General features: G+C 74.2%; 40 protein-coding genes, 4 tRNA genes and 1 other RNA gene. 19 read left to right on the top strand and 26 right to left on the bottom strand.

Going from position 1 to position 43,742, the window contains the following annotated elements; all coding sequences use genetic code 11:
• Positions 1–776: 776 nt before the first annotated feature.
• From AB0O40_RS26375 to AB0O40_RS26420, 10 genes are all read right to left on the bottom strand, one after another.
• Positions 777–2,168: an NAD(P)/FAD-dependent oxidoreductase gene (locus AB0O40_RS26375; protein WP_365046568.1), complete on the bottom strand. Its 1,392-nt coding sequence runs from the start codon at positions 2,166–2,168 to the stop codon at positions 777–779.
• Between the two features lie 344 nt (positions 2,169–2,512).
• Positions 2,513–3,112, bottom strand: coding sequence for a VOC family protein (locus AB0O40_RS26380; RefSeq protein ID WP_365046571.1), 600 nt, complete (start codon positions 3,110–3,112; stop codon positions 2,513–2,515).
• Entirely contained in the window at positions 3,022–4,008 is a 987-nt protein-coding gene (locus AB0O40_RS26385; protein WP_365046574.1) for a hypothetical protein, read from the bottom strand. The genes AB0O40_RS26380 and AB0O40_RS26385 overlap by 91 nt, the downstream gene beginning before the upstream one ends.
• Positions 4,009–4,077: 69 nt before the next feature.
• Positions 4,078–4,980 (bottom strand): alpha/beta hydrolase, encoded by a 903-nt coding sequence (locus AB0O40_RS26390; RefSeq protein WP_365046576.1) that lies wholly within the window; start codon positions 4,978–4,980, stop codon positions 4,078–4,080.
• Positions 4,977–5,957, bottom strand: a complete 981-nt coding sequence (locus AB0O40_RS26395) for a Rieske 2Fe-2S domain-containing protein (RefSeq protein WP_365046579.1) — start codon at positions 5,955–5,957, stop codon at positions 4,977–4,979. Before AB0O40_RS26395 ends, AB0O40_RS26390 begins: the two co-directional genes overlap by 4 nt.
• Positions 5,954–7,180 carry an FAD-dependent oxidoreductase gene (locus tag AB0O40_RS26400; protein ID WP_365046582.1) on the bottom strand — a complete coding sequence of 409 codons (1,227 nt, stop codon included), beginning with the start codon at positions 7,178–7,180 and terminating at the stop codon, positions 5,954–5,956. The genes AB0O40_RS26395 and AB0O40_RS26400 overlap by 4 nt, the downstream gene beginning before the upstream one ends.
• Positions 7,173–8,393: a cytochrome P450 gene (locus tag AB0O40_RS26405; RefSeq protein WP_365046585.1), complete on the bottom strand. Its 1,221-nt coding sequence runs from the start codon at positions 8,391–8,393 to the stop codon at positions 7,173–7,175. The genes AB0O40_RS26400 and AB0O40_RS26405 overlap by 8 nt, the downstream gene beginning before the upstream one ends.
• Positions 8,394–8,444: 51 nt before the next feature.
• Positions 8,445–9,311, bottom strand: coding sequence for an ABC transporter permease (locus AB0O40_RS26410; protein WP_365046587.1), 867 nt, complete (start codon positions 9,309–9,311; stop codon positions 8,445–8,447).
• The gene (locus AB0O40_RS26415) at positions 9,308–10,276 is read right to left on the bottom strand and encodes an ABC transporter ATP-binding protein (RefSeq protein ID WP_365046590.1); all 969 of its coding nucleotides are present in this window, start codon (positions 10,274–10,276) and stop codon (positions 9,308–9,310) included. The genes AB0O40_RS26410 and AB0O40_RS26415 overlap by 4 nt, the downstream gene beginning before the upstream one ends.
• Before the next feature lie 33 nt (positions 10,277–10,309).
• Positions 10,310–10,681, bottom strand: a complete 372-nt coding sequence (locus tag AB0O40_RS26420; protein WP_365046593.1) for a hypothetical protein — start codon at positions 10,679–10,681, stop codon at positions 10,310–10,312.
• A gap of 473 nt (positions 10,682–11,154) precedes the next feature.
• On the opposite strand from AB0O40_RS26420, the gene AB0O40_RS26425 reads away from it, so the two are divergent.
• From AB0O40_RS26425 to AB0O40_RS26440, 4 genes are all read left to right on the top strand, one after another.
• Positions 11,155–12,498 carry a cytochrome P450 gene (locus AB0O40_RS26425; RefSeq protein ID WP_365046596.1) on the top strand — a complete coding sequence of 448 codons (1,344 nt, stop codon included), beginning with the start codon at positions 11,155–11,157 and terminating at the stop codon, positions 12,496–12,498.
• A complete protein-coding gene (locus AB0O40_RS26430) occupies positions 12,495–13,355 on the top strand; it encodes a class I SAM-dependent methyltransferase (protein ID WP_365046599.1) in 861 nt (286 codons plus the stop codon). Before AB0O40_RS26425 ends, AB0O40_RS26430 begins: the two co-directional genes overlap by 4 nt.
• An 84-nt stretch (positions 13,356–13,439) precedes the next feature.
• The gene (locus AB0O40_RS26435; protein ID WP_365046602.1) at positions 13,440–13,625 is read left to right on the top strand and encodes a hypothetical protein; all 186 of its coding nucleotides are present in this window, start codon (positions 13,440–13,442) and stop codon (positions 13,623–13,625) included.
• Positions 13,626–13,687: 62 nt separating this feature from the next.
• Complete coding sequence (locus tag AB0O40_RS26440; protein WP_365046605.1) at positions 13,688–14,950, top strand: cation:proton antiporter; 1,263 nt, start codon at positions 13,688–13,690, stop codon at positions 14,948–14,950.
• A gap of 19 nt (positions 14,951–14,969) precedes the next feature.
• Here the strand turns inward: AB0O40_RS26440 and AB0O40_RS26445 are convergent, their stop codons facing one another.
• The 4 genes from AB0O40_RS26445 to AB0O40_RS26460 all read right to left on the bottom strand — a co-directional run bounded on the left by AB0O40_RS26445 (position 14,970) and on the right by AB0O40_RS26460 (position 16,568).
• Positions 14,970–15,395 (bottom strand): PIN domain-containing protein, encoded by a 426-nt coding sequence (locus AB0O40_RS26445; RefSeq protein WP_365046608.1) that lies wholly within the window; start codon positions 15,393–15,395, stop codon positions 14,970–14,972.
• Positions 15,392–15,670, bottom strand: coding sequence for a CopG family transcriptional regulator (locus tag AB0O40_RS26450; protein WP_365046611.1), 279 nt, complete (start codon positions 15,668–15,670; stop codon positions 15,392–15,394). Before AB0O40_RS26450 ends, AB0O40_RS26445 begins: the two co-directional genes overlap by 4 nt.
• A 47-nt stretch (positions 15,671–15,717) precedes the next feature.
• Positions 15,718–16,395: a histone deacetylase gene (locus tag AB0O40_RS26455; RefSeq protein ID WP_365046614.1), complete on the bottom strand. Its 678-nt coding sequence runs from the start codon at positions 16,393–16,395 to the stop codon at positions 15,718–15,720.
• An 85-nt stretch (positions 16,396–16,480) separates the two neighbouring features.
• Positions 16,481–16,568 (bottom strand) — tRNA-Ser (locus AB0O40_RS26460).
• Positions 16,569–16,675: 107 nt separating this feature from the next.
• Here AB0O40_RS26460 and ffs point away from each other — a divergent pair.
• The 6 genes from ffs (at position 16,676) to AB0O40_RS26490 (ending at position 25,140) form a co-directional block, all read left to right on the top strand.
• Positions 16,676–16,774, top strand: an RNA gene (ffs, locus tag AB0O40_RS26465) — signal recognition particle sRNA small type.
• An 88-nt stretch (positions 16,775–16,862) separates the two neighbouring features.
• On the top strand, positions 16,863–19,160 hold the full coding sequence (locus tag AB0O40_RS26470; RefSeq protein ID WP_365046617.1) for a DNA polymerase III subunit gamma and tau: 2,298 nt from the start codon (positions 16,863–16,865) through the stop codon (positions 19,158–19,160).
• A gap of 60 nt (positions 19,161–19,220) precedes the next feature.
• On the top strand, positions 19,221–20,474 hold the full coding sequence (gene purD / locus AB0O40_RS26475; protein WP_365046620.1) for a phosphoribosylamine--glycine ligase: 1,254 nt from the start codon (positions 19,221–19,223) through the stop codon (positions 20,472–20,474).
• Positions 20,475–20,838: 364 nt separating this feature from the next.
• Complete coding sequence (locus tag AB0O40_RS26480) at positions 20,839–22,479, top strand: hypothetical protein (protein WP_365046677.1); 1,641 nt, start codon at positions 20,839–20,841, stop codon at positions 22,477–22,479.
• Between the two features lie 165 nt (positions 22,480–22,644).
• Positions 22,645–24,129: a N,N-dimethylformamidase beta subunit family domain-containing protein gene (locus tag AB0O40_RS26485; protein ID WP_365046623.1), complete on the top strand. Its 1,485-nt coding sequence runs from the start codon at positions 22,645–22,647 to the stop codon at positions 24,127–24,129.
• A 111-nt stretch (positions 24,130–24,240) separates the two neighbouring features.
• On the top strand, positions 24,241–25,140 hold the full coding sequence (locus AB0O40_RS26490; protein ID WP_365046626.1) for a phosphoribosylaminoimidazolesuccinocarboxamide synthase: 900 nt from the start codon (positions 24,241–24,243) through the stop codon (positions 25,138–25,140).
• Positions 25,141–25,247: 107 nt separating this feature from the next.
• Here AB0O40_RS26490 and AB0O40_RS26495 read toward each other — a convergent pair.
• The 8 genes from AB0O40_RS26495 to AB0O40_RS26530 form a co-directional block, all read right to left on the bottom strand.
• Positions 25,248–25,320, bottom strand: a tRNA-Gly gene (locus tag AB0O40_RS26495).
• A 22-nt stretch (positions 25,321–25,342) separates the two neighbouring features.
• Positions 25,343–25,960, bottom strand: a complete 618-nt coding sequence (locus tag AB0O40_RS26500; protein WP_365046629.1) for a response regulator transcription factor — start codon at positions 25,958–25,960, stop codon at positions 25,343–25,345.
• Positions 25,957–27,237, bottom strand: a complete 1,281-nt coding sequence (locus AB0O40_RS26505) for a histidine kinase (protein WP_365046632.1) — start codon at positions 27,235–27,237, stop codon at positions 25,957–25,959. The genes AB0O40_RS26500 and AB0O40_RS26505 overlap by 4 nt, the downstream gene beginning before the upstream one ends.
• A gap of 22 nt (positions 27,238–27,259) precedes the next feature.
• Positions 27,260–28,066, bottom strand: coding sequence for an ABC transporter permease (locus tag AB0O40_RS26510; protein ID WP_365046635.1), 807 nt, complete (start codon positions 28,064–28,066; stop codon positions 27,260–27,262).
• Entirely contained in the window at positions 28,063–29,040 is a 978-nt protein-coding gene (locus tag AB0O40_RS26515) for an ABC transporter ATP-binding protein (RefSeq protein WP_365046638.1), read from the bottom strand. Before AB0O40_RS26515 ends, AB0O40_RS26510 begins: the two co-directional genes overlap by 4 nt.
• Positions 29,041–29,196: 156 nt before the next feature.
• Positions 29,197–29,269: transfer RNA gene (locus tag AB0O40_RS26520), tRNA-Gly, on the bottom strand.
• Positions 29,270–29,363: 94 nt separating this feature from the next.
• A tRNA-Gly gene (locus tag AB0O40_RS26525) sits at positions 29,364–29,435 on the bottom strand.
• Between the two features lie 99 nt (positions 29,436–29,534).
• Complete coding sequence (locus AB0O40_RS26530; protein ID WP_365046641.1) at positions 29,535–29,852, bottom strand: Lsr2 family protein; 318 nt, start codon at positions 29,850–29,852, stop codon at positions 29,535–29,537.
• Between the two features lie 324 nt (positions 29,853–30,176).
• Between AB0O40_RS26530 and purS the strand changes: the two genes are divergently transcribed.
• The 5 genes from purS to AB0O40_RS26555 all read left to right on the top strand — a co-directional run bounded on the left by purS (position 30,177) and on the right by AB0O40_RS26555 (position 35,079).
• The gene (purS, locus tag AB0O40_RS26535; RefSeq protein WP_352197884.1) at positions 30,177–30,422 is read left to right on the top strand and encodes a phosphoribosylformylglycinamidine synthase subunit PurS; all 246 of its coding nucleotides are present in this window, start codon (positions 30,177–30,179) and stop codon (positions 30,420–30,422) included.
• A gap of 2 nt (positions 30,423–30,424) precedes the next feature.
• Entirely contained in the window at positions 30,425–31,105 is a 681-nt protein-coding gene (purQ, locus tag AB0O40_RS26540) for a phosphoribosylformylglycinamidine synthase subunit PurQ (protein WP_365046644.1), read from the top strand.
• Entirely contained in the window at positions 31,102–33,351 is a 2,250-nt protein-coding gene (purL, locus tag AB0O40_RS26545) for a phosphoribosylformylglycinamidine synthase subunit PurL (RefSeq protein ID WP_365046647.1), read from the top strand. Before purQ ends, purL begins: the two co-directional genes overlap by 4 nt.
• A gap of 80 nt (positions 33,352–33,431) precedes the next feature.
• Positions 33,432–34,223 (top strand): sterol carrier family protein, encoded by a 792-nt coding sequence (locus tag AB0O40_RS26550; protein WP_365046650.1) that lies wholly within the window; start codon positions 33,432–33,434, stop codon positions 34,221–34,223.
• Positions 34,224–34,281: 58 nt separating this feature from the next.
• Complete coding sequence (locus AB0O40_RS26555; RefSeq protein WP_365046653.1) at positions 34,282–35,079, top strand: META domain-containing protein; 798 nt, start codon at positions 34,282–34,284, stop codon at positions 35,077–35,079.
• 72 nt (positions 35,080–35,151) lie between these two features.
• On the opposite strand, the gene AB0O40_RS26560 is transcribed toward AB0O40_RS26555, so the two are convergent.
• Both AB0O40_RS26560 and AB0O40_RS26565 read right to left on the bottom strand, forming a co-directional pair.
• Positions 35,152–36,564, bottom strand: coding sequence for a sulfatase-like hydrolase/transferase (locus AB0O40_RS26560; protein ID WP_365046656.1), 1,413 nt, complete (start codon positions 36,562–36,564; stop codon positions 35,152–35,154).
• Between the two features lie 116 nt (positions 36,565–36,680).
• Positions 36,681–36,776, bottom strand: coding sequence for a putative leader peptide (locus AB0O40_RS26565; protein ID WP_365046659.1), 96 nt, complete (start codon positions 36,774–36,776; stop codon positions 36,681–36,683).
• 145 nt (positions 36,777–36,921) lie between these two features.
• Between AB0O40_RS26565 and purF the strand changes: the two genes are divergently transcribed.
• Positions 36,922–38,439: an amidophosphoribosyltransferase gene (purF, locus tag AB0O40_RS26570; RefSeq protein WP_365046662.1), complete on the top strand. Its 1,518-nt coding sequence runs from the start codon at positions 36,922–36,924 to the stop codon at positions 38,437–38,439.
• Positions 38,440–38,515: 76 nt separating this feature from the next.
• Positions 38,516–39,583, top strand: coding sequence for a phosphoribosylformylglycinamidine cyclo-ligase (gene purM, locus AB0O40_RS26575; RefSeq protein ID WP_365046665.1), 1,068 nt, complete (start codon positions 38,516–38,518; stop codon positions 39,581–39,583).
• Positions 39,584–39,700: 117 nt separating this feature from the next.
• On the opposite strand, the gene AB0O40_RS26580 is transcribed toward purM, so the two are convergent.
• Both AB0O40_RS26580 and AB0O40_RS26585 read right to left on the bottom strand, forming a co-directional pair.
• The gene (locus AB0O40_RS26580) at positions 39,701–39,964 is read right to left on the bottom strand and encodes a DUF3073 domain-containing protein (RefSeq protein ID WP_365046668.1); all 264 of its coding nucleotides are present in this window, start codon (positions 39,962–39,964) and stop codon (positions 39,701–39,703) included.
• 292 nt (positions 39,965–40,256) lie between these two features.
• Positions 40,257–41,363, bottom strand: a complete 1,107-nt coding sequence (locus AB0O40_RS26585) for a Glu/Leu/Phe/Val dehydrogenase dimerization domain-containing protein (protein WP_365046671.1) — start codon at positions 41,361–41,363, stop codon at positions 40,257–40,259.
• A 172-nt stretch (positions 41,364–41,535) separates the two neighbouring features.
• Between AB0O40_RS26585 and AB0O40_RS26590 the strand changes: the two genes are divergently transcribed.
• Together AB0O40_RS26590 and bldC are read left to right on the top strand one after the other, a co-directional pair.
• Positions 41,536–42,420 (top strand): hypothetical protein, encoded by an 885-nt coding sequence (locus AB0O40_RS26590; protein WP_365046674.1) that lies wholly within the window; start codon positions 41,536–41,538, stop codon positions 42,418–42,420.
• A 503-nt stretch (positions 42,421–42,923) separates the two neighbouring features.
• Positions 42,924–43,130 carry a developmental transcriptional regulator BldC gene (bldC, locus tag AB0O40_RS26595; RefSeq protein ID WP_003949541.1) on the top strand — a complete coding sequence of 69 codons (207 nt, stop codon included), beginning with the start codon at positions 42,924–42,926 and terminating at the stop codon, positions 43,128–43,130.
• Positions 43,131–43,742: the final 612 nt, after the last annotated feature.

Here is a 43,742-nt window from a genome sequence, read left to right on the forward strand (position 1 = left end):
GTTTGAGGCGCGGGGTCCGGGGCGGAGCCCCGAATGCCCGTCGCGGAGCGGCGGGGCCGGGGGCTCCGGGGGCAGCCGCCCACCGGTTTCGGGAAGGGGCGGGGTGGGGCTGGCTCCGCGTACCGGCCGGGCGCGGGCCCGGATCCCGCGCCTCAAACGCCGGCGGGGCTGGAATGGCGGTCCCCGCCCGGGCGGACGCAAGGGGCGGGCCGGTCCCAGGTTTCGGGGCGCTGCCCCGGGCCCCGCGCCTCAAGCGCCGGCGGGGCTGGGAGGTGCCCCGGCGGGGATGTGCCAAAGGGTGGGCGGGGCCTAGGTTTCGGGGCGCTGCCCCGGACCCCGCGCCTCAAACGCCGGCGGGGCTGGATTTGCCCCGCCGGGGTTGGAGGTGCCGCGGTGGGGCTGGAGGCGGTCTCCCGCAGGGCAGGAGTGGCAAAACCGTGGGCGGGGCCCAGGTGGGCCCGGCCGGGGCGGCCGTTCGTGGTGTGTGGGGCCCCGCGCCCCTGGGGGCACCTCCCAGCGGTAGCTGGGGGAGGGGGGTGGCCTGCAGGCCCTGCGGCAGGCCCACCCCTGGGACTTCGCGGCTTCGCCGTGACCTGCGGTCATCCCCGGCCCGGGCCTGCCTCCGAGCCAGCCTGCCACACCCCGTCAAGGGGCTACCCCACACACCACGAACGGCCTCGGGGGCCATGGAAGGGCCACGGGAGGCCGTCTCGGGCGGGGCTCCGGGGCGGCCCCCGGCACAGCCGGGAGGCGTACCCGTACGCCGCGGGCGGCGGCTAGGCGGGGGTGCGGGCCAGGCCCAGGCGGGGGGTGGTGACGAGGTGGAGGCCGGTGGCGGCGTCGCGGTCGGTCAGGTCGTGCTGGCGGGACATGCGGGAGGCCAGCGCCCGCTCCGGGAGGGCCGCCGCGCCCCCCGCCCGCCGCGCGTCGTCCAGGTCCAGGACGCCGGCGGTCAGCGCCGCGAAGGCCTCGCTGTCCGGTTCGGAGCGGCGCGGCTCCGGCCGGACCGAGCCGGCCTTCATCAGCTCCGGGTGCCGCCCCCGCGCCAGCCGCGCCGCCAGCCAGAAGTACGTGGCCTTGCCGCGGTACTGCTCGTAGAAGCCGGCCACCATCGAGAACATCCGCGCGTACGCGTTCCGGTACAGCGACTCGTAGAAGGCCAGCGCCTCGGCCTCGGTCACCGAGCCGTCCCCCACCGCCAGGACGGAGGCCGCCGCCAGCATGCCGCTGTACATGGCCAGGTGCACGCCGGTGGAGAGCAGCGGGTCCAGGAAGCAGGCCGAGTCGCCGGCCAGGAAGTAGCCGGGCCCGCAGAAGGAGTCCGCGGTGTAGGAGAAGTCCTGCTCCACCCGCACGTCGTGCTGGAAGACGCCCGCCGAGACCAGCCCCCGCACCGTGTCCGACTCCGCCACCGCGTCCAGGAACAGCCCCTCCAGGTCCGCGCCGTACTTCTCCTGGCGCTGCCGGAAGCGGTCCTGGTGGGTGACGAAGCCGACGCTGTACACCTCGTCCTTGAGCGGGATGACCCAGTACCAGCCCTCCGGCGCGGAGATCACGTTGATGCCGCCCACCGGGGTCCGCGGCAGCAGGTCCCCGCCCTGGTAGTAGCCCCAGACGGCGACGTTGCGGAAGACGTCGTGCGGGGTGCGGTTGGCCAGGTGGCGGACGGAGAGCAGGCCGGCCCGGCCGGTGGCGTCGACGAGGTGGTCGGTGCGGGTGGTGTGCGTGCGGCCCTCGTGGGTCCACTCCACGCCCACCGCCCGGTCCTCCTCGAAGAGCACCCGGCGGGCCTGGGCGCCCTCGATCACCTCGACGCCCTGGGAGGCCGCGTGCCGCAGCAGGACCTCGTCGAAGTCGGCCCGGTCCACCTGCCAGGAGGTCTGCGCCCCGGTGCCGAAGATCTCGGGCCAGTCGACCACCCAGTCCCGCTCCGCGCCCCAGCGCAGCAGCAGGCCCTCCTTGACCTGGTAGCCCCGGGCGTCGACCTTCTCGAGGGCGCCGGCCAGGTCGATGATGGCCCGGCAGGACGTCGCCACGGATTCCCCGATGTGGTACCTCGGGAAATGCGCGCGTTCCAGCAGCCGCACCCGCGCGCCCTGCCGGGCCAGCAGCGCCGCCGCGATGGAGCCGGCCGGCCCGCCGCCCATGACCACGATCTCGGATGTCATCGCCCCTGCCCTTTCCCGGGCCGTTTCCCCGGAGGAAATGCGCGGTATTCCAGACCCTCGGCGAGCGGCGGAATTCCGCGCGACGGAGATTGCCTGCCACCGGAAACGACCTTGGCACGGCGGGGAGTCCTACTGAACAGCGGGTGATGCGCAGCGGGTGGATTACGTATGCGGTGCGTTGCGTAAAGGCGGTGGTGGGGAATGCGGCGGGCACGCGTCCGGCCGCGCCGGGGACCGCCGGCCCCCGGCCCGGTGCGGCGTACCGGCGCTCCGGCGCGGCTGCCGTGGGGCCGCCGCGTCCTGCTTCCCGTACCGCCCCGCCCGCCGCCGGACTCCCGTACGAGCTACGGGAGTTCGAGGTGGCCGAAAACCGCCCCCCAGGGGTCGCTCAGCAGTCCCGGACCCCGGACCGTCGCCCCCGCGGCCCGGGCCCGCTCCTCGAAGGCGGCCCCGTCCGTCACGCCGAAGCGCGGCAACCACCGTGCCTCCGCGCCCTGTTGGGCCGTGATCGAGGTACCGCAGACGGCGCGGTAGAAGTCCTCGGAGGCGGCGGGCCGGGGCGAGTGCAGGACCGCCCCGGAGAGGGCGCCCGGCTCGTCGACCAGTACCACGCCCTCCTCGTGGGCGCCCTGCCAGAGGCCGAAGGGGGCTCCGGCGGGGTCGACGGCCAGGGCGAGCCGGCCGTTGCCGCCCGCCGGGACGCCCGGGACGAGCACCCGGGCGCCGTGCGCGGCGGCCCGGTCCCGGGCCGCGTCGAGGTCCTTCGCCGCCAGGTACACGCTCCAGGCGGTGCCGAAGCGGGGCCCGGCCGGGGCGGGCCCGAGCCCGCCGACGATCTCGCCGTCCCGGAGGATCAGGTGGTAGCCGCGGTCGCCCTCGGGTCGGAACCGCCACCCGAAGAGGGCCGCGTAGAACTCCCGCGCCCCGGTGGGGTCGACGCCCACGTGGTCGATCCAGCAGGGGCTTCCCTCGGTGTACGCGGTGCGGCGGGGCACGGCGCGGCTCCGTTCGCGGTGGCGGTCAGGCGTTCGTCCAGCAGGTCGGCGGCCTCCTCGGCGGCGCCCGTCTCGGGCAGCTGGAGCCGCATCCGGGGCGCCCCGGCGAGCGCCGGGTCCCGGGCGGCCTCCGGGGGCCACACCGAGGGCGCGAACTCCCACTCCTCCAGGCGGCAGCGGTGCGCGCCGGTGGTGCACAGCCGCACCAGCCGGGCCGGGCCGAGCCGTTCGGCCGGGCCGGCGGCGGCGATCAGCCGCTCCGGCCGGACGAGGTGGGCGGTCCCGGTCAGCGGCGAGGAGACGGAGCGCAGGTCGCCCCCGGGGCCGTCGGCGAGCCCGGCGGCCCGGGCGGTCTCCAGGGCGGCCCCGCGCAGTTCGAGCGGGAGCTGGTAGGGCAAGGTGCGCCCGGTGGCCCGCTCGATGACCAGGTACTGGCCGGAGACCATCCGCCAGCCGTGTCCGCCCAGTGCCAGTGCCAGGGCGTTGCGCGGCGAGCCGATGCCGCCCACCAGGGCGACCGTCTCCGCGCCCTTGGCCAGCACGGCCGCCTGGACCACCGCGTAGGTGCGGTTCATGACGGCGAAGGGCGGCAGCACCGGCGGGATCCCGCCGGGCCCGTGGTAGGCCCAGCGGCGCAGCATGGTGCCCTCGCCGTCGAGCACCCGGACCTCCCGGCCGGTGCCGCCGCCCGGCCGGTACGCGAAGTGCAGGCTGAGCGGCCCCTGTCGGAGCTCGTCGCGGCGTCCGGTGAGGTGCGGTCCGAAGAAGAAGGAGAGGTCGGACTCGTCGACGGCCCCCAGCACTTGGAGGACCGTACCGAAGAAATCGAGCACGAATACAGGCATGTCCCCCCAGCCCCGTCATGTGCTTGCCCAGGCCCATTTATACGGTCAGAACATCCGGCCGCAGGGGCCTTAACTGGCCGATTTCGCATCCAGGTGGACGGCCAGCGCACCGGCCAGGTCCCAGGGCCGTTCCAGCAGCGGCAGGTGCCCGGTGCCGGGCACTCCGACGGAGCGGCACCGCGGCAGCGTCCGGGCCAGCAGGGCGGCGTTGGCGTGGAAGACGGGCATGTCGGCCGCGCCGGTCAGGGCGAGCGTGCCGGCCGTGATCCGGGCCAGCTCGGCGGGGGTGTGCACGCGGGCGGCGAGCCCCGCCATCGCGCCGTCGTCCAGCTCCGCCCAGGAGTGCCGGGCGATGACCGCCCGCAGTTCGGCGCGGAGCACCGGATGCCGCTCGGTGCCCCGGAAGATGTCCGGGGGCGCGGTCATCCACAGGTCGGCCAGCTGCCCGGCCGCCGCCGCGCCCCGCATCCGGCGCAGCATCAGCAGTTCGACGTACCGCTTGCGGGCCGCCGGGTCGGGCGGGCCGCCGGCCGGGGTGGGCGCGCCGAGCACCAGCCGGTCCGCCGCCCCGGGCTCGGTGAGGGCCATCTCCAGCACGACCGTGGAGCCGAAGGACAGCCCGGCCCAGCGGCGGGCCCCGACCGCCCGGGCCAGCTCCAGCACCCGGCCGCCGAGCTCCGGCAGGGTGGTGCCCGCCTTCAGCGGTGCGGAGCGGCCGTGCCCGGGCAGGTCCACGCCGATGTGCCGGAAGCCGGGCAGCAGCCGCCACAGGGGCCGCCAGAGCGTGGCGTCCATGGTGTAGCCGTGCACCCACAGCACGGCCGGCCCGCTCCCGTACGCCAGGGTCCGCAGCCCGTCGTACGTCGCCTCGCGCTCGCCGGGCAGCGGCGTCCCGCTCGCGTGCCGCGGATCGGGCAGCGGACCGGGCAGGGGATCGGGCCGCGGGTCGGGCGACGGCCGCCCGCCGGTCACCGGGCCGCCCCGGCGGTCGTGTCGAGGCCGGTGAAGCCGGCGCAGAAGGCGCGGTAGGCCAGCACGGCCGCGTCGGCGGCGTCGTAGCGGGGGGTCACGGCCGGGTTCAGGTGCTCCCAGACGGCGATGTCCTCGGCCAGCGCCCGCTCGCTGCCGGCGATCAGCCCGGGCAGCTGGTCCTCCCGGCCCGCGCGCACCCCGACGGCCACCCGGGCCGTGCAGCCGCCGCGGCCGTCGGGCACCGCGCCGGTGACGATCACGTGCACCTCGTCCGGGGGCCCGAACTCGGTGAGCACCACCGCGGGGCTGAACGCCCGGGCGTGGAAGCGCGGTACGTACGGCTCCGCGGCCGCGGGCGCCGGCCGGCCGCCGGTGCCGCCCGCCGCCGGTGCCGGTGCCGGGGGCCCGGGCCGCCAGGGCGAGGCGGGCATCGGGAACTCGCCGTCCATCACCAACTCCCCGCAGGCGCCCGCCCGGTGCCGCATCCCGCGCACCCGCCAGACCTTGTGCAGCGCGGTGAAGTGGTCCGTGTCGAAGGCGTTCTCCACGACCAGGTCCGCGGCCGCGGCCACCGGCCGCTCCACCGCCTTGACCAGCCGGTGGCTGCCGGCCAGTTCCTTGAGCGCGGCGCGCATCCCCCGGTCGTCCTCGGGCCCGTCGGTGAGCCGGACGAAGACGGCCTCGCCGCAGACCACGGCCTCGTGCTCGCGCACCCAGGGCCGGCTGCCGGGCCCGGCCGGCTCCCCGAGACCGATCCGGCGGCCGTGGAAGGGGCAGACCAGGCAGTCGCCGGCGAGCCGTCCGCCGTGTCCCAGGTGGGCGCCCCGGTGCGGGCAGTCGGCGTCGAAGACCCGCAGCCCGCGGTCCGTGCGGACGGCGGCCAGCCGCCGCCCCCCGATGTCCAGCGGGACCACCTCGCCGTCCAGTGCGGAGGTGAAGGCGGCCAGGTACCAGCCCGAGCGGACGTTCGCTGTCACGGCTTCCGTGCCTCCAGTACCTCGTGGGCGGCGCGCCGGCCGTCCGCGTACGCGCCCTGGAGCCAGGGGAGTCCGCGTCCGGTCAGGGCCGCCTCGCCGGTGAAGAAGAGCCGGCCGTCGGGCCGGGCCCAGTCGAGGGCGGCGCGGGCGGCCCCCGGTCCGGGGGCGCAGAAGGCGCCCCCGCTGTACGGGTCGGCCCGCCAGTCGGCCGCCACCACCGCGGTGACCGCCAGACCCCTGCTCCAGGGCAGGGCGACCCCGAGCAGCGCCGCCAGGTGGGCGGCCGAGCCGGCCGCCCCGCGCACGCAGGCGGCGGCCGCGTCCTTGGCGACCACCAGCACCTCGGGGCGCCCGCGCCGGCAGGAGACGAAGCCGCTGGTGCCGTCGGCGTCGAAGACGGAGGCGGTCTGCGGCGCGCTGCCGGAGAGCGTGACCACGGCGCAGTACGCGTCCCCGGGGACGAGCGCGGCGGCCGCGGCCCGCCTCCCGGGAGCCGCCCCCTCGAGCGTCAGCACTCCGGCGTGCACCACCGCCGGCGGTACCGCCAGCACGACCTGCTCGGCGTCCAGTTCGCCCTCGGAGGTGCGTACGTACGGACGGCCGTCGGGGCCGGATCCGACCGCCAGGACCGGGGTCCCGGTACGGATCCGCAGCCCTTCGGCGAGCCGCCGGGGCAGCAGGTCCATGCCCCCGGGCACGGTGAACTCGCCCCGCCCGCCGGTGTCCCGGCGTACCGCCGCGGCCACGTCCGCGGCGGCCAGCCGGTCCGGGTCGGCGGCCCAGACCTGCCGCAGCCACTCCCGGGCGGTCGCCGCCTCGGCCGGGGCCGCGCCGCTGCGGGCCAGCCAGCCGGCCACGCTGAGCCCGTCCCCGGGCTCCCCGGCGTACCCGGTCAGCCGGGCCTCCAGCAGCCAGGGCGGGTGGGCGCCCCGGCCCAGCACCCCCATGGACCGGGCCACCCGCCCGGAGACGACGTACGCGGCCTCCGGGCGCGGTGCGGGCGGCAGCGGGCCGAGCACCGTGTGGGCCGGGTTGCGGTCCCCGTGCACGACCTGCGCGCCCAGTTCGAGGGCGGGGCCCCCGTCGGCCGGGCGGAAGGTGCGGATCCGCCCGCCGAGCCGCGGCCGGGCCTCCAGCACCAGCGCCTCGACCCCGGCCTCGGCCAGCCGGGCGGCGCAGGCCAGCCCGGCCGTCCCGGCCCCGACCACCACGACCTCAGGCACGGCCGGTCACCGCCGCGGACCGGGCCGCCACCGGCGCCGGGGCGCCCAGGTCGACGGCGAGCCCGGTCAGCCGCCGGGGGATCAGGGTCGGGGCCCAGCGCGCGCCCGGTCCGGCCAGGGCGGCCGCCGGGAAGCGGCGGACGATCCGGGCGAGCAGCAGCGCGCCGGTCTCCCGGACCAGCCGGGCGGCCAGACAGAAGTGCGGTCCGGCGCCGAAGGCGAGGTGCGGGTTGGGCCGCCGGCTGGGGAGCAGCTCGGCGGGGCGGGCGAAGACGGCCGGGTCCCGGTTGGCGGCCGCCAGCACCGCCAGCACCCGCTGTCCGGCCGGGATCCGGCCGCCCGGCAGCTCCGCCGCCCGCACGGTCACCCGGGCGGTGAAGGGGATCGGCGCCTCCAGCCGCAGCAGTTCGTCCATCAGCGTCCCGGCCTCCTCGGGCCCGGCGCCGCGCAGCGCGGCCCGTACCTCCGGCCGGGGCAGCAGCCAGTACAGGGCGTTGCCGACCGACTCGGCCAGCGGCTGCCAGCCGCCGACCACCGCCAGCCCCAGCACCCCCAGCACCTCCTGCCGGGTCAGCCGCGGATCGGCGGCCAGCCGGGCCAGCGGGCTCGGCGGCGCCGTGTCGAGGTGTCCGTCGAGGTAGCGGGTGAGCTCGCCCATGGCGGCCCGGCCGAGGGAGGCGACCGGGGGCGGGGCCATCGGGTCGAGGTTGAGGGAGACCGCCCGGCCGAGCGCGCCGAGGGTGTCCCACTGCTCCTCGGGCAGCCCGAAGAGGCGGCCCAGCACGGCGGTGGCGAGCGGTGCGCCGAGCTGTTCCACCGCGTCCTCGAGCCGGCCGCGCGCGGCGGCCCGGTCGAGCAGGGCGTCGGCGTCGGCCGCGATCGCCCCGGCCACCGAGGCCAGGGCGGCGGGCCCGAGCAGCAGCGCCCCGGGGGCCCGCAACCGGGCGTGTCCGGTGCCGTCCGTGGTCAGCATGGACACCGGCAGGTCGTCCTCCCGGGCCCGCTCGCGCTGCCCGGCCGCCGCCGAGAAGGCGGGGTCCTTGAGCAGGGCCGTGCAGTCGGCGTAGCCGGTGACCAGCCACAGCCCGGTCATCGGGTCCCGGTACACGGGCCGGTGGCCGCGCAGCCAGTCGTACGCCGGGTACGGGTCGAGCCGCCCGGCGGGGCTGAAGGGGTGGGCCAGGGCGGCGGGCAGCCCGGGGGCCTGGGTCACGTCGGTCTCCTCCTGGTGTCCGGTTCCTGCGCGGGGTACGGGCTGGGAGGCTCAGCGCACCCGGGGCCCGCGCCAGCCGAAGGTGAGCACGGTGGCCGCCAGTCCGCCGGCCGCCCACAGGGCCAGGACCAGCGCGGTCCGCCCGGGCTCCCAGCCGCCGGCCGGCTCCGCGACGGTGAAGGAGTCCGGCAGGAACACCGAACGGAAGCCCTGGGCCAGCCACTTCACGGGGAAGAGCGCGGCGGTGTTCTGCATCCACGGCGGCAGCTGGTCGAAGGGGTAGAACACCCCCGAGATGAACTGGAGCACCATGAAGACCGGGGTCACCACGGCCGCGGCGGAGCGGCTGTTGGGGATCAGCGCGCTGTACGCCGTGCCGGCCAGCGCGCAGGCCGCGGTGCCCAGCGCCAGGCACCAGCCGAGGGTCGCCCAGCGTCCCGGGGTGGCGGGCAGCGGCAGCCCGAAGCCGGTCACGGCGATGCCGAGCAGCAGCGCGGTCTCCAGCGCGGTGGTCACCACCACCCGCACCAACTTGCCCACGAAGTAGGCCGACTTGGGCATGGGGGTGCGGGCCAGCCGCCGGACCGTGCCGGTGTCCCGCTCGATGGCCACGTTGATCGCCAGCCCCGAGAAGGCGGTGCTCATCACCCCGGCGGCGATCACGCCGGCCATGAAGACCTGGCGGAAGTCGGTGTGCGTGCCCTCGACCTCGCCCTCGAAGATCGAGCCGAAGACGACGAGCAGGATCACCGGGAAGAAGAGCGTGAAGACCAGCGACTGCCGGTTCCGGAAGAAGCCCTTGAGCTCGACGGAGGCGCGCGCCGCGCAGGCCGCCGCGTAGCGCCCGGGCCCGCGCACCGGCGGGCGGGACGGCGGGGCGGCGGCGGTCCGGGCGCCGGCCTCGGCGGTCACGGTCATGCGCAGCTCTCCCTGTCGATGAGGCGCAGGTAGGTCTCTTCGAGCGTGGGCCGCTCCACGCGCAGCCCGGTGAGCTCGGCCGCCCCCGCCTCCCGGGCCCAGGGCAGCAGGGCCGCGAGGGCCCGCGTCGGCTCGGCGGTGTGCAGGGTGACGGCGGTGCCGGCGGGGGCACCGGTGCCGTCCACGGCCGCGGTGCCGTCCACGACCACGGTGCCGGGCGGCAGCGGCGGCAGGCTCCGGCCGGCGAGCGCGGGGCAGCGCCGGAAGCGGACGGTGGCGGGGGTCCGGTCCCGCCCGCCGAGGGAGGCCAGCGGCCCGCAGGCGACCAGCCGGCCCTCGACCACCACCCCGGCCCGCTGGGCCAGTTCCTCCGCCTCGTCGAGGTAGTGGGTGGTCAGCAGGGTGGTCCGGCCGCGCCCGGCGAAGTAGCGGACCAACTCCCAGGCCTCGCGCCGGGCCACCGGGTCCAGGCCCGTGGTCGGTTCGTCCAGGAAGATCAGTTCGGGGTCGCCGATCACGCCCACCGCGACGTCCAGGCGGCGCTGCTGGCCGCTGGAGAGCGCGGTGGCCGGCCGGGCGTGGAGCCCCCCGAGCCCCACCCGCTCCAGCACCTCGTCGACCGGCAGCGGCGCCGGGTACATCGCGGCGAAGTGCCGCACCACCTCCCGCACGGTCAGGTCGGCGTAGGCGCCCGGCGTCTGGGGCACCACGCCGATCCTGGCCCGCCATTCCCGCGGGTCCCCGGCCGGATCACGGCCGAGGACCCGCACGTCTCCGCCGGAGCGGCGCCTGGCGCCCGTCAGGATGTCGACGGTCGTCGTCTTCCCCGCGCCGTTCGGCCCGAGGAGCGCGAACACCTCACCCCGAGCGATGTCGAGGCTGATGTCCCGCACGGCCACGACGTCCCCGTAGCGCTTCGAAAGGCCGCGGACGGAGACGGCGGGGGCCGGCTGCGCTGTGGACATGGGACGCTCCAGCGGAGTGGGAACGATGGCCTGTCAGGTGCAGCAGCAGCACGGGCAGCAGCAGTAGTTGCAGCTGCCGGCCGCGACGTCGGACAGGTCGCCCTCGCTCAGCTCGGCGGTGTCCACCGCCGGGGTGGTGGGGATGTGGAACTCGTAGCGCCCGGTCTCCAGGCCGGTCTCCCAGAGCTCGACCTGGACGTCCAGGTTGCCCTCGCCGTGGCCCTCGGGGGCCTGGGTGACGATGACGACCTCGGCGCCGGCCGGCAGTTCGATGCCGGACTCGGCGAGCGCCGTGCGCGGCTCCGACTGCAGGCGGGCGGCGAACGCCTCGTCCGACCAGGAGCTGATGAGCACGCGGGTGTAGGCGTTCACGAACTCAGCGCGCTGCTGCGGGTCGAGTGCCATGTGAACTCTCCCTTCGTTTTGCGGTTGGGCGGTTCCTGGCTGTGCATTTCTGTCGCTGTGCCGGCGGCATCGAAAGACTCACCCCGCCGGACCGCTCCCGCCAAGACGCGGGGGAACGTAATCGAAAAGCCCCGGGGAATGAGTACCGGGCTGAGTAACCGGCTCCCCCTGCTAAGCATTGAGCCGCCCGGCCGGGCCGGTTACTGTGGGCCGACTCGCCGTATCCGCAGCTCAGTCGGGGCCTTGCGGCGACCGGTGCCGACGCGTCGCGGGCCCGTCCCGCCGGGACCGGGGAACGGCGCGGGCGGCGGTACGCACCCCGGATCCGGACTGCGTACCGGAACGCCCGCGGCAATGCGTACGGGAATGCGTACGGGAATGCGCAAGGGAATACGTATCGGAATGCGTGCCGGACCGCGTACGGAACGGGTACCGGAATGCGTACCGGGATCCAGCCAGCCACGGAGGTTCACGTGACACCCACCACCGCACCGGCGGGCACCTTCCCGCCGGGGCCGCAGGAGCCCGTGGACATGGCGCAGATGCGCGCCGACCCGCTGGCCTTCGTCACCCGCATGCAGCGTACGTACGGCGACGTCACCAGCCATCTCGGCGACGGCGAACGGGTGTTCATGCTGCACCGGCCCGATCTGGTCCGGCACGTCCTCAAGGACCGGGTCGCCCACTACACCAAGGCGGCCACCCCCGACGACGCGATGCTGCGCCCGCTGCTCGGCAACGGCCTGCTCACCAGCAACGGCCCGGAGTGGGCCCGGCAGCGCAAGCTGTGCGCACCGGCCTTCCGGCGCACCGCCGTCACCACCTTCGACGGGGTCATCACCGAGGAGGCCGAGGCGCTGGTCGAGCGCTGGCGCCCGGCGATGGCGGCCGGCACCGTGCTGCCGGTCGAGCACCACCTCACCTCGCTGACCCTGGCGATCCTGACGCGCGCGGTGCTGGGCGTGGACCTCGGCGCGGCGGGCGAGGGCTTCGGCCGCGCGGTCGACGCCGCCAACCGCTTCATGGGCCACTACGTACCCGACCCGGACCCGGACCCGGCCGACACCGACCTGCGCCGCCACGGCTACCTCCAGGCACGGGCCTTCCTGCGACTGGTCGCCCGGACGGTGATCGCCGCCCGGCGGTCCGCGGGTGCCGCGCAGCCGGCGGACGGCCCGGCCGACTCGCTGCTGGACGCGATGATCGGCGAGCTGGACGACGAGTCCCTGCGCGACCAGGTGCTCACCCTGGTCATGGCCGGGCACGAGACCACCGCCAAGGCGCTGACCTGGACGCTGTACCTGCTGGACCGGCATCCGGAGGAGGCCCGCCTGGTCCGCGCCGAGATCGACGCGGTCCTCGGCGGCCGCACCCCCACCGCCGCGGACCTGCCCGCGCTGGGGCACTGCCGGCGGGCCGTCGAGGAGGCCATGCGGCTCTACCCGCCGGTCTGGCTGATCTCCCGGCGGGCCACCGGCCCGGACCGCATCGGCGGGTACGACATCCCGGCCGGCGCGCTGGTCTGCGTCAGCCAGTGGGTGCTGCACCGGCACCCGGACTTCTGGGAGCGGCCCGATGCGTACGTACCCGGCCGGTTCGCGGCGGCGGACCTGCCCAGCCACCTCTACCTGCCCTTCGGCGGCGGCGAGCGGACCTGCATCGGGCGCCACCTCGCCCTGGTCGAGGCGACGCTGGTGCTGGCGGTCCTGATGCGCAGCGCCCGTCTGGAGACCGAACCGGGCTTCCGGGTGGAGCCGGAGGCCCTGGTCACCCTCCGCCCCAAATACGGCATGCGCATGACCGCGAGGCCCCGATGAGCGCGGCGGGGGGCCCGACGACCGGCGGCGGCCCGTCCTCGTCGGCGGTCCGGCCGCCCGGCGGCTCGTACGACCCCGGCGCGACCACCGCGGGCGGCCTGGCCGGCGAGCTGGCCCGGCTCGAGGCGCAGGCGGCGCTCTCCTTCCCCGAGGAGCTGCGGATCCTGCGCGAGCTGGGCCTGGACCCGGCGCAGGGCCCGCTGATCGAGGTCGGGGCCGGCTCCGGGGCGGTCACCAGGCGGCTGCGCGCCGCCCTGCCGGGGCTCGCGGTGACGGCCGTGGACGTGGACGGCGGGCTGCTGGCCCACGCCGCCGGCTGCGGGGCCGCGCTGCTGGTCGCGGACGGCGCCGCGCTCCCGCTGGCCGACGGCTCCGCCGGCTGCGTGCTGTTGCGCTACGTCCTCCAGCACGTCGCCGACCCGGCCCCGCTGCTGGCCGAGGCCCGCCGGGTGCTGCGGCCCGGCGGCCGGATCGTGGTGACCGAGGTGGACGCGTCCTGCTGGGGTCTGGCCGACCCGCTCTATCCCGAACTGGCCGGGATCCACGCCGTGTTGTCCCGGTCGCAGCAACAGGCGGGCGGGGACCGGGCGATCGGCCGCCGGCTGACCCGGCTGCTGCGCGGCGCGGGCTACGAGCAGGTCGCGCTGCGGCCCTTCGCCACCACCAACGACGACCACCCCACCGAGGCCTTCGCCCCGCACCTGGGCCCCGGCCGGCTCCAGCCGCTGGTCGCCGCCGGCGCGCTGACACTTTCCGAGTTCGCCCTGGCGGCGGACCGCTGGAACCGGTTCCGTGGCGACCCGGACGCGTACGTCATGCTGCTGGGCTTCTCCGCCACGGGCACCGCGCCCCGCTGACGCCCCGACCACCGTCCGGGCGGGCCCAGCGCCGGCCCGGGCGGCGCACCACCCCGTGACCCGAGCGGATTGGAACCGTCGCCCATGAACCCCAACCTGAGGATCTTCCTGACGATCTTCTGCTACATCAGCGCCGTGATGGGCGTCGTCACGGCGGTGATCAACGCCAGCCAGAAGCCCGCCGCGACCACCTCCGCCGTGGTCGCCGGCGTCCTCGGCGTGGTCTTCCTCTTCGGGGGCATGGCCCTGGGCCGCCGCCCCCACCACTGACGCCCGTGCTCCCTTGATGTCCCCCGTCCCCGTGCCGCCCGCCGTCCCGTCCGGGAGTCCCCATGCTCGCCCTCGACACCATCGGGCACTTCTTCCTCGGCGCGGCCCTGGTCCTCGCCCTGTCCCGGGCGGCCGGGGCCGCGGTCGAGAAGGCCGGCCAGCCGCGCGTGATCGGTGAGGTCGCGGCCGGGATCGCCCTCGGGCCCTCGCTGCTCGGCGCCCTGGCCCCGGACGTCGCCGGCCGGCTGTTCCCGCCCGCGGTGCTGCCGATGTTCAACGGCCTCGCCCAGATCGGCCTGGCCCTCTTCATGTTTGCCACCGGCCGGGAGCTCGCCTCGATGCGGGTGCGCGGCGCGACCCGCCAGGGCCTGGCGATCAGCGGGGCCTCCCTGCTGGTCCCGTTCGCCGGCGGGGCGCTCCTCGCCCGGCCGCTGGCGGGCCGGTACGCCCCGCCCGGCGTCTCCCCGTCCGTCTTCGCCCTCTTCGTCGGCTGCGCGGTCAGCATCACGGCCTTCCCGGTGCTGGCCCGGATCCTCGACGACCTGGGCATCGCCGGCAGCCGGCCGGGCCGGCTCGGCCTCTTCGCCGCCGCGGTCGGCGACGGCGGCAGCTGGCTGGCCCTCTCGGCGGTCGTCGCCCTCGCGCGCGGTTCGGGCCCGGGGGAGACCGCGGTGCGCGCGCTGCTCGCCCTGCTGCTGGCCGCCCTCGCCCTGGGGCCGGTACGCCGCTTCGCCGCCGGCTGGTTCGAGCGCCGGGGCGGCACCGCCGAGCCGGCCACCCTGATGACGGCCCTGGTCGTCACGATCGGCTGCGGCGCGGCCCTGACCGCGGCCCTCGGCCTGCACCAGCTCACCGGCGCCTGCCTGGCAGGCCTGGTCTGGCCGGTGGACCACCCGGCCGCCCGGGCCGCCGCGGCCCCGCTGGCCAGCACCGCCAAGACCGTGCTGCTGCCCTTCTTCTTCCTGGGCTTCGGGCTCGGCGTGGACCTCGGCTCGCTCCGCCTGGACGGCGGCGGGGGCCTGGTGCTGGCCGCCCTGCTGGCGGTCGCGGTGCTGGCCAAGACCGGCGGGGCCGCCCTGGCCGGCCGCGCCACCGGCCTGCCCTGGCGGGAGTGCGCGGCCCTGGGCATCCTGCTCAACACCCGCGGCCTGACGGAGCTGGTGGTCCTCCAGATCGGCCGCGAGGCCCACCTGGTCGAGGGCCCGGTGCTCGCCCTCCTCACCCTGGTGGCCCTGGTCACCACCCTCATGACCACCCCGCTCCTGAAACTGACCGGCACCCTCCCGACCCCGGCCCGGACCCCGGCCCGGGTCGGAACGCCGTGAGGGGAGAGGCGGGACCGGGTCATACCCGCCTGACCACGACCGTCCCCGGGACCAGCTGCTCCAGGTCGTCGACGTCCGAGGTGAACACTGTGACCTGTCCCTTCTGCCGCCGCGCGACGACGGCCAGCACGGCGTCGATCGCGTACTTGTGGCCGTGCAGCCCCGCGTCGGCCAGGAGCCGACGGGCCTCGCGGGCCTCGTCCTTCCCGATGTCCGCCACCTTGAGCCGGGAGAGCACCCAGTCCCAACGCTGCTCGGTCGTCCGGCCGTCGTAGGCCTCGACCAGGGTGAGCGGAGAGGTCACCACTTCGGCTTCGCCGCGCGCCGCGAGATCGAGCCGGGCGATCATCTTCCGGTCGCCGCGCACTGCGAGCGACAGCGCCTCGCAGTCGAGGACGAAGACGCGCAGCGGTCGCTGGCCGTGCTCGCCGGCCCGCTTCTTCACGCAACCTCTCCGGTGCCGTGGCCGCCGGCCGCCCGTCGCCGGTCGTGCTCGGCGTCGAGCTCCTCGAGTTCGGCCAGGGCCGCGGCGCGCTCGTCCACGCTGACCGGGCCGTGTTCCTCCTGGAGCCAGTCCACCAGCTCCAGCAGCCGGTCCCGGTCCCGCTTGAAGCGCAGGGCCTCGGCCACGTACGCGGAGAGGCCCCGCTCCGCCGCCTCGGCGCGGATCTCGTCCAGCAGGTCTTCGGGGATCGTCACCGTCACCTTTTTGGTCGCCATACACTCGACCATACTCCGGGTGTGCCAGGCCTTACCGCCGGTCTGCCTTACGGCACCAGGCCGGTACGCCCGTCCAGCAGGGCCGCGATCCGCGCCGCGGACCAGGCGCCGGCCGCCCCCGGGCACTGCGCGAGGTACGCCGCGACGTCCGCCGCGTCCCAGGGGCCGGCGTCCAGCAGCCCGCCCGCCAGGTACCGCAGATAGGCCGCGGCCGGGGCGACCGGCTCGACGTCCGCCATCGTCCACGGCGCCGTGAAGGTCAGGACGGGAACGCCCTCGATGGTCCCGGGGCAGATCAGCGTCTCGTACCGGCCGGGCCCCAACTCGGCCCGTCCGGTGCCGAGCACGCCCCTGAGGTCGAGGTCCGCCCCGGGCTCCCGGTACATCTCCTGCGCGGCGATGTCGGACAACTGGCCGACCGTGACCAGGTGCGCCCGCGCCCGCATCCGGCCGGGGGCCGCCGGATCGTAGAAGCCCCGCCCGCCCGTCCACACCTGCGACTCCGTGGCGAAGTACAGCCGCCCGTCGAGCTCGACGGGCACGGACCGCTCCGGCGGCCGCCGGTCCCGGCACCCGGGATAGACCCGCCCGCCGCCGGCCAGCACGCCCCCGCCGATGTACGCCCCCAGCCGCTCCAGGTGCATGTTGGACCCGTACGAGGCGTACCAGACCCGCCCGGGCACCCCCGCCCCCGCCACGAACCCACCCGCCCGCCGGACGTCCATCCCCCCATCCTCCCGCCCGGGGCACGGGATCCGGCGGGGAAAACGCCAGAGGGCCGGTCCGCCGAAGCGGACCGGCCCTCTGGGCTGGCGGAGGATACGAGATTCGAACTCGTGAGGGGTTGCCCCCAACACGCTTTCCAAGCGTGCGCCCTAGGCCACTAGGCGAATCCTCCGCGGCAAACAATACAAGACGTTGAGGGGTGCTAGCGAACGCGTTCGCCGGCGGGCTCCGCTCGGGGGAGGTGGGTCGATCCACGGGTGGTTCATCCGCTACGCTGGGGCCAGCCCCTCACGTGGCGCTATCTCACCCAACTCCCCCAGGGCCGGAAGGCAGCAAGGGTAAGTGGGCTCTGGCGGGTGCGTGGGGGGCGCTTGCGTTCCCGGACCGGTCGCCGCGCCCCCGTGGCCGCCGCATCCCGGCGGTCGCCGCGCCCCGGTTGTCGGCGGGCCCGGATAACCTCGTACTCGTGTCGTCCCTTGCGCTGTACCGCCGCTATCGCCCCGAGTCGTTCGCCGAGGTCATCGGGCAGGAGCATGTCACTGCACCCTTGCAGCAGGCCCTGCGGAACAACCGGGTCAACCACGCGTACCTCTTCAGCGGTCCGCGCGGCTGCGGCAAGACCACCAGCGCGCGCATCCTGGCCCGCTGCCTGAACTGTGAGCAAGGTCCCACCCCCACCCCCTGCGGTGAGTGCCAGTCCTGTCGCGACCTGGCGCGCAACGGCCCCGGCTCGATCGACGTGATCGAGATCGACGCGGCCTCCCACGGCGGCGTGGACGACGCCCGCGACCTGCGGGAGAAGGCCTTCTTCGGGCCCGCCTCCAGCCGCTACAAGATCTACATCATCGACGAGGCCCACATGGTGACCTCGGCGGGCTTCAACGCCCTGCTCAAGGTGGTCGAGGAGCCGCCGGAGCACCTGAAGTTCATCTTCGCGACCACCGAGCCCGAGAAGGTCATCGGGACGATCCGGTCCCGCACCCACCACTACCCCTTCCGGCTGGTCCCGCCCGGCACCCTGCGCGAGTACCTGGCGGAGGTCTGCGGACGCGAGCAGATCCCGGTCGAGGACGGCGTGCTGCCGCTGGTGGTGCGCGCGGGCGCCGGTTCGGTCCGCGACTCGATGTCCGTGATGGACCAGCTGCTGGCCGGCGCGGCCGCCGAGGGCGTCACCTACGCCATGGCCACCTCCCTCCTCGGGTACACCGACGGCTCGCTGCTCGACGCCGTGGTGGACGCCTTCGCCGCGGGCGACGGCGCGGCCGCCTTCGAGGTGGTCGACCGGGTCATCGAGGGCGGCAACGACCCCCGCCGCTTCGTCGCGGACCTGCTGGAGCGGCTGCGTGACCTGGTGATCCTGGCCGCCGTGCCGGACGCGGGAGAGAAGGGCCTGATCGACGCCCCGGCCGACGTGGTCGAGCGGATGCAGGCGCAGGCCTCCGTCTTCGGCGCCGCGGAGCTCAGCCGCGCCGCCGACCTGGTCAACACCGGCCTCACCGAGATGCGCGGGGCCACCTCCCCCCGGCTCCAGCTGGAGCTGATCTGCGCCCGGGTGCTGCTGCCGGCCGCCTTCGACGACGAGCGTTCGCTCCAGGCCCGGCTGGACCGGCTGGAGCGCGGCGGCGCCGCCTTCGCCATGGCCCAGCCCGCTCCGGGGGCCCCCGCCATGGGGTACGTCCCGGGTCCGGAGGCCCACGGCATGGCCCCGGTGGCCCCCGGTGGTGGCGCCGCCGCGGCCCGCGCGGCGGTACGCGGCCCCGGTGCGGCCCCCGCCCAGCCGCCGGCCCCCGCGGTCCAGGCCCCGGCCCCGCAGGCGCCGCCCGTCCAGGCACCGCCCGTCCAGGCGCCCGCCCCGCAGGCGCCCGCCCCGCAGGCGCCGGCCGCCCCCGAAGCGGTCCCGGCCGCCGCCCAGCCCGGCGCGTGGCCCGGCGCCGCGCAGCCCGGCTCCGGCCTGCCCGCCGCCGCGCCCGCCCAGGCCCCCGCTCCGGCCCCCGCCGCCCCCGCGCCCGGCGCCTGGCCCGGTGCCGCCCAGCCCGGTTCCGGCGCGGCCCCGGCGGCCGCGGCGCCGCAGCGCGGTGCCTGGCCCAGCGCGGCCCAGCCCGGCTCGGGCGGGCCCGTCCCCGAGGCTCCCGCCCCGGCGCCGGCCCCCGCCCCGGCCGCCCAGGCGCCCGCCGCCCCCGCCCCCGGCGGGGCGGGCATGGCCCAGGGCGCCGGCCAGGTGCAGGCGATGTGGCCCGGCATCCTCGAGGCCGTCAAGAACCGCCGCCGCTTCACCTGGATCCTGCTGAGCCAGAACGCCCAGGTCACCGGCTTCGACGGGACCACCCTCCAGCTGGGCTTCCCCAATCCGGGTGCCCGCGACAACTTCTCCAGCAGCGGCAGCGAGGACGTCCTCAAGCAGGTCCTGGCGGAGCAGTTCCAGGTCAACTGGAAGATCGAGGCCGTGCTCGGCGGCGCCGCCCCGGCCCCTGCCGCGGGTGGTTTCGGCGGCGGGTACTCCGCCCCCCAGCCGCCCGCCCCGCAGCAGTCGTACGCCCCGCCGGCCGCCCCCGCGGCCCCCGGCCCGGCGGCGCCCGCCGCCCCGGAGCCGCCGCGGGCCCAGGCGCCGGCCCCGTACCAGCCGCCCGCCCCGGCCCCGGTCGCCCCCGAGGACGACGTCCCCGAGGAGGACGACCCGGATCTGGTGGAGAGCGCGCTCACCGGCCACGACCTCATCGTCCGCGAGCTGGGCGCCACGGTCGTGGAGGAATATACGAACGAGTAGCCGGCCGGGGTTGGGTGCCCGCACAAAGATCACCAGGTCGGGCGGGCTAGGCTGCACCCCGTGAAGGTCCTCGTCATCGGCGGCGGCGCCCGCGAACACGCCCTGTGCCGCTCTCTGTCCCTCGATCCCGACGTCACCGCGCTGCACTGCGCCCCCGGCAACGCCGGCATCGCGGAGGTGGCCGAGCTCCACCCCGTCGACGCCCTCGACGGGGCGGACGTGGTGCGGCTGGCCACGGAGCTGGCCGCCGACCTGGTCGTGGTCGGCCCCGAGGCGCCGCTGGTCGCCGGGGTCGCCGACGCCGTGCGCGCGGCCGGCATCCCCGTCTTCGGCCCCTCCGGCGAGGCGGCGCAGCTGGAGGGCTCCAAGGCCTTCGCCAAGGACGTGATGGCCGGCGCAGGCGTCCCCACGGCCCGCAGCTACGTCTGCACCACCGCCGCGGAGATCGACGAGGCGCTGGACGCCTTCGGCGCCCCGTACGTGGTCAAGGACGACGGCCTGGCGGCCGGCAAGGGCGTGGTCGTCACCGACGACCTGGCCACCGCCCGCGAGCACGCCCTCGCGTGCGACCGGGTGGTCATCGAGGAGTACCTCGACGGCCCGGAGGTCTCGCTCTTCGCCATCACGGACGGCACCACCGTGCTGCCGCTCCAGCCCGCCCAGGACTTCAAGCGCGCCCTCGACGGCGACGAAGGCCCCAACACCGGCGGCATGGGCGCCTACTCGCCGCTGCCCTGGGCCGACCCGAAGCTGGTCGACGAGGTCATGGAGAGCGTCCTGCAGCCGACCGTCGACGAGCTGCGCCGCCGCGGCACGCCCTTCTCCGGCCTGCTGTACGCCGGGCTGGCGCTGACCGGCCGGGGCACCCGGGTGATCGAGTTCAACGCCCGTTTCGGCGACCCCGAGACCCAGGTGGTGCTGGCCCGTCTGAAGACCCCCCTGGCGGGCGTCCTGCTGCACGCGGCCAACGGCACCCTCGACCAGCAGCCGTCGCTGGCCTGGCGCTCCGACGCGGCCGTCACGGTCGTCGTCGCCTCGCACAACTACCCCGGCACGCCCCGCACGGGTGACCCCATCGAGGGGCTGGCCGAGGTGGCAGCCGAGGACGCCCCGCAGGCGTACGTGCTGCACGCCGGGACCGCGCTGCGCGGGGACGCGGTGGTCAGCGCGGGCGGCCGGGTGCTGTCCGTGACGGCGACCGGATCCGATCTGGCGCAGGCCCGGGACCGGGCGTATAAGGCCGTCGGCCGGATCCGGCTCGAGGGCTCCCAGCACCGCACGGACATCGCGCGCAAGGCGGCCGAGGGCAGCTGACCCCGGCCGCGGATCCCCGCCGATCCGCCGCGGAAGACCGCCGAAACCCCGTACGCACCGCCGAGCGGCGCTGCGCACGGTGACGGGGCCCGGTGCGCAACTACTGCGCCCGGGCCCCGTCCCGTACGACTGCATCCGGCCGCCCTCGAACGCACCCAGCTTTGCCCAAAGCCATTCCATCGGGTGAGCGATCCCCTATCCGGCTGACGCGCAACCGAGCCCCAACTATGGTGCGGCGCAAGCATTCCGGCACTTGGCCCACCGGCATTGCGATGTCGGTGGCGGGTGCCACAGTGGGGGAGTGAGCAAAGCCGTCGCAGGGCAGAGGGGGTGACGTCCGGCCGTGTCCGGAAGCAGCGTGGGTATGGAAGTGGGCGCGCAGGCCGCGCGCTCCCGGGCCGCCGCAGTGCTGCGCCTGCGCGGCCGCGCGCTGGCCGTCGCGCTGCTGCCGGCCGCCGTCGCGGTGGTCATGGTGGCCGCCCGGGCGACCGGCCGGCTGGCCGGTGAGACCTGGGCGGTGGTGACGCCCGTCGTGTGCGCGGTGGCGGCGCTGGTGCTGCTGCTCGCCGGGGTCTTCGGGGCCGTGGTGCTGCGCGCCCGGCCGGCGCTCACCCCGACCGTCCCGCTCTCCGAGGCGGCCGCCCCCGACCTCTACCGCCTGGTCGAGGACCTTGCCGAGCGGCTGGAGGTGCCGGCCCCGTCGGCGATAGCCCTGACCCCGGACTGCGACAGCTGGCTGGAGGACCGCACGCACGCCGCGCACCGGCGCCGCATATCCGGTGCGGCCGCGGAGGCCGGCGCCGCGCCCGTCCTGGTGATCGGCTCCCCTTTCCTGTGGTGGATGCGGGTGGCCGAGCTGCGTGCCGTGCTCGCCCCCGTGGTGGCCGGCACCGGCTCCGCCGCGGACCCGGACATAGCCGCCGCCCGCCGTTTCGTCCGGGGGCTCGACGCGGCCGCGGCCGTGGGCGAGCGCCGTGGCCTGCGCTGGGTGGGCCGGCTGGCCCGGCTGCTGCTGCGGCTCGGCCGGACCCATGCGGCCGAGATGGAGCGCGGGGTGGCCGCGGCGGCCTCCGAGCGCGCCCAGACGGTCGACTACGGCGTGCGGATCGTCGCCCAGGAGCAGGTCGGCCTCGCCTACGCGGGCTGGGACCGGCTGCTGACCCGGGTCGCGCTGCCCGCCTGGCGGCTGGGCCGCTGGCCCGCCCGGCTGGACGCCGGGGTGGTCTCCGCCCTCACCGAGCTCTCCCGGCGCGACCGGCTGGCCGAGGGGTTCACCTCCCGGCTGGGCGAGCGGCCGGCCTGTGACCTCCTGGAGCAGCCGGGTGCGGTGGACGAGGCCGCCTCGCTGCTGGCCGCGCGGCTCTTCCACGGCGGCCCGGCGGAGCCCGGCCCCGACTGGGCGCCGGTGGACTGGGCCGCGTATCCGGAGGAGGTGGTGGACCGCAAGTGGCGCACCGAGGCCGCCCGGCTGCACCGCGCCCTCGACGCCCTGACCGACCCCTACGGCCCGCCGCCCCCGGCCGTCCCCGCGGACCGGCCCCGGGCCGCGGAGCCCGCGCCCGAGGACCCCGGCCCCCCGCCGGCCGCCCCCGAGCCGCACGGCCCCACCCTGGAGCGGGTGCTCGCCTACTTCGCCGGCGGCGAGGGCGAGGCGCTGGCCGGCCGGATCGCGGCCGACACGGCCCGCGACGAGCGGACCGCCCCGGACCCGGGCCGGTCCGGCTGCGACGCCCTGCCGCTCTTCCCGCTCCAGCCGCCCCGGGCCGCCCGGGACCTGCTCGCCGACCACGTCACCGCCATGGTCTGCTGCGCGGCCGTGGACACCGCCGGCGCCGCCCCCGGCCTGGACTGGCTGGACGGCCCCGCGCTGCTGGTCGACGGCGCCCGCCGCACCGACCTCTCCCCGCGGGTCCTCTCGCTGGTCGAGGACGGCGACCCGGAGCCGCTGCGCTCCTGGCTGTCGGAGCTCGGTATCCGGGCCGACAAACCGGTGCGACTGGTCTGAAATCCCCCCACCCAACCGGATCATTCTGTTCCGCTCACGTCAATCCGCGACAAAGGGTGACGGAGCGCGTGCGTTATGTGATGTGCTGGGGTCGGTCGTGGACATCGCGGCGCTCCCGAGCGGGCCCGCGCGCGTTCGGGGGAAGCGAGGGAGGGGAGCAGCGGTATGGGTGCGGAGCAGATCCGGCGCTGGGAGTCGGGCGCCCTGGCGCACGCGGTCACCGATCCGTTCGGTCAGGGCCCGCTCCCCTGGTTCCGCGGCAGCGAGCTCTACTTCGACGACACCGGCCAGGTGGTCCCCTGGTACGTCGACGCCGCCGCGGCCCCCGACCAGATCGCGGCCGCCCGCACCCGCCCCGGCGGCGGCCCCCGCACCGCCGACGACGTGCACCGCCAGATCAAGGGCTTCACCTCCACCGGAGCGGTCGCCCCCGGCGAGGCCATCGACTTCCACATCACCGTCGACCCGCCCCAGCAGTTCTCCGTGGACGTCTACCGGATCGGCCACTACGGCGGCGACGGCGCCTCGAAGATCACCACCAGCCCCCGGCTCTCCGGCATCGTGCAGCCGGCCCCGCTCACCGCCGACCGCACCGTCTCCTGCCACCACTGGTGGCTCTCCTGGCGGCTCCAGGTCCCCTCGTACTGGAACCTGGGCGCGTACGTCGCGGTGCTGACCACCGCCGACGGCTACCGCTCCCACATCCCCTTCACGGTCCGCGACTCCCACCCCGCCGACCTGCTCCTGCTGCTGCCGGACATCACCTGGCAGGCGTACAACCTCTACCCGGAGGACGGCGTGACCGGCGCCAGCCTCTACCACGCCTGGGACGAACAGGGCCGGCTGCTCGGCGAGCGGGACGCCGCCACCACCGTCTCCTTCGACCGCCCCTACGCGGGCGCGGGCCTGCCGCTGCACGTCGGCCACGCCTACGACTTCATCCGCTGGGCCGAGCGGTACGGCTACGACCTGGCCTACGCCGACACCCGCGACCTGCACGCCGGCCGGGTCGACCCGAGCCGCTACCGGGGCCTGGTCTTCCCCGGCCACGACGAGTACTGGTCCGTCCCGATGCGCCGGACCGTCGAGTCCGCCCGGGACCACGGCACCTCCCTCGTCTTCCTCTCGGCCAACACCATGTACTGGCAGGTCGAGCTGGCCCCCTCGCCCTCGGGCGTGCCGGACCGGCTGCTCACCTGCCGAAAACGCAGAGGTCCGGGCCGCTCCGCCCTCTGGCGCGAGGTGGACCGGCCCGAGCAGCAGCTGCTCGGCATCCAGTACGCCGGCCGGGTCCCCGAGCCGGCCCCCCTGGTCGTCCGAAACGCCTCCCACTGGCTGTGGGACTCCACCGGCGCGGGCGAGGGCGACGAGCTGGCCGGGCTGGTCGCGGGGGAGGCGGACCGTTACTTCCCCCGCACCCAGCTCCCCGAGCACGAGGGCCGCATCCTGCTCGCCCACTCCCCCTACCGGGACGGCGAGGGCGCCCTGCGGCACCAGGAGACCTCCCTGTACCGCTCGCCCAGCGGCGCCCTGGTCTTCGCCTCCGGCACCTTCGCCTGGTCCCCGGCCCTGGACCGGCCGGGCCATGTCGACGAGCGGGTGCAGCGGGCCACCGCCAACCTCCTCGACCGGATCTGCAAGCGCGACTGACCGGCCCGTTCCCGGGCCGGCGCGGGGCGGCCGCCGCCACCCCCTGTGGGGCGGGCGCGCTCCGTGCGGGAGAATCGAGGTGCTCTTCATACAGAACCACAGGGAGACACCGTGTCCGGATTCGTCGAAAAGCCCGAGCCGGTTCAGGTTCCGGGCCTGGTCCACCTCCACACCGGCAAGGTCCGCGAGCTGTACCGCAACGCGGACGGCGACCTGGTGATGGTGGCCAGCGACCGCATGTCGGCCTACGACTGGGTGCTCCCCACCGAGATCCCGGACAAGGGCAAGGTCCTCACCCAGCTCTCCCTGTGGTGGTTCGACCAGCTCGCCGACCTGGTCCCGAACCACGTCATCAGCACCGAGCTGCCCGAGGGCGCCCCGGCCGACTGGGCCGGCCGCACCCTGATCTGCAAGCAGCTCGAGATGGTCCCGGTCGAGTGCGTGGCCCGCGGCTACCTCACCGGCTCGGGCCTGGCCGAGTACCAGGAGAGCCGGACGGTCTGCGGGCTGGCCCTCCCGGAGGGGCTGGAGGACGGCTCCGAGCTGCCCGCCCCGATCTTCACCCCCGCGACCAAGGCCGCGGTCGGCGAGCACGACGAGAACGTCTCCTACGAGGAGGTGGCCCGCCAGGTCGGCTCCGAGACCGCCGCGCTGCTGCGCCAGACCACCCTCGCCGTCTACTCCCGGGCCCGGGACATCGCCCGGGAGCGCGGGATCATCCTCGCCGACACGAAGTTCGAGTTCGGCTTCGACGGGACGACCCTGATCGCGGCGGACGAGGTCCTGACCCCGGACTCCTCGCGCTTCTGGCCGGCGGACCAGTGGCAGCCGGGCCGCGCACAGCCCTCGTACGACAAGCAGTTCGTGCGCGACTGGCTGACCGGGGAGTCGGGCTGGGACCGCAGGTCCGAGACGCCCCCGCCGGCCCTGCCCGAGCACGTGGTCGCGGCCACCCGCGCCAAGTACATCGAGGCGTACGAGCTGCTGACCGGCCAGGCCTGGCAGCTCTGACCCCGCCCGGCGCCCGGCCCGGGGGTCCCTGTGACCCGTGGGCCGGGCGCCGGTGCTCCGGGCATACGAGAAAGGCCCCAGTCTCTCGACTGGGGCCTTTCCTACCGAGCGGACGACGAGATTCGAACTCGCGACCCTCACCTTGGCAAGGTGATGCTCTACCAACTGAGCCACGTCCGCATGCGCCGTAGCGCGAGACCAACTATACCCAACCTTTCAGGCGGGCGAGCCGCACCGCCGCATGCCGGTTCTCCGCCCCCAGTTTCGCGGCCGCCGAGGACAGGTAGTTGCGCACCGTGCCGGGCGACAGCGCGGCCCGCTCGGCGATCTCCGCGACCGGGGCGCCGTCCGCCGCGAGTTCGAGGAGTTCTGCCTCGCGGGCGGTCAGCGGGGAGTCCCCCGCGCTGATCGCGTCGGCCGCCAACTCCGGGTCCACGTACCGCCCTCCGGCGTGCACCGTCCTGATGATCTCGGCCAGCCGCTGGGCCGAGACGGTCTTGGGGACGAAGCCCCGGACCCCGGCCGCCAGGGCCCGCTTCAGGTACCCCGGCCGCCCGTGACTGGTCACGATCATGGTGCGGCAGTCCGGGAGTTCGGACCGCAGGGATGTGGCGACGCTCACACCGTCCGCCCCCGGCATCTGGAGGTCGAGCACGGCCACGTCCGGCCGGTGCGCCCGCGCCATCGCCAGTGCCTCCGGACCCGACGCGGCCTGGGCGACCACCAGGAGGTCGTCCTCCAGGCCCAGCAGCGCCGCCAGCGCTCCCCGGATCAGGTGTTCGTCGTCGGCCAGCAGGATCCGTACGGACGCCCCGCTCATGCCCCGCTCCCTTCCTCCGCCGAAGCCCAGGCCGAAGCCGAAGCCGGGCCCGGGCCGGGAGCCGTCGCCCCGCCCGGCACCGGCACCGTCGCGGTCAGCCGGAACCGCCCGCCCGCCACCGGCCCGGCCGCCAGCGTGCCGTCCAGCACCGCCAGCCGCTCCCGCAGCCCGGCGAGCCCCGAGCCCGGCGGGCCCGAAGGCGCCCCCGGCGCGCCGTCGTTCTCGATCTCCAGCACCGCGGGCGCCGCCCCCGATCCGCCGCTGAGCCGGATCCGGGCGGTGCGCGCGTCCCCGTGCCGCAGCACGTTGGTCGTCGCCTCCCGCACCACCCAGCCCAGCGCGGACTGCACCGCGGGCGGCAGCCCGCCGCCGGCCGCGGCCTCCACCCGGCAGTCGATCCCGGCGGCCGCCAGCACCCCGCGCGCGCCCTCCAGTTCCACCGCCAGGTCGGCCTCCCGGTAGCCCCGGACCACCTCCCGCACCTCCCGCTGCGACTCCCGCGCGATCCGCTGCACCTCGACCATCTGGTCCACCGCCTCCGGGCGTTCGCGCATCGCCAGCTGGACGGCGAGCTCGCTCTTGAGCGCGATCACCGCCAGGTTGCGGCCCAGTACGTCGTGCAGGTCGCGGCCGAAGCGCAGCCGCTCCTCGGCGACCGCCAGCCGGGCCCGCAGCTCCCGCGAGCGGTCCAGCTCCCACACGACCCGGATCAGCCAGGCCGAGAAGCCGGAGGTGACGGCGAAGAGCGTGCAGGCGAGGAAGGTGCCGATGCCGTACCCGACGGCCTCCCAGCCCCGCCCGAACACCACCACCGCGAGGGCCGTGGCGGCCGTGGCCCCGAGGACGGCGTACATCGTCTCGCGGACCCGGCGCAGGCACAGCACCAGCGCGAGCAGCCCGAAGCCCACCGTGCCGAGCACCAGCATCGGCAGCGTGCGTTCGTCCCCGAGCAGCCCGCCGGCCGCCAGCCCGAGGGCGCCGAGCGCGATCAGCGCGGTCAGCGCGAGGAGCGCCGCCGCCGTGCGCACCGGCCGCCCGCGGCGGCCGCCGACCCAGCCGATCGCGCGGCTGGAGAGCAGGTACACCAGCACCGCGTGCCCGCAGACCAGCAGGTCCAGCGCGAGCCCGACCCCGCTGAAGCCGGTGCGGACCCCGAGCGCCGAGCCCGCGACGGACAGCACCTCGGTCAGGGCGAAGACGGCGTACGACCCCCGGGTGTAGAGCTCCACCTTCGACGCGCTGCCGCGCCGCTGCCACCACTGCGTCAGCCCGGACATCCCCGCACCCTCCCCGGATCCCTCAGCGCCGCGGCTCCCAGCGGAACCGGCGCCGTACCGCGTCCCCCGTGATCATCACCCAGAGCAGGGTGAGGACCGCGGCCCGCACCAGGTTCCCGGTCCCGGCGGTGCCGAGCCAGCCCGCGCGGACGAAATCCATGGCCCCGCTGAACGGCAGCAGTGCGCAGACGTCCGCCAGCGTGCCCGACAGCGCCTCCCGGGGCACCAGCATCCCGGATCCCATGGCGGCGGCCAGGAACAGCGGCAGGACGGTCAGCCCCGCGGTCTCGACGGTCCGGGTGAAGGCCGAGGTCAGCGCGGCCAGCCCGGCCGAGAGCAGGGCGACGGCCAGGATCCCGAGGACCAGCAGGTCCGGCCGCCGGGGCGCCGGTACGCCGAGCAGTGCCGCGGCGCCGGCGGTGAGCACCGCGCACTGGGCGAGGCCGATGAGGGCCGAGGGCAGGGCGGTGCCGGCCAGGATCTCCAGGTCGGTGGGCTCGCCGGTGCGCAGCCTCTTGAGGACCCGCTCCTCCCGGCGTGCCGTGTAGGTGGCGGTCAGCCCCATGTAGAGGACCAGGACCAGGATCAGACCGGTGCCGCCGACGACCGTGGCGGCCCCGACTCCCATCGGGCGGTCGGCCTCGGACATGCCGGTGACCGTGGAGCGCAGCATGAACAGCATCGCGGCCGGCATCAGCAGGGCCAGGGCGAGGCTGTTGCGGTTGCGGCCGAGCAGGGTCAGCTCGGCGCGGCCCAGGGCTGCCAGCCGGGCCCGGCTCGGGCGCGGCAGCCCGGTCCGGGGGCGTACGGCGGTCTTCTGCAGGCTCATCGGACACCTTCCGTAGTGCGGTCGGCGATCTCCAGGAAGGCCTCTTCCAGGGACGCGGAGCGGGCGTCGAGCCGGTCCAGCGCCACGCCCGAGTCGGCGGCCCAGCGCAGGAGTTCGCCGAGGGTCTGCTGGAGCGCGGTGGTCCGGATCTCCACCCGGGGGCCGTCGGCGGCGGCCCGCAGTGCGAGCGGCAGCCGGGCCGCGGGCACGTCCGGGGGCAGCCGGAAGCGGATCCGGGCCGGCCGGGAGGCGGTGACCTCGTCCGGGCTGCCGGTGAGGACCAGTTCGCCCGCGTGCAGGATGCCGAGTCGGTCGGCCAGCAGCTCGGCCTCCTCCAGGTAGTGAGTGGTGAGGAGCACGGTGGTGCCCTCCGCGCGCAGGGCCCGGACGAGGTCCCAGGTGTCGCGGCGGCCCTCGGGGTCCATGCCGGCGGTCGGTTCGTCGAGGAAGAGCACGTCGGGGCGGCCCAGGAGGGCGAGTCCGAGGTCGAGCCGGCGGCGTTCGCCGCCGGAGAGCTGTTTGACCCGGACGTCGGCGCGGGCGGCGAGCCCGACCCGCTCGACGACCTCGGTGCGGCGCGCGGCGCCGGTGGGGCCGCGGGCTCCGGTGGTGCAGCCGGCCCACATGCGGACGGTCTCGGCGACGGTGAGGTCGGCGGGGAAGCCGCCCTCCTGGAGCATGACCCCGGTCCGGGGCCGGACCTCGGCGCGGTGGGCGTAGGGGTCGAGGCCCAGGACGCGGACGGTGCCGCCGCTGGGCCGGGCCAGGCCTTCGAGGAGTTCGACCGTGGAGGTCTTGCCGGCGCCGTTGGTGCCGAGCAGGGCGAAGACCTCGCCCCGGTCGACGGTGAAGGAGACCCCGCGGACGGCGTCGAAACCGCCGGCGTAGGTGCGGCGCAGCGCGTCGGCACAGATCACGGGGCCGGCGCCGGGACGTTCGGCGGCGGCGGGCGGGAAGGAGCTGGCGGAGGTCATGCCTCCAGGTTTCCGCCGTCCTGGTGCGCCGGTCAGTGCGCGATGTCATCGGCCTTGCTGACATTTGTCAGTGGCGGGGGGCGCGGGGCCGGTGGCGGCGGGGTTCCGGATCCGGGAAACGCAGAAGGCCCGGTCGATGACCGGGCCTTCTCTCTGAGCGGACGACGAGATTCGAACTCGCGACCCTCACCTTGGCAAGGTGATGCTCTACCAACTGAGCCACGTCCGCATGCCTCCGACCATCGGCTTGAAAAATCGAAGCCGCCGGGCGGTGCGAGCACCACTCTACCCGATCCACCGGAGTGGTCGGTCAAGCGGTACAGAGCGGGTGACAGGAATCGCACACTGCGCCTTCCCCCTGGAAGGGGGATGTTCTGCTACTGAACTACACCCGCACGACTCGGGAGGCTTTGACCTGCGGTCTTGGCCCCTCGGCGTGATCCACACACTAGCGGATCTGACGGGGTGGTTGGCAAATCGGCCCCGGGGCCGGGTCAGTGGGCCTCGTTGTAGGCCTCGTAGACCTTCTTCGGGATCCGCCCCCGCGGGGGCACGTCGAGCTGGTTGGAGCGGGCCCAGGCGCGGACCACCGCCGGGTCGGGCGCCAGGGAGGTGTGGCGGAAGGTCTTGCCGGAGCGGGCCTGGCGCCGGCCGGCCGCCACGTAAGGGGCCAGGCTCTTGCGAAGTTCCTTTGCGTTGGCAAGATTGAGGTCGATCTCGTACGACTTCCCGTCGAGCCCGAAGACGACCGTTTCCGCCGCTTCTCCGCCATCGATGTCATCGGAGATCGTGACTACTACGCGCTGCGCCACGGATATCGGGTCCCTTCGCGCGACGCCACCGCCCTGACGTGCGGTGATGTCGACAGTATGGATGTTTCGGAACAATGCGGGTTAGCCGCGTAATCCCGGGGGATTCCTTTGTACCGCGATTCCCAATGCATTGTGAAGCCCAGTTAATTCCGCGGGCGTGTCCCGCCGCAATCCCGTGGGCGTGGTTTTCCCGATGATTTTGTGAAGTGTTGGTGCGGACGAAACGGGGCGGCCGCCCGCCCCCCGGGATATCTACCCGCGTAGAAATTTCGGGCGGGTACGCTGAGGGAACCGCCTTGCACCAACCACCCAACGGGAGTGCCAGTGGCACGCGTCGTAGTCGACGTCATGCTCAAGCCGGAGATCCTCGACCCCCAGGGCCAGGCGGTGCAGCGTGCACTGCCGCGCCTGGGCTTCGAGGGGATCGCGGACGTCCGCCAGGGGAAGCGCTTCGAACTCGAGGTGGAGGGACCGGTCGACCAGGCCGCCCTCGACCGCATCCACGAGATGGCCGAAACGTTCCTCGCCAACACCGTCATCGAAGACTTCACCGTGAAGGTCGAGGCCTGACGGTGACCACTCGCATCGGAGTCGTCACGTTCCCCGGAACGCTCGACGACCGCGACTCGCTCCGCGCCGTCCGCCTCGCGGGCGCCGAGCCGGTCTCGCTGTGGCACCGCGACAAGGACCTCCACCAGGTCGACGCGGTCGTCCTCGCGGGCGGCTTCTCCTACGGCGACTACCTGCGCGCCGGCGCCATCTCGCGCTTCTCGCCGGTCATGGAGACGATCATCGAGCAGGCGAAGGCGGGCATGCCCGTCCTCGGCATCTGCAACGGCTTCCAGGTCCTCACCGAGGCCCACCTGCTGCCCGGCGCGATGCTGCGCAACAACCACCTGCACTTCATCTGCCGCGACCAGAAGCTGCGGGTGGAGAACGCCGGCACCGCCTGGACCGGCGACTACGAGCAGGGCCAGGAGATCTCCGTCCCGCTCAAGAACATGGACGGCCGCTACGTGGCCGACGAGCGGGTGCTGGACGAACTGGAGGCCGAAGGCCGAGTGGCCTTCCGGTACCTGGACGTCAACCCCAACGGCTCGCTGCGCGACATCGCGGGCATCACCAACGCCGCGGGCAACGTCGTCGGCCTGATGCCGCACCCCGAGCACGCGGTCGAGCCGCTGATCGGGACGGGCCGTACCGACGGCCTCCCGTTCTTCACCTCGGTCCTGAAGAAGCTGGTCAACGCATGAGCCTCGACACCGTCAAGAACGCGACCGAGACCCCCGACGCGTCCCAGCCGTGGCAGGAGCTCGGCCTCAAGGAGGACGAGTACGCCCGGATCCGCGAGATCCTGGGCCGCCGTCCCACCGGCGCCGAGCTCGCCATGTACTCCGTCATGTGGTCCGAGCACTGCTCGTACAAGAGCAGCAAGGTCCACCTGAAGCAGTTCGGCGAGAAGGTCCCCGAGAACGACGCCATGCTCGTCGGCATCGGCGAGAACGCCGGCGTCGTCGACGTCGGCCAGGGCTACGCGGTCACCTTCAAGGTCGAGTCGCACAACCACCCGTCGTACATCGAGCCCTACCAGGGCGCGGCCACCGGCATCGGCGGCATCGTCCGCGACATCCTCGCCATGGGCGCCCGCCCGGTCGCCGTCGTGGACCCGCTGCGCTTCGGTGCGGCCGACCACCCCGACACCAAGCGCGTGCTGCCGGGCGTGGTCGCGGGCATCGGCGGCTACGGCAACTGCCTGGGCCTGCCCAACATCGGCGGCGAGGTCGTCTTCGACGCCTGCTACCAGGGCAACCCGCTGGTCAACGCCGGCTGCATCGGCGTCATGAAGCACGAGGACATCCACCTCGCCCAGGCCTCCGGCCCCGGCAACAAGGTCATCCTCTACGGCGCCCGCACCGGCGGCGACGGCATCGGCGGCGTCTCGGTCCTCGCGTCCGAGACCTTCGACGACACCAAGCCCACCAAGCGCCCCGCCGTCCAGGTCGGCGACCCCTTCCAGGAGAAGCTCCTCATCGAGTGCACCCTGGAGATCTTCAAGGAGAAGCTGGTCGCCGGCATCCAGGACCTCGGCGGCGCCGGCCTGTCCTGCGCCACCTCCGAGCTGGCCTCGGCCGGTTCCGGCGGCATGCGGGTCGAGCTGGACACCGTCCCGCTGCGCGACGCCACGCTCTCGCCCGAGGAAATCCTCATGAGCGAGTCGCAGGAGCGCATGTGCGCGATCGTGGAGCCGCAGCACGTCGAGCGCTTCATGGAGATCTGCGAGAAGTGGGACGTCATCGCCACCGTCATCGGTGAGGTGACCGAGGGCGAGCGCCTGGAGATCTTCTGGCACGGCGAGCAGATCGTGGACGTGCCCCCGGGCACCGTCGCCCACGAGGGCCCGGTCTACCACCGTCCGTACGCCCGCCCCGACTGGCAGGACGCGCTCCAGGCGGACCACGCCAACGCGCTGCCCCGCCCGGCCGACTCCGCGGAGCTGCGCGCGCAGGTCCTGGCGCTGGTCTCGTCGCCCAACCAGGCGTCGAAGTCCTGGGTCACCGACCAGTACGACCGCTTCGTGCAGGGCAACACCGTCCTGGCGCAGCCCGAGGACGCCGGCATGGTCCGCATCGACGAGGAGACCAACCTCGGCGTGGCCATGGCGACCGACGGCAACGGCCGGTACGCCAAGCTCGACCCGTACACCGGCGCGCAGCTGGCCCTGGCCGAGGCGTACCGCAACGTCGCCGCGACCGGCGCCAAGCCGCTGGCCATCTCCGACTGCCTGAACTTCGGCTCGCCCGAGGACCCGGCCGTCATGTGGCAGTTCGCCGAGGCCACCCGCGGTCTCGCGGACGGCTGCCTGGAGCTGGGCACGCCCGTCACCGGCGGCAACGTCTCCCTGTACAACCAGACCGGCGAGACCGCGATCCACCCGACCCCGGTCGTGGCGGTCCTCGGTGTCATCGACGACGTCAACCGCCGTACGCCGATGGCGTTCAAGGAAGAGGGCCAGCTCCTCTACCTGCTCGGCGACACCCGCGAGGAGCTGGGCGGCTCGGCCTGGTCCCAGGTCGTCCACGACCACCTCGGCGGCCTGCCGCCGCAGGTGGACCTGGGCCGCGAGAAGCTGCTGGCCGAGATCCTGATCTCGGCCTCCCGCGACGGCATGATCGACGCCGCGCACGACCTCTCCGACGGCGGCGTCATCCAGGCGCTCACCGAGTCCTGCCTGCGCGGCGGCAACGGCGCGCGCGTGGTGGTCCCGGAGGGTCTGGACGCCTTCGTCTTCCTCTTCTCGGAGTCCGCGGGCCGGGCGATCGTGTCCGTCCCGCGCAGCGAGGAGCTCCGCTTCACCGACATGTGCGGTGCCCGGGGCCTCCCGGTCACCCGCATCGGCGTGGTGGACGGCGACGAGATCGAGGTCCAGGGCGAGTTCAGCATCCCGCTGGCCGAGCTCAAGGAGGCCCACGAGGCCACCATCCCGGGGCTGCTCGCGTAGCCGCCGGTACCAGCCGTACCCCGTCGGGCCGGTCCCCGCGCAGGCGCGCGGTGGCCGGCCCGACGGCTACCCTCGGGCGCATGCCGCCCTCCCGGAAGCCGAAGCCCCGCAGCTACGACCCCGCCCGGACCCGGGCGGCGGTGCGCAGTCAGTACGCCCTGACGGCCGAGGCCGTCCGGAAGCTGGCCCCCGAGCAGCTGGCGCGGCCGGCCGGGCTGGGCGACTGGACCGTCCGGGACCTGGCCGCACACCTGGCCTGGGCGGTGGGCTCGCTGGCCGCCGCGGCCGCCCGGCCGCCCGCGGAGCGGGCCGAAGTCACCGTGCAGACCTGGCCGTTCGCCACCGCTCCGATCCGCGAGCAGATCGCGGACGCGCACCGGGGCAAGGACGCCGAGGACCTGTCCGCGCTCTGGGACCGGACCGGCGAGCGGCTGTCCGAACTGCTCGAGGTGCTGCCGGACGACCGGCTGCTCACCCTGTGGATCGGCGGCATGACCGTCGCCGACTTCGTCACCACCCGGGCCGTCGAACTGGTCGTGCACACCGACGACCTGAACCGCGCCCTGAGCCTGGAGATCCCCCTCGACCGGCAGGCGCTGGCCGCCTGCGTACGCATCCTCGCCGACGCCCTCGCGGTGAAGGCCCCCGGCGGCTCGGTGGAGGTCCGGATCCCGCCGTTCGCGGTGGTGCAGTGCGTGGAGGGCCCCCGGCACACCCGCGGCACCCCGCCGAACGTGGTCGAGACCGATCCGCTGACCTGGATCCGGCTGGCCACCGGCCGCCTGGCCTGGGACGCGGCGCTGGACGCGGCGGCGGTCCGGGCGAGCGGCGAACGCGCCGGACTGGGCGGGGTCCTGCCGGTCATGAGCTGAACCCCCGGGATCCGCCCCGGCGGTGGAACCGGTCCGGGCTCCGGCCCGTCCCACCGGCATGCGTACTCCATACGTCCTCACGGCGGCCGTCGCCGCCGCCCTCGTCCTGACGGCCTGCGGGTCGGAGAAGTCCGGTGCGGATCCGGGTGCCGGCGGTGTGCAACTGACCGGTGTGCGGTGGAGCGTGGAGAGCCTGAGCAGCGCCGGCAAGCGGCAGGCCGCCCCGGCCGGCGGCCAGGCCTACCTCCAGATCACGAAGGACTCGGCCGAGGGCGACAACGGCTGCGGCCCGTTCCGCGCCCGGGCCGAGACCGGGGCCAAGACCCTCACCCTGACCGACCCCACCGTCAACGACCTCGGGTGCGACGCCCCGCGCACCGCCTTCGCCGACGCCTTCATGAAGGTCATCGAAGGCCCGGTGACCACGGCCGTCTCCGGCGACCGGCTGACCCTGACCGCCAAGAGCGGCGACACCCTCGTCCTGACCACCCGGCCCGAGGCGCCGCCGGCCCCGCTGGCCGGCACCAAGTGGACCGTCACCGGTCTGGGCTCGGGCCAGAGCGCCGCCTCGCTGCCGGCCGGCACCGAGGGCACGGCGTACTTCACGATCGGCACGGACGGCAGGGCCGAGGGGAACCTCGGCTGCAACTCCTTCCACGCCACGGCGAAGGTGGCCGGCTCCGCCGTCACCTTCGGTCCGGTCGCCGCCACCAAGATGGCCTGCACCGGCCCGGCGGGCGAGGTGGAGCGCAGCGTCTCCGCCGTCCTGACCGGCACGGCCCGGGCCCGCATCGAGGGCACCGCCCTGACCCTCGAGGGACCCGGCGGCAAGACCCTGACCGCCACCGCGGGCTGAGCCGCCCGCCACGGCGGCCCGGCACCGCGGGCCCCGGTGCCGTCGCACGGCACCGGGGCCCGCGGCCCGGGGTCAGTACGGCAGCAGCCCCGCGTCCGTCCGCTCCCAGGCGGCCTTGAGCTCGGCCAGCCGGGCCGGCTCCACGGCCGCCTTGTCGGCCTGTTCGCGGACGTCCCCGGCCAGGTCGAAGAGCTGGTCCCGGCCGGTCTTGCCGCGGTAGTACTTCCAGTTGCCGCGGCGCAGCGCCCGCTCGCCGCGGACCCGCCAGAACAGGTCCCGGCGCGGCGCGGCCTCCCCGCGGAGCAGGTACCCGGCCAGGCTGGCGCCGTCCAGCGGGTAGGCCGGGTGCGGCCGGGTGCCTGCCAGCTCCAGCAGGGTGGCCGTCCAGTCGGGGCTGAAGACCGGCTCGTGGCTGACCTGGCCGCCGTCGATCCGGGCGGGCCAGCTCAGGAGGGTGGGCACCCGGATCCCGCCTTCCTGGAGGGAGGCCTTGTTGCCGGAGAGCGGCCAGTTGTAGGAGAACCGCTCGCCGCCGTTGTCGCTGGCGAAGACGACCAGGGTGTCCTGCTCCCGGCCGGCCCGCCGCAGTGCGGCCAGCACCCGCCCCACCGAGCGGTCCAGGTCCTCGACCATCTCCCGGTACTTGTCGACGGACCCGCCGTCCTGGTGCCACAGGGCGTTCCGGTCGCCCGCCTTGATCCGGCGGACGATCTCCGCGCTCTGCTCGGTGTCGCCGTCGGCGATCCAGGGCCAGTGCGGGGTGGTGAAGTTGAGGTTCAGCAGCCAGGGCCGGTCATGCTCCCGGGAGACGTACTCGGCGGCCCGCTCGGTGATGATCCGCGTGTAGTAGCGCAGGTCCCGGTACTCGGCGTCGCCCTCGTAGAGGTCGTACTCGCCGGCCAGGCCCAGCTTGGAGTAGTACTCCAGGGCCCCGCCGAAGTTGCCGAAGAACTCGTCCCAGCCGGACCGGGTGGGGCTGTAGTCGGGCAGGTAGCCGCAGTGCCACTTGCCGATCAGCGCGGTGGCGTACCCGGCCTCCCGGAGCAGCGAGGCGAGGGTGGGGTGGGAGGGCTCGAGGCCGGCGCTGCGGTCCGCGATGGGCTCGGCGAGCCCGCCCTTCGTACGGCCGGGGAAGCGGCCGGTGTACAGGCTGAAGCGGGTCGGGGAGCAGGTGGCGGAGCCGGCGTAGGCGTCGGTGAAGCGGACCCCCCGGCGCGCCAGCCGGTCCAGGTTCGGGGTGCGGATGTGCGGTGAGCCGTAGGACGAGAGGTCGGCCCAGCCGAGGTCGTCGCCCAGGATGAAGAGGATGTTCGGCCGCTTCGCGCGGCGTTCCCGGGCGGCCCGGAAAGGGCGTTCCGAGGGGGTCCCGGAGGCGTCCGCGAGGGCTTCCGGGGCGCTCGCGGCGACGCCGGCGGCGGCCGCGGCGCCGGCTGTGACGGCTCCCGCGAAGGCACGTCGGGACAGCGGGTGGTTGGACGAAGACACAGGGGCTCCCAAGCGCAGCACGCCGGGCCCGCGACCGGGCCGGGGCGCGCGGGGGCGCACCCGTCGGCAGGGCGGGGCCGGGCGGAGAAAAAGCAGAAAAGGAAAAAGAGTTGCGGCTACGCGGAGCAGCGACAGATGGCGCTCGCGACACGGACCAGGTCCACGTGCCGGCGCTCGACGAGGGTGACGATCCGGTCACCGAGAGGCTGCATGGGCGAGAGCCTGTACGAATTCCCTTGTAGGTGTCAACAAAGGATCCGCATACCGAGACGGGGGTGTTCCGTCACCCTCTGTGCTGTGAGATTTCCCGGGGCTCCCGAATTCGGACCAGTGGTCGATCTCGCCTACACTCAAAGCGTGCCTCGTGGTGATGGACGACTCAACCACGACCTGCTCCCCGGCGAGAAGGGCCCCCAGGACGCTTGCGGCGTCTTCGGTGTCTGGGCTCCGGGTGAAGAGGTCGCCAAGCTCACCTACTTCGGACTGTATGCGCTGCAGCACCGTGGACAAGAGTCCGCGGGCATTGCTGTGAGCAACGGTTCCCAGATCCTCGTCTTCAAGGACATGGGCCTCGTGTCCCAGGTCTTCGACGAAACCTCCCTCGGCTCCCTCCAGGGCCATATCGCGGTCGGTCACGCCCGTTACTCCACCACCGGTGCCTCGGTGTGGGAGAACGCGCAGCCCACCTTCCGCGCGACCGCCCACGGCTCGATCGCCCTGGGACACAACGGCAACCTGGTGAACACCGCCGAACTCGCCGAGATGGTCGCCGACCTGCCCCGGCAGGACGGCCGTGCCACCCAGGTGGCGGCCACCAACGACACCGACCTGGTGACGGCCCTGCTGGCCGGCCAGGTGGATGCCGACGGCAAGCCGCTGACCATCGAGGAGTCCGCCGCGGTGGTCCTCCCGAAGGTCCGCGGTGCCTTCTCCCTGGTCTTCATGGACGAGGGGACCCTCTACTGCGCCCGTGACCCGCAGGGCATCCGCCCGCTGGTGCTGGGCCGCCTGGAGCGCGGCTGGGTCGTCGCCTCCGAGACCGCCGCGCTCGACATCTGCGGCGCCAGCTTCGTCCGCGAGGTCGAGCCGGGTGAGATCGTCGCCATCGACGAGAACGGTCTGCGCACCTCGCGATTCGCGGAAGCGAAGCCCAAGGGCTGCGTCTTCGAGTACGTGTACCTGGCCCGTCCGGACACCGACATCGCCGGCCGCAACGTCTACCTCTCGCGCGTCGAGATGGGCCGCCGGCTGGCCAAGGAAGCGCCGGTCGACGCCGATCTCGTGATAGCGACCCCGGAGTCGGGCACCCCCGCCGCCGTCGGCTACGCCGAGGCGAGCGGCATCCCGTACGGCTCCGGCCTGGTCAAGAACGCCTACGTCGGCCGGACCTTCATCCAGCCCTCGCAGACGATCCGCCAGCTCGGCATCCGTCTGAAGCTCAACCCGCTCAAGGAAGTCATCCGCGGCAAGCGGCTGGTGGTCGTCGACGACTCGATCGTCCGCGGCAACACCCAGCGCGCGCTGGTGAAGATGCTCCGCGAGGCCGGTGCGGCCGAGGTCCACATCCGGATCTCCTCCCCGCCGGTGAAGTGGCCCTGCTTCTTCGGCATCGACTTCGCCACCCGCGCGGAGCTGATCGCCAACGGCATGACGGTCGACGAGATCGCCACCTCCCTGGGCGCGGACTCGCTCTCCTACATCTCGCTCGACGCGATGGTCGAGGCGACCACCATCCAGAAGCCGAACCTCTGCCGGGCCTGCTTCGACGGCGAGTACCCCATGGAGCTCCCGGACCCGGAGCTGCTGGGCAAGCAGCTGCTGGAGACCGAGCTGGCGGGCGGCACGGACGCCGCCGACGCGCTCCGTCGCCCGTAAGAGCCGCCCGTAAGAGCGGCGCCCCTTCCCGGGGCCGACCCGCAGTACGACACGAACGACACGAAAGTTCTCTCCCATGTCAGAGACCACCGGTGCCAGCTACGCGTCCGCGGGCGTCGACATCGAGGCGGGCGACCGCGCCGTCGAGCTGATGAAGGAGTGGGTGAAGAAGACGCAGCGCCCCGAGGTCCTCGGCGGCCTCGGCGGTTTCGCCGGCCTCTTCGACGCCTCCGCCCTCAAGCGCTACGAGCGCCCGCTGCTCGCCTCGGCCACCGACGGCGTCGGCACGAAGGTCGACATCGCCCGCCAGCTGGGCGTGTACGACACCATCGGCCACGACCTGGTCGCGATGGTCATGGACGACATCGTCGTCTGCGGCGCCGAGCCGCTGTTCATGACCGACTACATCTGCGTGGGCAAGGTCCACCCGGAGCGGGTCGCCTCGATCGTCAAGGGCATCGCCGAGGGCTGCGTGCTGGCCGGCTGCGCCCTGGTCGGCGGCGAGACCGCCGAACACCCGGGCCTGCTGGGCCCGGACGACTTCGACGTGGCCGGCGCCGGCACCGGCGTGGTCGAGTACGACCGGCTGCTCGGCGCGGATCGCATCCGTACGGGTGACGCGGTCATCGCCATGGCGTCCTCCGGTCTTCACTCCAACGGGTACTCGCTGGTCCGGCACGTCCTCTTCGACCGGGCCGGACTGCGCCTGGAGCAGGAGGTCCCGGAGCTCGGCCGCACCCTCGGCGAGGAGCTGCTGGAGCCCACCAAGATCTACTCGCTGGACTGCCTGGCGCTCACCCGGACCGCCGAGGTGCACGCGTACTCGCACATCACCGGCGGCGGCCTGGCGGCCAACCTGGCCCGGGTGATCCCCGACCACCTGCACGCCACGGTCGACCGGTCGACCTGGACCCCGGGCGCGATCTTCGACCTGGTCGGCACGGCCGGTCAGGTGCAGCAGCTCGAGCTGGAGAAGACGCTGAACATGGGCGTCGGCATGATGGCCGTGGTGCCGGCCGAGTCGGTCGAGGTGGCCCTGACCACGCTCGCCGACCGGGGTGTCGACGCCTGGGTCGCCGGTGAGATCACCGAGCGCGGGGAGCACACCGAGGGTGCGACCCTGACCGGGAGCTACGCCGGCTGAGGCGGCAGACCGTGCACACTGTGCTGCCCCAAGGCAGCACAGAACCCGGTCCGGGTGATCCCGGACCGGGTTTCGTGTTTGTGGCTATGAAGCCTGCTGCTAGGTCGGCCTGTTGCGTCAAGCGCCGCGACGCTGGGACGACGGACCGGACTCCTCGTCGTCGTCCTCGTCGTCGTCGTACAGATCCGCGTAGCGGGCGTACGGGTCGTCGTCCTCGTCGTCGTCCTCGAACGGCTCGCCGTTAGGCGGCTGGTTCGAGACCGGCTCCGAAGTCGATGCGCCCAGCTCGTTGGCCAGACGCGACAGGTCAGTCCCGCCGCTGCTGTACTTCAGCTGGCGGGCGACCTTCGTCTGCTTGGCCTTTGCCCGGCCGCGCCCCATGGCTCGACCCCCTCGGTGACGGGGCTCGACGGCCCCAGAGTCTTGACACGCGTTCATGATTCGGAACGGGCTCTCCGCAGAGAGACCGGTCCGTAGGGCTTCAACGGTACCTGCTTCCGCGGCCATACGGTACGTCGCCCGCATGACGTGCCGTGGAGCAGTGCCTGCGAGGCGCCCCGTACTCGCTGGTCAGCTGCGATTTTAGCCCCTAATCGGCGGCCGACCCGCCGAAGTGCAGTGAGTCTTGTCTCGCTGCACCCCGACGGGCCGTGCGCACACCGTCCGGCGGCGGTTACGCGGTGCGCGCGGCGCGCGCCTCCGCCATCCGCTGCTCGGCGATCCGGTCGGCCGCGGCGGCCGGCGGAATGCCGTCGGACTTCGCACGGGCAAAGATCTCGAGGGTGGTGTCGAAGATCTTGGTGGCCTTGACCTTGCAGCGGTCGAAGTCAAAGCCGTGCAGCTCGTCGGCGACCTGGATCACGCCGCCGGCGTTGACCACGTAGTCGGGCGCGTAGAGGATCCCGCGGTCCGCGAGGTCCTTCTCGATGCCCGGGTGGGCCAGCTGGTTGTTGGCCGCGCCGCAGACGATCTTGGCGGTGAGCACCGGGACCGAGTCGTCGTTGAGCGCGCCGCCCAGGGCGCACGGGGCGTAGATGTCCAGGCCCTCGGTGCGGATCAGGGTCTCGGTGTCGGCGACGGCGGTGACCTGCGGGTGCTTGTCGAGGATGCGCTGCACCGACTCCTGGCGGACGTCGGTGATCACGACCTCGGCGCCGTCCGCGAGCAGGTGCTCGACCAGGTAGTGGCCGACCTTGCCGACGCCCACGACGCCGACCTTGCGGCCGCGCAGGGTCGGGTCGCCCCAGACGTGCTGGGCGCTGGCGCGCATGCCCTGGAAGACGCCGTAGGCGGTCAGCACGGACGAGTCGCCCGCGCCGCCGTTCTCGGGGGAGCGGCCGGTCGCCCAGCGGGTCTCGCGGGCCACCACGTCCATGTCGGCGACGTAGGTGCCGACGTCGCACGCGGTCACGTAGCGGCCGCCCAGGGACTCCACGAAGCGGCCGTAGGCCAGCAGCAGTTCCTCGCTCTTGAGGACGTCCGGGTCGCCGATGATGACGGCCTTGCCGCCACCGTGGTCGAGGCCGGCCAGGGCGTTCTTGTACGACATGCCGCGCGAGAGGTTCAGCGCGTCGGTGACGGCCTCCTCGTCGGAGGCGTACGCGTGGAAGCGCGTGCCGCCGAGGGCCGGGCCCAGCGCGGTGGAGTGGATGGCGATGACGGCCTTCAGGCCGGTGGCGCGGTCCTGGCACAGCACGACTTGCTCGTGGCCGCCCTGCTCCGTGCGGAACAGGGTGTGCAGGACGCCGTCGGTCATTTCGGTCACGGTGGTGACTCCCATGGAAGAGATGCGGCGGGTGCCCTCCTGCGGGTGGGGAGGGCTGGTAGGAGCAGCGTAAATCCAAAGGGACGCCCGCAAGGCCCCCGTGCCCCAGATCACGCTCTCCCGGAGTACCGGAGCCCCGGCGGAGTACCGGGGAGTACCCGGGCCGGCCGGCGGGGAGGAGGTGGGGGTGACCGAATCCCCCGAGCCCAGGGCCCCCTCCGAGCGGTCGGCACCGACCGTGCCGTACGCCTCCTACCTGCGCGTGTACGAACCGCTGGGCGCGTTCCCGGAGCCGGAGCGGACGCACTGGTCCGACTACGCCCGGCGCGGCCGGGTCCCGACGTACCAGGACGAACTGCGCGGGGCCCTGGCGGACTTGGTGCCGGTGCCCGCGGTCGGCGTGCCGGTGCACGAGAGCGGGGACGCCTTCCTGGCGCAGGACGGCGCGACGCTGCTGGTCTGTCCCTGGCGGACCCGGCTGCGCGGCTGGCTGGCGCTGGAGGAGCTGATCGGGAGCGCGGCCCGGCCGGCCGGGGACGCCGGCCGGCTGCCGGCCGCGGTCCTGGACGCCGCGCTGCCGCCGGTGGTGCGGATGCAGGCGGTCGCGGACTACGAGCGGTGGCGGGAGCGGAACCCGGACGCCCGGCCGTGGATCCGCAGCGCGGTGTGGCAGGTCCCGCTGCGCTGGTTCGTACTGTTCACGGACGAGGAGCGGGAGTACCTTCCCGGGGAGCGGCTGCGCTACCGCACGCCGATGGTGCAGGGGCGGCGCCGGGTGGCCCGGGCGCTCCGGGTGCTCCGTCGGGCGGAGGGGTACGCTCCGCTGGCCGAGGGGCTGGTGGACGTCGGCAGCTGGCTCGAGGAGTTCCATCCGCGGTCCATGGTCGAGCTGGACTACGGCGGCCTGGTGCACGCGCTCGCCGCGGAGCGGCTGGCGGCGGACCACTCGGCGGCGGACCTGGCGGCCGCGCTGGCGGGGCTGCGGGACGGCGACGAGGCCGGGGCCGACGAGGCCTTCGGGCGGCTGGCGGAGCGCTGGCGGGCGGTGCGGGAGCGGCTGTTCGCGAACTGAGCCGGTCCGGGCGGGTCCGTCACCTGCGCGTCACCTGCGCGACTCGGGCCGTTCGGCCGGGACCTACGTCCTGATCCCGGCTAATGACTCAAGCGTGACGGACCGCACTATCTACACCCTTGCGCCGTTCCCCTACCCTCGTGCCAAAATAGGACAAGGAGTCCGGGGAGGGTTCCTTCCGCCCAACTAAGGGCGGAATGCTCGGTAATGCGCTCTATGGGGGGCGAGATGGCCCCCGATTGCTGTGTGACTGATCGTCACTGTGAGGTGACTGTCCGTTATGCGTGGGTCCATCGGCTTCCGTCGCGGATGAACACCTCAGAGGGCAATTCCATCGGTTTGGCCGACGTGGCTGGACAGATGGTGTAGTTGTAGTGCCGAGGACAAGCCGTTCGTCCTATAACCGACTCGGCCCGCGTATGTCCATTTCGGGCAACGCGGGCCAAGGTGCAGAATTTAGAGGAAAGAACCGAGATGGTTCGGTTCTCCCGAGGAGGCCGCTCATGACCGCTCGCACCCCTGATGCCGAGCCGCTGCTGACCCCGGCTGAGGTTGCCACGATGTTCCGCGTGGACCCGAAGACGGTCACTCGCTGGGCCAAGGCTGGCAAGCTCACGTCCATCCGCACCCTGGGTGGACACCGCCGTTACCGCGAGGCTGAGGTCCGCGCCCTGCTGGCGGGAATTCCGCAGCAGCGCAGCGAGGCCTGAGTTACCGCAGCACCCCGTAATACCGGGTCTTCGTCGGGTCCCCCAATCCGATGAACCCCACACAGCTCCATGCGACGGGACCTGCCCCAACAGGTCCTAGCCCCTGCTCGGCAGGTGTGAAGTCGTCTGATCGCGCTGGACTCCGCCGGGTCCAGCGCGATCTTTTTATGCCCCGAGCCTTGGCCAATGCTTCCGCCTGGAGTGTCCCTCGAGCAGGGTGCAATTGCACATATAAAATCGATCCTATGTAGGAGTGCCGTAAACAAGAACATTCCAAAAACTCATTCGGTGACACCTGTCACACGGGTTCACCCTTGTCGTTCCGGCATTGCACCCGTAAGGGGACTCGTCGGTAGAGACCGGTCAATCGCGCGGGTGACGGAGAGTGAGGGCCGGCGGCCCGGTGGGCGGCGTGTCGGAATTAATCATTCCGCTTTGTGCGGCGCTCAAACGTCCGGCGTGGAACGCCCGGATCCGACGGGGCCCGACCGGACCCGGAAACGCCTGAAGCCCGTATCCGGAGATACGGGCTTCAGAGGAAAGCGATCCTGACGGGACTTGAACCCGCGACCTCCACCTTGACAGGGTGGCGAGCTAACCAACTGCTCCACA

The sequence above is a fragment of the Streptomyces sp. NPDC089919 genome (assembly GCF_040684615.1).
Lineage (GTDB): Bacteria > Actinomycetota > Actinomycetes > Streptomycetales > Streptomycetaceae > Streptomyces.

What these genes read in the sequence shown, in the direction of transcription:
- AB0O40_RS26375 (WP_365046568.1), bottom strand. Translation starts at nt 2,168, where the DNA reads ATGACATCCGAGATCGTGGTCATGGGCGGCGGGCCGGCCGGCTCCATC.
- AB0O40_RS26385 (WP_365046574.1), bottom strand. Translation starts at nt 4,008, where the DNA reads ATGCCTGTATTCGTGCTCGATTTCTTCGGTACGGTCCTCCAAGTGCTG.
- AB0O40_RS26410 (WP_365046587.1), bottom strand. Translation starts at nt 9,311, where the DNA reads ATGACCGTGACCGCCGAGGCCGGCGCCCGGACCGCCGCCGCCCCGCCG.
- AB0O40_RS26415 (WP_365046590.1), bottom strand. Translation starts at nt 10,276, where the DNA reads ATGTCCACAGCGCAGCCGGCCCCCGCCGTCTCCGTCCGCGGCCTTTCG.
- AB0O40_RS26420 (WP_365046593.1), bottom strand. Translation starts at nt 10,681, where the DNA reads ATGGCACTCGACCCGCAGCAGCGCGCTGAGTTCGTGAACGCCTACACC.
- AB0O40_RS26430 (WP_365046599.1), top strand. Translation starts at nt 12,495, where the DNA reads ATGAGCGCGGCGGGGGGCCCGACGACCGGCGGCGGCCCGTCCTCGTCG.
- AB0O40_RS26435 (WP_365046602.1), top strand. Translation starts at nt 13,440, where the DNA reads ATGAACCCCAACCTGAGGATCTTCCTGACGATCTTCTGCTACATCAGC.
- AB0O40_RS26440 (WP_365046605.1), top strand. Translation starts at nt 13,688, where the DNA reads ATGCTCGCCCTCGACACCATCGGGCACTTCTTCCTCGGCGCGGCCCTG.
- AB0O40_RS26450 (WP_365046611.1), bottom strand. Translation starts at nt 15,670, where the DNA reads ATGGCGACCAAAAAGGTGACGGTGACGATCCCCGAAGACCTGCTGGAC.
- AB0O40_RS26455 (WP_365046614.1), bottom strand. Translation starts at nt 16,395, where the DNA reads ATGGACGTCCGGCGGGCGGGTGGGTTCGTGGCGGGGGCGGGGGTGCCC.
- AB0O40_RS26480 (WP_365046677.1), top strand. Translation starts at nt 20,839, where the DNA reads ATGGAAGTGGGCGCGCAGGCCGCGCGCTCCCGGGCCGCCGCAGTGCTG.
- AB0O40_RS26485 (WP_365046623.1), top strand. Translation starts at nt 22,645, where the DNA reads ATGGGTGCGGAGCAGATCCGGCGCTGGGAGTCGGGCGCCCTGGCGCAC.
- AB0O40_RS26500 (WP_365046629.1), bottom strand. Translation starts at nt 25,960, where the DNA reads ATGAGCGGGGCGTCCGTACGGATCCTGCTGGCCGACGACGAACACCTG.
- AB0O40_RS26505 (WP_365046632.1), bottom strand. Translation starts at nt 27,237, where the DNA reads ATGTCCGGGCTGACGCAGTGGTGGCAGCGGCGCGGCAGCGCGTCGAAG.
- AB0O40_RS26510 (WP_365046635.1), bottom strand. Translation starts at nt 28,066, where the DNA reads ATGAGCCTGCAGAAGACCGCCGTACGCCCCCGGACCGGGCTGCCGCGC.
- AB0O40_RS26515 (WP_365046638.1), bottom strand. Translation starts at nt 29,040, where the DNA reads ATGACCTCCGCCAGCTCCTTCCCGCCCGCCGCCGCCGAACGTCCCGGC.
- purL (WP_365046647.1), top strand. Translation starts at nt 31,102, where the DNA reads ATGAGCCTCGACACCGTCAAGAACGCGACCGAGACCCCCGACGCGTCC.
- AB0O40_RS26550 (WP_365046650.1), top strand. Translation starts at nt 33,432, where the DNA reads ATGCCGCCCTCCCGGAAGCCGAAGCCCCGCAGCTACGACCCCGCCCGG.
- AB0O40_RS26555 (WP_365046653.1), top strand. Translation starts at nt 34,282, where the DNA reads ATGCGTACTCCATACGTCCTCACGGCGGCCGTCGCCGCCGCCCTCGTC.
- AB0O40_RS26565 (WP_365046659.1), bottom strand. Translation starts at nt 36,776, where the DNA reads ATGCAGCCTCTCGGTGACCGGATCGTCACCCTCGTCGAGCGCCGGCAC.
- purM (WP_365046665.1), top strand. Translation starts at nt 38,516, where the DNA reads ATGTCAGAGACCACCGGTGCCAGCTACGCGTCCGCGGGCGTCGACATC.
- AB0O40_RS26580 (WP_365046668.1), bottom strand. Translation starts at nt 39,964, where the DNA reads ATGGGGCGCGGCCGGGCAAAGGCCAAGCAGACGAAGGTCGCCCGCCAG.
- AB0O40_RS26585 (WP_365046671.1), bottom strand. Translation starts at nt 41,363, where the DNA reads ATGGGAGTCACCACCGTGACCGAAATGACCGACGGCGTCCTGCACACC.
- bldC (WP_003949541.1), top strand. Translation starts at nt 42,924, where the DNA reads ATGACCGCTCGCACCCCTGATGCCGAGCCGCTGCTGACCCCGGCTGAG.